Source organism: Alkalibacterium pelagium, assembly GCF_900109325.1.
Classification (GTDB): Bacteria; Bacillota; Bacilli; order Lactobacillales; family Carnobacteriaceae_A; genus Alkalibacterium; species Alkalibacterium pelagium.
Map to the genome: position 1 here is coordinate 1 of NZ_FNZU01000016.1, position 57,671 is coordinate 57,671.

General features: G+C 44.0%; 46 protein-coding genes, 1 rRNA gene and 1 other annotated feature (1 of these 48 running past the window's edge). Of the genes, 4 read left to right on the top strand and 43 right to left on the bottom strand.

The annotated features are described in order from the left end of the window. From BMX79_RS11090 to BMX79_RS11165, 15 genes are all read right to left on the bottom strand, one after another. Positions 1 to 214, bottom strand: a 16S ribosomal RNA gene (locus BMX79_RS11090); the annotation flags it as partial. 453 nt (positions 215 to 667) lie between these two features. Further along, positions 668 to 1,984: an AI-2E family transporter gene (locus BMX79_RS11100; protein WP_091482677.1), complete on the bottom strand. Its 1,317-nt coding sequence runs from the start codon at positions 1,982 to 1,984 to the stop codon at positions 668 to 670. Positions 1,985 to 2,138: 154 nt separating this feature from the next. Further along, positions 2,139 to 3,641, bottom strand: coding sequence for a lysine--tRNA ligase (gene lysS / locus BMX79_RS11105; RefSeq protein WP_091482679.1), 1,503 nt, complete (start codon positions 3,639 to 3,641; stop codon positions 2,139 to 2,141). Positions 3,642 to 3,828: 187 nt separating this feature from the next. Then, a complete protein-coding gene (gene hslO / locus BMX79_RS11110; RefSeq protein WP_091482681.1) occupies positions 3,829 to 4,719 on the bottom strand; it encodes an Hsp33 family molecular chaperone HslO in 891 nt (296 codons plus the stop codon). 103 nt (positions 4,720 to 4,822) lie between these two features. Next, positions 4,823 to 6,949 carry an ATP-dependent zinc metalloprotease FtsH gene (gene ftsH, locus BMX79_RS11115; protein WP_091482683.1) on the bottom strand — a complete coding sequence of 709 codons (2,127 nt, stop codon included), beginning with the start codon at positions 6,947 to 6,949 and terminating at the stop codon, positions 4,823 to 4,825. A gap of 177 nt (positions 6,950 to 7,126) precedes the next feature. After that, positions 7,127 to 7,666, bottom strand: a complete 540-nt coding sequence (hpt, locus tag BMX79_RS11120) for a hypoxanthine phosphoribosyltransferase (RefSeq protein ID WP_091482685.1) — start codon at positions 7,664 to 7,666, stop codon at positions 7,127 to 7,129. A 33-nt stretch (positions 7,667 to 7,699) separates the two neighbouring features. Further along, complete coding sequence (gene tilS / locus BMX79_RS11125) at positions 7,700 to 9,112, bottom strand: tRNA lysidine(34) synthetase TilS (RefSeq protein WP_170231047.1); 1,413 nt, start codon at positions 9,110 to 9,112, stop codon at positions 7,700 to 7,702. A 93-nt stretch (positions 9,113 to 9,205) separates the two neighbouring features. Next, positions 9,206 to 9,646 (bottom strand): S1 domain-containing RNA-binding protein, encoded by a 441-nt coding sequence (locus BMX79_RS11130; protein ID WP_091482689.1) that lies wholly within the window; start codon positions 9,644 to 9,646, stop codon positions 9,206 to 9,208. Between the two features lie 113 nt (positions 9,647 to 9,759). Continuing rightward, positions 9,760 to 10,197, bottom strand: a complete 438-nt coding sequence (locus BMX79_RS11135; protein WP_091482691.1) for an FtsB family cell division protein — start codon at positions 10,195 to 10,197, stop codon at positions 9,760 to 9,762. 171 nt (positions 10,198 to 10,368) lie between these two features. After that, positions 10,369 to 10,638 carry an RNA-binding S4 domain-containing protein gene (locus tag BMX79_RS11140; protein ID WP_091482693.1) on the bottom strand — a complete coding sequence of 90 codons (270 nt, stop codon included), beginning with the start codon at positions 10,636 to 10,638 and terminating at the stop codon, positions 10,369 to 10,371. After that, positions 10,628 to 11,686 (bottom strand): MazG nucleotide pyrophosphohydrolase domain-containing protein, encoded by a 1,059-nt coding sequence (locus tag BMX79_RS11145; protein ID WP_091482695.1) that lies wholly within the window; start codon positions 11,684 to 11,686, stop codon positions 10,628 to 10,630. Before BMX79_RS11145 ends, BMX79_RS11140 begins: the two co-directional genes overlap by 11 nt. Positions 11,687 to 11,829: 143 nt before the next feature. Further along, positions 11,830 to 15,327 (bottom strand): transcription-repair coupling factor, encoded by a 3,498-nt coding sequence (mfd, locus tag BMX79_RS11150; RefSeq protein ID WP_371862086.1) that lies wholly within the window; start codon positions 15,325 to 15,327, stop codon positions 11,830 to 11,832. An 89-nt stretch (positions 15,328 to 15,416) separates the two neighbouring features. After that, entirely contained in the window at positions 15,417 to 15,977 is a 561-nt protein-coding gene (gene pth / locus BMX79_RS11155) for an aminoacyl-tRNA hydrolase (protein ID WP_091482698.1), read from the bottom strand. 118 nt (positions 15,978 to 16,095) lie between these two features. After that, entirely contained in the window at positions 16,096 to 16,497 is a 402-nt protein-coding gene (locus BMX79_RS11160; RefSeq protein WP_091482700.1) for a DnaJ-like cysteine-rich domain-containing protein, read from the bottom strand. Between the two features lie 132 nt (positions 16,498 to 16,629). After that, positions 16,630 to 17,184, bottom strand: coding sequence for a hypothetical protein (locus BMX79_RS11165; RefSeq protein WP_091482703.1), 555 nt, complete (start codon positions 17,182 to 17,184; stop codon positions 16,630 to 16,632). A 433-nt stretch (positions 17,185 to 17,617) separates the two neighbouring features. Here BMX79_RS11165 and glmS point away from each other — a divergent pair, with 433 nt between their 5' ends. Continuing rightward, on the top strand, positions 17,618 to 19,426 hold the full coding sequence (gene glmS, locus BMX79_RS11170; protein WP_091482705.1) for a glutamine--fructose-6-phosphate transaminase (isomerizing): 1,809 nt from the start codon (positions 17,618 to 17,620) through the stop codon (positions 19,424 to 19,426). A gap of 488 nt (positions 19,427 to 19,914) precedes the next feature. Here the strand turns inward: glmS and aspD are convergent, their stop codons facing one another. Both aspD and BMX79_RS11180 read right to left on the bottom strand, forming a co-directional pair. Continuing rightward, positions 19,915 to 21,501: an aspartate 4-decarboxylase gene (gene aspD / locus BMX79_RS11175; RefSeq protein ID WP_091482708.1), complete on the bottom strand. Its 1,587-nt coding sequence runs from the start codon at positions 21,499 to 21,501 to the stop codon at positions 19,915 to 19,917. A gap of 230 nt (positions 21,502 to 21,731) precedes the next feature. Next, entirely contained in the window at positions 21,732 to 23,687 is a 1,956-nt protein-coding gene (locus BMX79_RS11180) for a S9 family peptidase (protein WP_091482710.1), read from the bottom strand. Positions 23,688 to 23,869: 182 nt separating this feature from the next. Here BMX79_RS11180 and BMX79_RS11185 point away from each other — a divergent pair, with 182 nt between their 5' ends. Then, on the top strand, positions 23,870 to 24,853 hold the full coding sequence (locus tag BMX79_RS11185; protein WP_091482713.1) for an L-lactate dehydrogenase: 984 nt from the start codon (positions 23,870 to 23,872) through the stop codon (positions 24,851 to 24,853). A gap of 167 nt (positions 24,854 to 25,020) precedes the next feature. Here the strand turns inward: BMX79_RS11185 and BMX79_RS11190 are convergent, their stop codons facing one another. The 3 genes from BMX79_RS11190 to glmU all read right to left on the bottom strand — a co-directional run bounded on the left by BMX79_RS11190 (position 25,021) and on the right by glmU (position 27,974). Beyond that, positions 25,021 to 25,464 (bottom strand): NusG domain II-containing protein, encoded by a 444-nt coding sequence (locus tag BMX79_RS11190; RefSeq protein WP_091482715.1) that lies wholly within the window; start codon positions 25,462 to 25,464, stop codon positions 25,021 to 25,023. Positions 25,465 to 25,516: 52 nt separating this feature from the next. Continuing rightward, positions 25,517 to 26,491, bottom strand: coding sequence for a ribose-phosphate diphosphokinase (locus BMX79_RS11195; RefSeq protein WP_091482717.1), 975 nt, complete (start codon positions 26,489 to 26,491; stop codon positions 25,517 to 25,519). A gap of 109 nt (positions 26,492 to 26,600) precedes the next feature. Further along, the gene (gene glmU / locus BMX79_RS11200; RefSeq protein ID WP_091482719.1) at positions 26,601 to 27,974 is read right to left on the bottom strand and encodes a bifunctional UDP-N-acetylglucosamine diphosphorylase/glucosamine-1-phosphate N-acetyltransferase GlmU; all 1,374 of its coding nucleotides are present in this window, start codon (positions 27,972 to 27,974) and stop codon (positions 26,601 to 26,603) included. Between the two features lie 235 nt (positions 27,975 to 28,209). On the opposite strand from glmU, the gene BMX79_RS11205 reads away from it, so the two are divergent. Continuing rightward, positions 28,210 to 28,839, top strand: a complete 630-nt coding sequence (locus BMX79_RS11205; protein WP_091482721.1) for a general stress protein — start codon at positions 28,210 to 28,212, stop codon at positions 28,837 to 28,839. A 299-nt stretch (positions 28,840 to 29,138) separates the two neighbouring features. Here BMX79_RS11205 and purR read toward each other — a convergent pair whose 3' ends face one another. The 17 genes from purR to BMX79_RS11295 all read right to left on the bottom strand — a co-directional run bounded on the left by purR (position 29,139) and on the right by BMX79_RS11295 (position 50,463). Further along, complete coding sequence (gene purR, locus BMX79_RS11210) at positions 29,139 to 29,960, bottom strand: pur operon repressor (protein WP_091482723.1); 822 nt, start codon at positions 29,958 to 29,960, stop codon at positions 29,139 to 29,141. A gap of 202 nt (positions 29,961 to 30,162) precedes the next feature. Further along, positions 30,163 to 33,594 (bottom strand): pyruvate carboxylase, encoded by a 3,432-nt coding sequence (locus BMX79_RS11215; RefSeq protein ID WP_091482725.1) that lies wholly within the window; start codon positions 33,592 to 33,594, stop codon positions 30,163 to 30,165. Positions 33,595 to 33,850: 256 nt separating this feature from the next. Next, positions 33,851 to 34,861 (bottom strand): GGDEF domain-containing protein, encoded by a 1,011-nt coding sequence (locus BMX79_RS11220; RefSeq protein ID WP_091482727.1) that lies wholly within the window; start codon positions 34,859 to 34,861, stop codon positions 33,851 to 33,853. A 36-nt stretch (positions 34,862 to 34,897) separates the two neighbouring features. Further along, positions 34,898 to 35,977: a GGDEF domain-containing protein gene (locus tag BMX79_RS11225; protein ID WP_091482729.1), complete on the bottom strand. Its 1,080-nt coding sequence runs from the start codon at positions 35,975 to 35,977 to the stop codon at positions 34,898 to 34,900. A 191-nt stretch (positions 35,978 to 36,168) separates the two neighbouring features. Further along, positions 36,169 to 37,026 (bottom strand): metal ABC transporter permease, encoded by an 858-nt coding sequence (locus BMX79_RS11235; RefSeq protein ID WP_091482733.1) that lies wholly within the window; start codon positions 37,024 to 37,026, stop codon positions 36,169 to 36,171. Continuing rightward, positions 36,963 to 37,679: a metal ABC transporter ATP-binding protein gene (locus BMX79_RS11240; protein WP_091482735.1), complete on the bottom strand. Its 717-nt coding sequence runs from the start codon at positions 37,677 to 37,679 to the stop codon at positions 36,963 to 36,965. The genes BMX79_RS11235 and BMX79_RS11240 overlap by 64 nt, the downstream gene beginning before the upstream one ends. Positions 37,680 to 37,807: 128 nt before the next feature. Beyond that, positions 37,808 to 39,034 (bottom strand): metal ABC transporter solute-binding protein, Zn/Mn family, encoded by a 1,227-nt coding sequence (locus BMX79_RS11245; protein ID WP_091482737.1) that lies wholly within the window; start codon positions 39,032 to 39,034, stop codon positions 37,808 to 37,810. A 128-nt stretch (positions 39,035 to 39,162) separates the two neighbouring features. Further along, on the bottom strand, positions 39,163 to 39,702 hold the full coding sequence (locus BMX79_RS11250; protein WP_091482740.1) for a hypothetical protein: 540 nt from the start codon (positions 39,700 to 39,702) through the stop codon (positions 39,163 to 39,165). Between the two features lie 348 nt (positions 39,703 to 40,050). Next, positions 40,051 to 40,899 (bottom strand): 4-(cytidine 5'-diphospho)-2-C-methyl-D-erythritol kinase, encoded by an 849-nt coding sequence (ispE, locus tag BMX79_RS11255; RefSeq protein WP_091482742.1) that lies wholly within the window; start codon positions 40,897 to 40,899, stop codon positions 40,051 to 40,053. Between the two features lie 159 nt (positions 40,900 to 41,058). Then, positions 41,059 to 41,316, bottom strand: coding sequence for a Veg family protein (locus tag BMX79_RS11260; RefSeq protein ID WP_091265911.1), 258 nt, complete (start codon positions 41,314 to 41,316; stop codon positions 41,059 to 41,061). 204 nt (positions 41,317 to 41,520) lie between these two features. After that, positions 41,521 to 42,042 (bottom strand): energy coupling factor transporter S component ThiW, encoded by a 522-nt coding sequence (gene thiW / locus BMX79_RS11265; protein WP_091482772.1) that lies wholly within the window; start codon positions 42,040 to 42,042, stop codon positions 41,521 to 41,523. 329 nt (positions 42,043 to 42,371) lie between these two features. Continuing rightward, entirely contained in the window at positions 42,372 to 43,274 is a 903-nt protein-coding gene (rsmA, locus tag BMX79_RS11270; RefSeq protein WP_091482744.1) for a 16S rRNA (adenine(1518)-N(6)/adenine(1519)-N(6))-dimethyltransferase RsmA, read from the bottom strand. After that, positions 43,267 to 43,836, bottom strand: a complete 570-nt coding sequence (gene rnmV / locus BMX79_RS11275; protein WP_091482746.1) for a ribonuclease M5 — start codon at positions 43,834 to 43,836, stop codon at positions 43,267 to 43,269. Before rnmV ends, rsmA begins: the two co-directional genes overlap by 8 nt. 4 nt (positions 43,837 to 43,840) lie before the next feature. Further along, complete coding sequence (locus tag BMX79_RS11280) at positions 43,841 to 44,611, bottom strand: TatD family hydrolase (RefSeq protein WP_091482748.1); 771 nt, start codon at positions 44,609 to 44,611, stop codon at positions 43,841 to 43,843. Positions 44,612 to 44,733: 122 nt separating this feature from the next. Next, positions 44,734 to 46,758, bottom strand: a complete 2,025-nt coding sequence (gene metG, locus BMX79_RS11285) for a methionine--tRNA ligase (RefSeq protein WP_091482750.1) — start codon at positions 46,756 to 46,758, stop codon at positions 44,734 to 44,736. Between the two features lie 95 nt (positions 46,759 to 46,853). After that, positions 46,854 to 47,678: a Cof-type HAD-IIB family hydrolase gene (locus BMX79_RS11290; RefSeq protein ID WP_091482752.1), complete on the bottom strand. Its 825-nt coding sequence runs from the start codon at positions 47,676 to 47,678 to the stop codon at positions 46,854 to 46,856. 373 nt (positions 47,679 to 48,051) lie between these two features. Next, complete coding sequence (locus BMX79_RS11295) at positions 48,052 to 50,463, bottom strand: glycoside hydrolase family 31 protein (RefSeq protein ID WP_218025384.1); 2,412 nt, start codon at positions 50,461 to 50,463, stop codon at positions 48,052 to 48,054. A 174-nt stretch (positions 50,464 to 50,637) separates the two neighbouring features. Beyond that, positions 50,638 to 50,841: a binding site (T-box leader), on the top strand. Positions 50,842 to 51,108: 267 nt separating this feature from the next. Here BMX79_RS11295 and tyrS point away from each other — a divergent pair. Further along, entirely contained in the window at positions 51,109 to 52,374 is a 1,266-nt protein-coding gene (gene tyrS / locus BMX79_RS11300; RefSeq protein WP_091482754.1) for a tyrosine--tRNA ligase, read from the top strand. A gap of 220 nt (positions 52,375 to 52,594) precedes the next feature. Here tyrS and BMX79_RS11305 read toward each other — a convergent pair whose 3' ends face one another. The 6 genes from BMX79_RS11305 to BMX79_RS11330 all read right to left on the bottom strand — a co-directional run. Beyond that, positions 52,595 to 53,560, bottom strand: a complete 966-nt coding sequence (locus BMX79_RS11305; protein WP_091482756.1) for a DUF1002 domain-containing protein — start codon at positions 53,558 to 53,560, stop codon at positions 52,595 to 52,597. Positions 53,561 to 53,715: 155 nt separating this feature from the next. Continuing rightward, positions 53,716 to 54,489: an SDR family NAD(P)-dependent oxidoreductase gene (locus BMX79_RS11310; RefSeq protein ID WP_091482758.1), complete on the bottom strand. Its 774-nt coding sequence runs from the start codon at positions 54,487 to 54,489 to the stop codon at positions 53,716 to 53,718. 220 nt (positions 54,490 to 54,709) lie between these two features. Continuing rightward, a complete protein-coding gene (locus tag BMX79_RS11315) occupies positions 54,710 to 55,363 on the bottom strand; it encodes an SDR family oxidoreductase (RefSeq protein ID WP_091482760.1) in 654 nt (217 codons plus the stop codon). Between the two features lie 105 nt (positions 55,364 to 55,468). Continuing rightward, positions 55,469 to 56,251 carry an ABC transporter ATP-binding protein gene (locus BMX79_RS11320; RefSeq protein ID WP_091482762.1) on the bottom strand — a complete coding sequence of 261 codons (783 nt, stop codon included), beginning with the start codon at positions 56,249 to 56,251 and terminating at the stop codon, positions 55,469 to 55,471. A gap of 36 nt (positions 56,252 to 56,287) precedes the next feature. Next, positions 56,288 to 57,244, bottom strand: a complete 957-nt coding sequence (locus tag BMX79_RS11325) for an ABC transporter substrate-binding protein (protein WP_170231046.1) — start codon at positions 57,242 to 57,244, stop codon at positions 56,288 to 56,290. A gap of 13 nt (positions 57,245 to 57,257) precedes the next feature. After that, on the bottom strand, positions 57,258 to 57,671 hold the 3' portion of the coding sequence (locus BMX79_RS11330; protein ID WP_091482766.1) for a FecCD family ABC transporter permease. The gene runs 630 nt beyond the window's last position; only the last 414 of its 1,044 coding nucleotides appear in the window; its start codon lies beyond the right edge, outside the window; it ends in the stop codon at positions 57,258 to 57,260.

Sequence of the window (57,671 nt, forward strand, 5' to 3'; positions counted from 1 at the left end):
ATCTTTAATGATCTAAGCATGCGCTATGATCACCTATGCGGTATTAGCACCCGTTTCCGGATGTTATCCCCCTCTTATGGGCAGGTTCCCCACGTGTTACTCACCCGTTCGCCACTCATCCACACTCTGCAAGCAGAGTGCTTCAGCGTTCGACTTGCATGTATTAGGCATACCGCCAGCGTTCGTCCTGAGCCAGGATCAAACTCTCATTTTAAGTTTGACTTGCTCATAGTATTAATTGTGAGTTAACCATGTTAACTCGTTTGTTGCCTTCGACTCCAAAAGAATCGAAGACCCCTGCACATTTGGTTGTTTCTACTTTGTTCAGTTTTCAAAGATCTATCTCGTTCAGTTTGTGTTGTTCGTCTTTCGCAACAACTTTTATATCATACCATGTCGCTGCCTAAGCGTCAACCTTTTTTTGAAATAATTTGTTTATTTCTTCAGAGCTGAAAGCGTTACCTTTGCTCGTATGACAGCTATTTTATTATAGCTTATTACCGACTTACTGTCAACAATTAACTTTATTTTTTTCATTGCCGTTACATGTTTATGTTTTGCAGCAACGAGATTAATAATAACAGGTATTTTGATCATCGTCAACACTTTTATTGATTCTTTTCTATAAAAAACTGACCCATCTAATAGACGGGTCAGTTTCTTCTTATTACTTATCCTCAATATCTAGTGCATCTTCTATCTCATCTTCTTCTAAATGGTCAGCTTCTGCTTCTTCTTTAACCCTCTTGTTCTCTTTTTTATTTTTAAGCTTCGCAATTTGAATGTTACGTTTTAGCTGAGGATCATATCTTCTCTCTCCACTGACCGCCTCTTCAATCGGTTTGACTTCGTATTCTCCAGCAAGATCACCATAGTATCTATTATACCGTTTCTTAAATTGCTGAAAGAAATGGACAACAATCACTTTAAGAATGGCATAAATCGGCACCCCGAAAATCAGACCGAATAGTCCGAGAAGGTCCCCCATCACCAGCAGGACAATAATAATTGTAAGCGGGTGAACATTCAACTGTCTTCCCATCACGTTCGGTTCAATCAGATTCCCGTCAACGAACTGTACAACAGCCCATACGAGAAGCAGTTGCAGAACCATCCACCATGAATCAATCAACGCTATGACAAGCGCCGGAATAAAGGCCAGTGTCGGACCGACATAAGGGATGATAGACGTGAACCCGGCAATTACAGCTAGAACCCCACTGTACTCAAGGTTTATAATTGAAAAGCCTATGAACATCATGACACCAATCGATGTAGCAATAATGAGCTGCCCTTTAACATAGGCCCCGACCTGATCATTAACTTCAGAAGATACTCTAATGAGATCTTCTCTCCATTTTGGCGGGACAATACTCAATACTGCATAAAAGAAACGTTTTTCATCTTTTAGAAGGAAGAACAGGATGATCGGGAATGTAACGATCGTTACGACTACATTTGTCAGACCCGTCATGACAGCCGACAGCCCACTGAACCCATCCGATAGATACTGATTCAAGTTATCAGGTATTGATGCTATAAAATCTTCTCCTTCTTCAATAAACGATTCTATCTCGTTACCAAAAGGTAGATCCTCCAGCCATCCAGTAACTGACGCAATGATTGACTGGATAAAATCGGGGAAGTTTTCTACAAAGCTGGTGACCTGGTCTCTAAGCAGTGGATAAAGCGCACCTATCCCAACAACCAGCACTCCGATAAGCAGAAGGAACAGTATGGCTACCCCATATATCCTTTTAACCTTTTTCTTTTCCAGCAGATCGATGAACGGATTGAATAAGTAGTACAGTAACAAGGCAATAACAAATGGCATTAGAATATTAGACACGATAACAAACAAGGGTGTGAAAATATATTCGACCTGATTGAATATCATAGCCACGATGCCGATCAAAATAAGCGTGACTAAAGTGAACAGCAAGTTGCTTCCTCCAAGAAAATTAATCCATCTCGTTTTTTTCATTCTTATTCCCACTTTCTCCTGATTCATTATTCTCTTACCTATTATAGTATAGAAGTTTAAAGATTTTATCGAGAAATTTATACTATAATACCTGACTTCTTTTTAATTATGTAAAAAATCTGGAAGTCACGTGATGTGACCCCCAGATTCTAGGTTAATCGATATTTTTCATGGTAGGGAAGAGCAGGACATCACGTATAGAGTGAGAATCAGTCAGAAGCATGATCAGACGGTCAATTCCAATACCTAAACCACCTGTTGGCGGCATACCGTATTCAAGTGCTTCGATGAAATCTTCATCAATATCGTGAGCTTCATCATTACCTTGTGCCTTTTCAAGAGCCTGAGCTTCAAATCGTTCTCTCTGATCGATTGGATCATTCAGCTCACTGAAGGCATTCGCATATTCGTGTTTAGCTATAAAGAGCTCAAAGCGGTCTGTGAACCGCGGATCTTCTTCATTTTTCTTAGCAAGAGGGGATATTTCCAGTGGGTGACCATAAACAAATGTCGGCTGGATCAGCGTATGTTCGACAAATGTCTCAAAAAACTCGTTCACTACGTGACCAAAAGTAGCATAATCGTCAATCACGACATTATGGTCTTTAGCCAGCTGACGCGCTTCTTCATTTGTATAGTCCTGGAAGAAGTCGATCCCCGTTTCTTCCTTGATAAGATCGACCATATGACGACGATCCCACTTCTTGCCTATCTGAATCGTTTCATCCCCATATGGAATCTCTGTAGATCCCAGAACGTTTTCTGTGACCGTACGAATCAGGTCTTCAGTAAGATCCATTACATCATCGACATCATGGAAAGCTGTATACAGCTCAAGCATAGTAAACTCGGGGTTGTGTGTTGTATCGATCCCCTCATTACGAAAGACTCGACCGATTTCATAAACTTTCTCCATTCCACCGACGATCAGGCGTTTCAAATGCAGTTCAATAGCTATTCGAAGATATAGTTCCATATCCAATGCATTATGATGAGTCGTGAATGGACGAGCAGCTGCTCCTCCAGCTAGGTTATGCAGCAGGGGCGTTTCAACTTCCAGATAATCCAGCGAATTCAGATACGTTCTGATTTCCTGAATGATCCGGCTGCGTTTAGTAAAGCGGTCATAGCTTTCTTCGTTTGAAATAAGATCCAGGTATCTCTGACGATATTTCTGTTCAACATTTGTCAGGCCATGATATTTATCTGGAAGTGGACGCAGAGCTTTTGATAAATAAGTCAGTTCCGTTGCGCGGACCGTTACTTCTCCAGTATTGGTTTTCATAACTGTTCCTTCGATACCTAAAAAATCACCCAGGTCTGCAGTCTTGAAACTCTCATACTGCTCATCGCCCACAGCGTCTTTTCTGACGTAGATCTGAATCGATCCATTTTTATCTTTAAGGTGAGCAAAGCCAGCTTTTCCTTTGCCACGTTTAGTCATCAGTCTACCCGCTATTTTAACAGTAATTTCTTTTTCTGCCAGTTCTTCTTTTGACTGATCTTCATGTGCTTTATGAAGTTCGTCTGAAAAATGTGTTCGTTCGTAACGTCCGCCAAACGGGTCGACACCTCTCTCTTTAAGGTCATTCATCTTCTGACGACGCACCACCAGCTGATCGGTCAGCGTTTCCTCGTTATGTGTATCTTGAGACAATCCTGTCACTCCATTCTATTGACTTTTCTTCAGTAAGGTATTCATACAGGAAACACGTTGATTGGTGTCAACGATGAATATCTTAACAGCCAGACTATTCTTTTCCTGTACACTAAATACCTGTTATCTGAATTATAGTACCATATCTTTACTCTAGCATAAAGATGATTTCCCGACTTAATTCGGATCAGCCGTTGGTTCCACCAACTTCTTCCATCAATTCTTCAAGTTCTTTCTGGTCGAAATGATATGGTGTCCGACAGAAATGACAGACGGCTTCCGCTCCTCCATCTTCTTCAATCATTTCTCTGATTTCTTGTTTACCCAGTGTAACGATGGCATCTTTGAAGCGTTCCTTTGAGCAGTCACAAGTAAAACTGACAGGTAGGCCATCTACAATTCGTGCTGTACCGTCTTGAACTAAACGGTCAAGTATTTTTTCAGGTGTTTCGCCCTTTTCCATTAGCTGGGAGACCATGGGTAAATTAGCAATAGCCTGTTCGATTTTATCAATTGTTTCATCTTCTGCATTAGGAAGGACTTGTATCATAAATCCTCCTGCAGCTTTTACAGATTCATCAGGATTAACCAGTACAGAAAGACCAATCGCTGAAGGAACCTGTTCGGAATTTGCCATATAATAAGTGAAATCTTCGCCGAGCTCTCCACTTATTAGAGGAACCTGGCCTACGAAAGGTTCTTTCATTCCCAGATCTTTACTGACTGTCAGCATTCCTTCCGTTCCAACCGCTCCTCTTACATCGATTTTACCCTGATCGTTTAAAGGCAGGCTGACATGAGGATGCTTGATATAGCCCTTTGTCTCACCTTTACCATTGCTGTCGATCAGAAGATATCCGATCGGACCGTCCCCTTCGATTCGAACAGTCAGTTTTTCTTCCCCTTTTAATGTGGCTCCCAGAAGTGTCGCCCCAACCATTGCACGGCCAAGCGCACATGTTGCGGCACTCCAGGTGTCATGTTTAGTCTGTGCTTCTCTGACCATATCTGTTGCATCAACGACGTAAACTCTTACCTGATCATTGTATCCTAATGCTTTAATCAATTTATCTGACACACTATTCACGATCCTTTATTTCAGTATTTGTTGCTTCTCATTCTTTATTTTACATGGAAAGAAGAGGAGGGCTAATGATACGCCTCCTCTTCTCCTTCAGCTGTTATTCTTTCGTTTCGTCTTCAGAAGATTTTTCTGAGTCTGTTGTTTCACTGTCGGACTCATTTGACTGTGCTTCTTCAAACTGTTTTTCACGTGCTTTTTCTTTTTCTTCTCTAGCTGCTTTTACTTCTTCAAAAGACGTTCCGATCTGTTCCTCTTCAGGATCGCGGTCCGCTTCTGCGCTTTCGCGCGGGAATTCTGTCGGTTTATCCGTCTTCTTGGCAGGCATTTCGCCTTCTTCAAACAGAGACTTGATCTGCTTCTCGTCAAGCGTTTCAAACTCAAGAAGTTTCTGGGCAATCAGTTCATGCGCTGTCTTATGTTCTTCAATGATACGCTTAGCTTCTGCATGGCCTTCATTGAGAATACGCAGCACTTCCTGGTCGATCTGATAAGCGAACTGTTCTGAGTAAGCTTTAGATTGAGAATAATCTCTTCCAAGGAATACCTGTCCGCCGCCTTCATATTGGACCGGTCCAAGCAAGTCACTCATTCCATATTCCGTGACCATACTTCTGGCAATTTGAGTAGCCTGCTGGAAGTCATTGGATGCTCCACTTGATTGAGAGCCGAAGATCAGTTCTTCAGCAACACGCCCACCAAGAAGTCCAACGATCTGTTCAAATAATTCTTTCTTAGTCATCAGGAAGCGGTCTTCTTTAGGCAGCATAATTGCATATCCGCCAGCACGCCCACGAGGGACGATCGTCACCTTATGAACGATACGGGCATCACTTAGTACTAAACCGACAATAGTGTGTCCGGCTTCGTGGTAAGCAACCATGCTTCGTTCAGTCTCGGAAATGACACGGTCCTTCTTAGCTGGACCTGCAATGACACGGTCATGTGCTTCGTCAATATCCATTGCTTCTATTTCTTTACTGTCGCGTCTTGCAGCCACCAGGGCCGCTTCGTTAAGCAAGTTCTCAAGATCAGCTCCTGCAAATCCAGGTGTCTGTCTCGCAATGATTTTCAAATCGACATCAGGAGACATCGGTTTGTTCTTGGAGTGAACTTTGAGGATCGCTTCACGTCCTTTGACATCCGGTCTACCGACCATGATGCGTCTGTCAAAACGTCCAGGTCTCAGAAGTGCCGGATCCAGAACGTCCTGTCTGTTAGTTGCCGCAATGACAATAATTCCTTCATTACCGGTAAATCCGTCCATTTCAACAAGCAGCTGGTTAAGTGTCTGTTCACGTTCATCGTGACCCCCACCCATTCCAGCGCCACGCTGACGACCGACTGCATCGATCTCATCGATAAAGATGATAGCTGGTGCAGTTTTCTTGGCATTCTCGAACAAGTCACGTACACGACTTGCTCCTACTCCGACGAACATCTCAACGAACTCAGAACCTGAGATTGAGAAGAAAGGTACGCCGGCTTCACCCGCTACCGCTTTAGCAAGCAGAGTTTTACCTGTTCCGGGAGGTCCCTCAAGCAGCACACCTGCTGGAATTCGGGCACCCAGATTTGAGAATCGTCTTGGATCCTTAAGAAATTCAACGATTTCAACGAGTTCTTCTTTTTCTTCGTCTGCTCCTGCTACATCAGAGAAGCGGACTTTACTTGTCTTGGCATCTGTTTCTTTAGCTTTGGACTTACCGAAGTTCATGACTCCACGTCCGCCGCCTGCTCCGCCACCTTGTCCTGCCTGACCCATCATAAAGTAGATGAATCCGATGAACAGAAGTATCGGCAGGAATGTAAACAGAAGACTGGTCCATACACCGGTAGTCGGTTCTTCGATTGTTGCGAATTCGACGTCATTTTCTCTCGCCAGTGTGTACATCTCATCAACGATGTTGTCATTGGTTAAGATGTATGTGGTAAATCTGGAAGCCTGCTGCTGATCAAGACCGCCGAACAATGTGACGTTCTGATCCTGTTCAACTTCTACTTCCTGTCCTTCTCGAAACTGTCCTCTTATCTCATATACGCCAGCTGTAGGCTGGACTTGAAATTCTTCTATACGATCATCTTCCAGAAATTCTATAAATTGGGTTGAACTAACCCCTTCTGAAGCCTGATCTCCACCGCCACTAGTCGCCCAACTTGCAATACCTATAACTGCAAGAAACACGATGACGTAGAAGAATCCACTTTTAAAAAATCCCTTCTTCATGTCATCCTCCATCTATCAACTGATTTTAATTGTGATCCATTTTAAGGTTACTTACTTAAAATAATATACCATATCATGTTACCATACTTGACCATTTTTGACTATGAATTTTGTTTGATGATTCAATATATAAACTGTTTCTGCTGGGAAAGTCCATACTTCTTTCACAGAGTCAGATTATTTCTGATAGATTTCTGGTTTGAGTACACCAATGAACGGAAGATTACGGTAATTTTCTGCATAATCCAGACCATAGCCTACAACGAATTTATGTGGCACTGTAAAGCCGACCCAGTCGGCATGAATGTCGATCTTGCGTCCAGACGGTTTATCCAGCAGGGTAACGATTTTGACCGAAGCTGCCTTACGGTATTTAAACAGATCTTTCAGATAAGCCAACGTGCCTCCGGTATCGATAATATCTTCCACGAAGAGAACATGGCGACCCTCAACATTAGTATCCAAGTCTTTCAGAATTTTAACTTCTCCAGATGAGACCGTTTCGTTTCCGTAGCTTGATACATCCATGAAGTCGATTTCCAGATGAATATCCATCTTTTTGATAAGATCTGCCATAAACGGCAGGGCTCCTTTAAGTACACCGACCAGCAGAGGGTTCTTACCGTCGTATTCTTTACCAAGAAGGTCACCAAGTTCCTGAACCTTTTCCATGATTTCCTCTTCAGATATCAGTATGCTTTCAATTTCATTTCTCATGTCGTGATCTCCTTTTTATCTAATCTTTATTTTTCAGTATTCTGTTGTTTTATATACGAGTACGTAGCTAATTGTATCAGTTATAGGGTCCAGTGACAATGCAGATTCCTTAATGTCCGGGACCCACAGAATACGACCAGTACTGTCTGTGACGATCCATATCTGCTCTCGGTCTTTTCTTGGTATTTTCTGATCGATGAAAATATCTTTCACTTTCTTTGTTCCAGTCATCCCCCTGACAGTCATCTTGTCTCCTTTGTGTCTGTGACGTATCGTCAGCGGAGTATTGTGAGGCGGAATCCCAAGAAATAGATGCCTTTCATTCTGACTGGATTTTCTGGCCTTGAATGATTCATAGGTCAGCAAACCCATCACGCTGCCGTTATCCAGTTCGATCCATTGATCGACGGCCAGTTTCTTTTCAATTTTAACCTCGGTCTCCACCTGATGAATGCTGTCATATTCTTTTTTTCGAATCATGCAGCGATCATACATTCTTTCTGCAATCAGCTCTCCTGGAAGGTCAAGCGTTGTATTAGGATGAGACGATTTCAGCCAGTCAATAATTATCTGTATGTGCTTATGGCCGAGCATGTACGCCTGACTTTTAGACCATTCTTTTACCCCGCTGCTTAGTATACGACGCTGCAGGGCCTCATCTGTCTGAATGAGAGCAGGAATCGAGATGCAAAGAGCGTGTTCTTCAAATGACAACATTTCTTTTTTATACTCTTCGATACGTGGAGCTGAAATCCTCAGAAGGCTGTCTAAGTCTTCTGTCAATCGGATCAGATGATCCTCAAGTGCCGGGTTTTCCATTTTGAGAAGAGGGATAATAGACTGCCTGAATCGATTTCTCGTATACTTTTCCGAAGTGTTCGATTCATCTTCCTCCCACTGAAGCTGTCTATATCCTGCGTAGGAGAGCAAATCTGACTTCTTAAAGGGCAGAAGTGGCCTCACTACCGTAACAGCTCCGTCAGCTCTTTTATCTGACATCCCTTTCAGTTCTTCCAGCGCACTGCCTCTGACCAGCTTCATGAGGATCGTTTCAATTTGATCATCCTTATGGTGGGCAGTCAGAACTGTGCGGCTGCCTATCTGAAGGGCTAGTTCTTTAAAGAAGCCGTAGCGGATGTCTCTTGCAGCTTTCTCGATTCCTGAGTCCGGGTGGTCTTCTTTTTTCCAGTGATGAACATAACAGGGAACAGCATACCGTTCACCAAGCGTTCTAACTGCTGATTCTTCTTCATCAGAAATACCTCTCAAATGATGATTGACATGTGCAATTGAAATATTCGGTTTAATATCATCTGGCAGTCCGTGCATGAGGTCAAGGAGGACGACAGAATCAACCCCTCCAGACACTGCGACAATGACCGGTTCGTTTTGCCGCCATGCGTCAAGCATTCTAATGTGCCCAGTAAACTGCTGAAGCAGATCCATCTTCATCCTCCCATCGGGACATTCGGTTGTCCAATTAAAAAGGGCTCAGGGACTCCCCCAAACCCTTTCTCTTATAATTTAAATGTTAATGTATTAACTTCTTCTTCCGCCACGTCCACCGCGTTTGTTTTCAGTGTTTCGTTTAATGGAGGTCAAGCGGTCTTCACTGTCTTTCAGGAATGAACTCATTAAAGAGTCGAAATCCTGTTTCTTCGGAGCTGAGCTGGTTCTTTTATTAGAAGAAGAGCTTGAACGCTCTCGACTTGGCGCTTTAGGTTTTGGAGCTGATTCAGCAGGCTTGTCCTGAGCTTTACGGATAGATAGTCCGATTTTGCCGTCATCTGCTATAGATAAAACTTTAACTGTAACGGTCTGGCCAACTTCCAGTTCTTCATTGATGTTTTCTACATAACTGTCTGACACTTCACTGATGTGAACTAATCCTGTTTTGTTATTGCCTAAATCAATAAACGCACCAAAATTGGCAATACCCGTGACTTTACCTTCTACTTTGCTTCCAACTTCAATTGACATATTTTCTATGTTTCCTCCTAAATAATTTGAAACAATTATACCATGCAATTTTTCAAGAATAAAGGTTTACATAGAAGAATCTTGACAAATCACTCTTTATTGTTCGGGTTTTGTCATTCTTCTTCCGTTTCTTCTTCTTCAGCATCCGGATTTTCATCAGTTGCTTCCAGGTGATCCGGATTTCGGTCATCCGGGAAACTGAAGACGATTTCGTTGTCTTTCGTCAGATAGTACTCGCTTCTAGCCAATTTGGTTACATACTCTTCATCTTCCAGGAGGCCAATATAGTAGTCCAGTTCCTCCTGCTGCAGCTCCAGTGATTCAAGTTCCTGCTGTGCCACAACTCTCTGCTCTTCCAGATCCTGCAGTTTTATGTAGTTTCTTACTAGAGTACTGCCGGCTAGAATGACCAGGAACATGCCCATCGCAATAATGATGCGCATTCTTCTTTTTAACTGTTTACGTCTTTTATGGGCTCTTATGCTGTCCAGAGTCTTTGTTTCTATATAATCATTTTTCATACGGGCTATTCGTGGTTTTTTATTTCCCATGGTGATTGCTCCTCCTTCTGATTCAGGGAATCGTCTGTTTAAAGTATACCAATAATAAACCGAATGATAAAGAATCTTCAGAGAGGAAATCGGTACTGATTTTAATTGTAATGAAAAAGACACAATCAGATCCGCTTTTTCAAATGGATCTGATTGTGCCAATAAAATCTGTCAGGTGTTGTCAGAATCCTTATAGGTCTCTTCCAGCACAGTGTATAGATCTTTAGCTTCATCTTTTTTTGTTGTATCTTTAATATTATCGACTCTAACTTTCAGAGTTTTGTTACCGAACTGGATTGTCAGCTCATCTTCAACTGCTACTGAACTTGAAGATTTAGCTGTCTTTCCGTTGATCTGAATACGGTCTTTATCAGCAATTTCTTTTGCTACAGATCTTCTTTTGATTATACGTGACACTTTAAGAAATTTATCAAGTCTCATCTTTCAACCTCTTCTCTTCCAGTTTTATTTTCTGCCAGATGGCATCGACTTCTTCCGGCGTGGATGCACTCATGCCGTCGAAGACATGGGGATGACGGCGTCTCATCTTTCGGTTCACGCTTTCCAGTACCTCTTCAAATGTAAAGAGTCCCTCTTTTTCAGCTGCATTGGTCTGGTACAGGATCTGAACAAGGACGTCTCCCAGTTCTTCGATCCAGTTATCTATATCTTCCCGCTCTATGGCCTCGATCAGTTCTTCTGTTTCTTCTCTAATGTATTCTACCAGAGAAAGTGGGGTCTGTTCGTTGATCCATGCATCCCCCTCTTCTCCTGTAACCCTGTCTATATAATACTGAAGGGTTGATAATGACGTCACTTGTTCGTCCTGGGGCAACGGCGGGACATACAGCGACCTTAAATTGAATACTCCGTCAAAACGGTCCATTTCAAATAATGGGAGCCACTGCACTTTTTCCTCAGATGTTCCAGCGCCATCGATAACTGCCACCTGATGATCATCCGGATATTTCTCCATTAAAGTCAGTTTGACTTCTCCTGCCATCAGGGCATTGAACACCTGCATGACAATAACATGCTGACCGGTTTGCAGCTGGTCATGATTCAGCTCAAAAGAATCGACCAGCTGGAAGCCTTCTACCGGATCGATTCGGACAGCTTTGAACAGATCATCGAGAAAACTTTTCCCGTCCAGTATCTCTACTTTGTCATATTGTTCCAGCAGGTCCTTGACTGTCTTCTCAGCTACCATAGGATGTCCTGGGACAGCGTAAAGCACTTCCTTGTTTTGTGCTTCCGTAATAAGTTTTTCGACAATCGCCTGATAGACCTTATTAAAATCTTTACTATACTTGTCGTAGAGATCGTCCATCGATTCAAAGGCGAGTCCTTCTTCTTTCAGTTCGTTCAGGGCAGGATGGTCTGACGTTCTTACAAATACCGACTGACTGTTCATAAGCCTATCGTATACACTCAGTGGCATCTGCTGTTTTTCTCCAGGCCCCAACCCGACTACACTAATCGTGTGCATAACTGCCTCCTTAAGACAATGTGTTGATTTCTGCTCCAGCTGTCTATTCTGACAGCATCATGCAGCAAGTTATATCCTTCGTTTAATATAAGCATTCCATTTTAATTCTATAGTGGATGCTCGCCCTTCCAGATCAATTGATTCTATGAATCAGCTGACTGTTTCTGCTGCTGCTCTTCTTCTTTTTTCTCTTTTTCAATCAGGTACTCCGCTGTGTTTTTAGCAAAGAGAACCAATGCGTCCAGCCATTCATTGACGGATGTCCGTCTCGTCAGTTTAAATGCAACGGTCAGTTTCTCCTCTGCCTGCATATCTGTTTTCAACGTTATCGGTTTAAGTGCCTTGAATACTTCAGGCAGTGGAAGACGCGTCGTTCCGGCTTTCGAAAAGACAACAGACAAATTGTTACCGTCACGCTTAATCAGTTCGATAAGCGCCTGTTCGCTGTACATCTTGAGCAGACCTACTGACAGCAGATCAGCGACTTCCTGAGGGTAGTCCCCAAAGCGGTCGATCAGTTCATCCTGCAGCTCCACATAATCCTCATCTGAAGAAAACTGTCTGATGCGTTTGTACAGTTCAATTTTCTGACGTTCATCCTGGACATACGTTCCAGGCAAGTATGCATCGACTGACAGATCCATTTCCACTACTGTTTTCTGGTGACGCTTGTCTCCACGTTTTCGGGCCACTGCTTCTTCCAGCATCTGTGAATACAGATCAAATCCGACACTGTCAATGAATCCGTGCTGCTGCTGACCTAAGAGATTACCCGCCCCACGTATAGCGAGGTCTCTCATGGCAATCTTGAAGCCTGATCCGAGTTCGGTAAAGTCCTTGATCGCCTGCAGCCTTTTTTCACTGACTTCTGTCAGGATCTTATTTGGCTGATGCATAAAGTAAGCATAGGCGATCCGACTGCTTCGTCCGACTCGCCCCCTTAACTGATAGAGCTGGGAAAGGCCCATACGATCAGCATCTTCTACAATAAGCGTATTGACATTAGGGATATCGACCCCTGTTTCAATAATTGTCGTCGTCACGAGCAGATCATATTCTCCCTGTATGAACTGGTATAGAATGTTTTCCAGCTGGACTTCTGTCATCTGTCCGTGAGCATGAGCAATACGGGCTTCGGGAACTAGCTGCTGGAGTTCGTCTACCCGCTGCTCGATCGTACTGACCCGATTGTGCAGGTAGAAAACCTGACCACCTCTTGCCATTTCACGTTTGATCGATTCAGCTACCACTGCCCCATTCATCTCCATAACATAGGTCTGAACCGGGTAGCGGTTTGCCGGCGGTGTTTCGATCACTGACAGATCTCTGACACCCAGCATCGACATATGGAGGGTACGGGGAATAGGTGTTGCCGTCAGCGTCAGCACATCGACCTCGCTTTTCAGCTGTTTCAGTCTTTCCTTGTGCTTGACTCCAAAGCGCTGCTCTTCGTCTACAATAAGCAGCCCCAGATCCTGAAAGACAATATCTTTAGACAGGACTCTATGCGTTCCGACGACGACATCGATGTGCCCTTTTTTCAGCCCGTCGACAGTTTCTTTCAGCTGCTTACCTGTACGGAAACGGCTCAGCAGTCCGATCTCTACGGGGAAATCTGTGAAGCGTTCGAGCATCGTATCGTAATGCTGCTGAGCCAGAACGGTAGTCGGCACCAGAAATGCCACCTGCTTCCCGTCCTGGACTGCTTTGAAAATGGCCCGCATTGCTACTTCTGTTTTCCCGTAACCGACATCTCCTACGATCAGGCGATCCATCGGCTTGTCTTTTTCCATATCTTTTTTCACTTCACGAATCGAGCGAAGCTGATCATCCGTTTCTGTATAGGGAAACGCATCATCGAATTCGCCTTGATAGGCATTGTCCCTGGAGAAGGCATAGCCGGTTCTCTGCTCTCGTTCAGCATACAGCTCCACCAGCTCATCTGCTATGTCTTCAACCTGAGAGGCTACTTTTTTCTTCGTCTTTGCCCAGGATGTACCTCCCAGTTTATTCAGTTTAGGTGATTTCCCTTCTGAAGATACATATTTCTGAAGGAGATTCAGCTGGGTCACGGGGATGAACAGCTTGGATGAATCTTTATACACCACACTGAGGTAATCCTGATGCACGCCGCCGATTTCCATAGTTTCCATCCCCATGAACTGACCAATCCCATGATTAACGTGCACCACATAATCGCCTTTTTCCAGTTCCGAGTAACTTTTCAGTCTTTCGGCATTGGACAGATTCTGTCTTCTCGGCTTCTTCTTAGGCAGTCTATTAAAGAGCTCTTTCTCTGTCAGCACGGCTATTTTTTCATGTGGCAGCTCAAACCCCGTCATGACGCTTCCACTGATGACCTGAATGATGCCTTCTTTTAAATGATTGCTGTCTGACAAGGTGCTCGGAATCTCAAAATTGAGAAGAGTCTGATGAACTTTTTCCGCCCTGTCTTCACTTTCCGTCATGACGATAACCGTGTATTCCTGTTTGACCCAGCGGTCCATTTCCGTTTTGACCAGGTTCATCTGCCCAAAGAACTTCTGCATCGTCCGATACTGAAAAGCATGGATGCTGTCCAACCGGAGTCCTTTCATTCCTTTCTGGAACAGCGAGAAGTAAAGCTGGTTCAGCTCTGAGCCTTTGAGTGTATCCCTAAAATTTTTCGAAAAAGACTGATTGATGAGGATATTCCCCTGAGAAAGCTGGGATGTAACCCATTCACCCTCCTCTTCTTCCAGTCTAGCTTCGTTTTCTAATATACGCGGGTATTCATCCATGACGACAATCGCATCATCCGACGCATAGTCGATGAGCGTCGCTTTATCCTCATACAAAAAATCCGCATATCTGACCAGCTCTTCGCTGTATGTTTCGTCTTTGATCGTATCTATGATATCCCTGACTGTCTCATTCAGACTAGTCTGCTGATCTTCGTCCTTTGTTTTTTTCAGTGACGAGGCCAGTGCTTTCTCAATCCGAGTGATGATCGAATCTTTTTCCTCTATACAAAGCAAAGTATCTGTAGCAGGGATAATTTTTACGGTTTCAACATTCTGTTCAGACCTTTGAGTGTCCGCATCAAAGTACCTCAGTGAATCGATTTCCACATCAAACAGCTCAATTCTGACAGGTTTTTCTTCAGTCAGCGGATACACATCGATGATTCCGCCTCGAATGCTGAATTCTCCTGGGGTGGACACTTTCTGCTCCCGCCTGTATCCCATCTCGGCAAGCTTCTGCTGAAGCTGATCAAGCTCCACTTCATCTCCGATAGAGAATAAAAGCTCTGCCTGAGCAAAGAGGGCCGGATCGGGAAGGAGCTTTCTTGCCCCGGCCAGAGGAGTGACCACAACTCCCGGTTTATTTTTCAGCATGAAATCTAGAGCCTTGACACGCTCTGCCCGGGATTCCGGAGAAGAGACGGCCATTTCAGCATGGATCATATCGTCCACTGCAAACAGAAAGAGCTGGTCATCAGGAATGAGACCAGTTAAATCGGTTATGAGCTGATTGGCATGATAGACATTTTGAGTAACCACGAGAATCTGTCTGGATTCTTCTTCAAATAATGATTTAAGCACTAATGTCCGTGCAGATCCTGCCATTCCAGTTATGAGGTGCTTCCTCTTTTTTTCCATTTGAGAAAACAGTTCTTTTACGGAAGGTTTTTCACTGATTAATGTGTGTAAGTCTGCCACGCTATTTTCTCCTTTTCTCTATGATTCATTTAGTTGAACTGTGTCATCGTGTCAGTAAACGAATGACCCTCGACCCAGTATAAAGCGGCATCCGCTGCTTTCTTCACTGAAAGAAGTACCTCTTCATGCGTTGATTTGTGAAAGGGACTCAGGACATGAGAGACGACTGACTGATTCTCGTAAGGGCGTCCGACACCGATTCGGAGACGATTGAACTGTTTCGTCCCGAGATGATCGATCATACTCTTGATGCCATTATGTCCACCGGCACCACCCTTCTGTCTGAGTCGTACCTTGCCGATCGGCAAATCCATATCGTCGTAAACGACAACAAGGTCTTCCTCATCACAGTCATAGTAGTCCAGCCACTGTCTCACTGAACGTCCCGATTCATTCATATAGGTCTGAGGTTTGATCAGGATGACCTTTTCAGTTCCGACCAGACCTTCTGCATATACTGATTCGAAATTAGACCGGTTGAACGCCCAGCCTTTCTGAAAAGCTATCTCATCCAATGTAATAAAGCCGATGTTATGTTTAGTTTGAGCATATTTAGCTCCCGGATTACCTAACCCGATTATTAATTTCATATTATAGAAACTCCTTAACTGTTTTGTACATGCAAAAAAGCTGAACGAGACTGTCGTTCAGTTTTTTATTTATTCTATTGTAACATATTTGGAAGTCACTTTTCCCTCAGGTGATCGATCAGGTTTTTTTAATAAATGTCTCATGACATTTAGGGCAAGTCACCCGCAGTTTCTTCCTTCCTCTCGGGAGACGGATCTGCTGTCTGCAGTTAGGACATTTAACGATTTTATACGCTTTTCGCTGAGCCCATCTGTTTCTTAGTTTCCTTGTTCTCAGTTGAACGATCTGCTTGACAGATAAATATTTCTGAAGTTCTCTATAGCGGTTCGCCTTATCTCTGGAGAGTATCCTGAGCGCACCATAGGCCAGCAGGGCAATCCCCACAGCTGATACCCAGATGCCACCAATAAAGTTAGCCAGAATACCGAAAACCAGGCCGGCAGCCATCAGCACTTTCGAGAACTCATCGAAGCCATACCGACCTGACATGTAAAATAGAATTTTCTGAAGCCATTGCATACTAGTCATTCCTTTAATTTACTATTATTTCCCCAATTATACTATAGGGATTTTAAGATTATATGAAGATTTCTACAAAAAACCAGAGGCTTCCCTCGCTCAAGAGAAACCTCTGGTCCGTATTATTTAAAGTTATTCACCAGGAGCTAAGATGATGATGTTTTCGAATCGAACGAACTCTTCGACGTCAGCTTCATCGCCTACTTCATACAATTCTTCTTCAGATACACCGACTTGGTATTCCTGATCAGAATCTGTAGCTTCAACTGTAAAGCTGAATGCTCCTTCTTCAACTGCAGGTGTTTCTACGACTTCGCCGTCCTGAAGAACGTAGGCATAGACGTCTCCTTCTCCAACAGCTGAACCGTTAACTGTAGCTTCTCCGTCTTCAGGTGTAAATACATATCCTTCCTGAGACCAAGTTCCACCAACGATTTCCAGCTCGATAGATGCAGTGTAACCTAGATCACTACCGATTCCATCAATGATATCATGAGCACTTTCACCGTTTCCGGCATCCTCATCAGTATCGTCTTCTGGAGTTTCTTCTACATCTTCAACCTCAGCATCGTCTTCTACTTCTTCTTCATCGATGTCTGGTGTCGGACTTGGATCTCCATCTGTATCACACGCAGCTAGTGCAAGTGTAGATACAGCCAGCAAACCTAATAGTTTTTTATAACTCATTTTGTACATTCCCTCCTAATATCTTACATCTCTTTTATAGTAAGAGATAAATGGGATAGAACTATCTAAATAATTTCGCTCGTCGCTATCATACCACAATAAAAAATATATGACAATTTTTTTACATATTTTTGTCAACAAATCTTTAATGTTTTCAATACCTCCAGAACATGAAGTTGACTTAACTGTCCTCCCTCCTTATTATATAAGAGCTGTACCGTGCATCCGTGATTAAAAGCTCCCGCCCGCATCCACTAAAATTGACTATACCAATCAGGAAAAATAATCAGTCGAAATGGTTGACTTTTAACATATTTGCTTTTAATATTATTATGCTTGCATAAGCAGCCATTACACCACAACACAACCGACAACTATACCACTTCAGATAAGTGGGCTAAAACATTTAAACTATAAGAAAGCAGGGATACACATGTGTGGAATCGTTGGATACATTGGATCGAAAGACGCTAAAGAAGTACTATTACACGGACTTGAAAAACTGGAATATCGAGGCTATGACTCTGCCGGGATTTATGTCATCAGAGAACAGAATGACGGCCATTTATTTAAAGAAAAGGGCCGTATTGCAGCTTTACGAGATAAAGTTGATGTATCGGTCGAAGCTAATGCAGGAATCGGACATACCCGCTGGGCTACTCATGGTGAACCTAGTGTACGCAATGCCCATCCTCATCAGTCTACTAGCGGTCGCTATACCATTGTACATAATGGTGTGATCGAAAATTATCAGGAAGTTAAAGATGCTTATCTTGAAGATGTTGAACTGGTCAGTGAAACTGACACGGAAATTATTGTTCAGCTGATCGCCTGGTTTGCAGAAAACGAAGGTCTGGATACACTTGATGCCTTCAAAAAAACCATCGTGACCCTTGAAGGTTCATACGCCATTGCCCTGATCGACAAGGAAGATCCAGATGTTGTCTATGCCGCTAAAAACAAGAGTCCTCTGCTTCTAGGTAAAGGAGACGGCTTCAATGTCATCTGTAGTGATGCCATGGCTATGATCAAGGAAACGAATCAGTTCGTAGAATTAATGGACAAAGAAGTTGCAGTCGTGACTAAAGACAGTCTGTCCATCGAGAACTTCAGCGGCGATATTATTGAAAGAAACCATTACATCGCAGAACTGGATTCTAATGACCTTGAAAAAGGAACCTATCCTTACTATATGCTTAAAGAGATTGATGAGCAGCCGGCCGTTATGCGTAAGCTCGTTCTGAAATATCAGGATGAGGAGGGCAAGCTGTCTATCGATCCTGAAATCGTCAATACGATGATGGACTCTGACCGTATCTACATTATCGCGGCAGGAACCAGCTATCATGCTGGTCTGGTTGGTAAAAAACTTCTGGAGGAGATGACAAATATTCCAACAGAAGTGCATGTATCAAGTGAATTCGGCTACCATACGCCTCTGCTTCCTGAAAAACCATTTTTCATCTTCATCTCTCAAAGCGGGGAAACGGCAGACAGCCGTCAGGTACTGGTCAAAATGAATGAACTGGGTCACCCGTCTCTGACTGTGACAAACGTGGCCGGTTCAACATTATCCAGAGAATCCAACTTCACCCTGCTTCTGAATGCAGGTCCGGAAATTGCTGTGGCGTCTACAAAAGCGTACACGGCTCAGATTGCTGTTCTGGCTATCTTATCGGAAGTCGTCGGTATGGAAAAAGGTCTGATCGATGAGCCGACAATGATTCACGATCTTGGTATAGTTGCAAATGCTATGCAGACGCTCGTTGATGAAAAAGACGTGATCGAAGAGCTTGCATCTGAATACTTGAGCATCACACGCAATGCGTTCTACATCGGTCGTGGCATGGACTATCATGTTGCTCTCGAAGCTGCACTTAAGCTGAAAGAGATTTCCTATATCCAGACAGAAGGATTCGCTGCCGGTGAATTGAAGCATGGAACGATCGCTCTGATTGAAAAAGGTACTCCAGTCATCGCACTTGTGACCGAGCAGGCTGTTGCCGGACATACCCGCGGCAACCTTCAGGAAACACGCGCACGTGGCGCTCATACTATGGTCATCTCTATGGATGGTCTGGACCGCCCTGGGGATCACATTGTAATCCCTAAAGTCAATCCACTGCTGTCAGCTTTAGTCAGCGTCATCCCGACTCAGCTGCTTTCATACTACTGCAGCCTGCATCGCGGCAATGATGTAGACAAGCCTCGTAACCTGGCTAAGTCAGTAACTGTTGAATAATCATACTAATAGTGATCTAAAATAAACTAATGCCCCCCGCGAGCTGTCCATCAGACGGTATTGCGGGGGTTTTACATATAGTCTTCCAGTTCGTTAACCACCGACGAGTTCTCGCAGGAGATTCGGTCAGTTCATATGAGTTTGCTTCCTCACTTCTCTGTTCGACATACTCACAGGTCTCTTTACCTGTAGTTTGCAATACAACTCAGATTCTGATCAGCTCGGATAGTTCTGCCCCCAGTCGTACCGAAACTGTTCAATGATGCCCCTCCTCCATTATTTCTTCTAAAAATCGAAATAAGAAGAATACCTCTCTTAATCTTCACTTTCAACTCTGTGGATAAGATGTGGATAAATACAAAATCATTCTTTCTTTCTAATTACGTCTACATCAATAAATATAAAAAAAAACGGGCCCTTTTAAGGTCGGACAGATTTTACATAATCTGCCTTCTCTTATATGGGTCCCGCTTTTTTATGCTGCTATTTTATTTTGTCAGAGCTGTCCACGATTCATGCATCCGGTCAAGCATTGCAATGAGTCTTTCCCCTACTTCCTTGTAGGCAGCCGTATCCAGATTGGCCAGGGATACACGTACCGTCCACTTGCTTGAACCAAACGCTTCTGATTTAAGCAGCATCAGGCGCTCTTCTTCAGCCAGTTTCGTGACGATATCCGTCATTGTCCAGCTTGACTGGATAAACGCCTTGAAGTCTGATCCATAGCGCTTGTTCAGCAGCCACTCAAAATCGATTTCACAGTAGTAAGCAGTATTGTACTCTTCGACTGGCATCATCAGACCTAATGAGTTATAAAGCAGCTGCCCTCTCTTCTGACAGATCTGAATGACCTCCTGTTTATACTGGTCTTCAGTATCAAGCAGTGCATAGAGACTGAACAGGGTCATCATGACCTGCTGTGGCGCAGATAGACCAGCTGCATGGTTCAGCGCTACTGACCGACTGTCAGCTACCATCCTGTCAATGAAAGAAATCGCTCGCGGATCTGATGTCAATGTGCCATACCGCTCATCAAGTGCTTCTTTCTTCTCTTCAGGAAGTTCGTCTAACCGTCTGTCAAACACATTGTCTTTAGCCAGGGCAATCGTTCCGATTCTCCACCCCGTCGCGCCGAAGTATTTAGAATACGAGTAGATACAAGCTGTATTGTAAGGAATAGCTGTGAATAATGATGTGAATGATTCAAGAAATGTGCCGTACACATCGTCAGATAAAATCATCAGATCAGGATTATCCGTTTCAACAATGTCTTTCAGCTGTGCAATTGAATCCCCGTATATGGCATTCGCCGTCGGATTACTTGGGTTCACCACAAAGACTGCTTTGATGTCCGTATTTCTTAATTTATCCAGTTCCTGTTCGCTGAACTGATGACTGGTCTGTCCATCGATCGTCATGATTTCAGATCTGATATATTCTACATCAAATTCATATTCCGGTAGTTCAGGAATTTCCATATAAGGTGCAAAAGTTGGAATCATCAGAGCTATCTTATCTTTAGGTTCCAGCAGGTGGTTGTTCACTAAAGATTTAAATGTATAAACGATTCCAGCCGTCCCTCCTTCGACCGCAAAAATATCAAAGGGCTCCGTCTCACCTGAGAACAATTCATGGTGAAGGTACTGCTTGATTGGCTGTTCGCATGCAGTGAGTACGCGCTCAGGATAGGGATAGTTATCCCCAATTGTATAGTCGAGCATTTTTGTGAGCCACTGTTCTCTCGGCATACCCAGCAGATGCGTGCCATTTTCCCAGATGTTTTTGAGCATATCAGCTCCATCGGACTCTTTATCATTCAGGAAGGATTCGAATCGCTCCGTTCGTCCACCTTTTTCTTTGATCATAGTGCCCAGGCTTTCTTTTTCACTTATGACCGTTTCTTTTACTGCAAATTCGCCTAAAAGAAAATACGCTTCTCTGGGAATAGGGGCTGTCCAGTTCGGATTCCCTCGTCCGGCATTCAACCATTCTTTCGTCACATTTTGTGACTCCATACGATTTTCCAGATACAGCGACAACTCAAACGGACTTAAACTTTCTAAATCTTGCTTCAAAATTCCACTCCTATAATTTTTTATTTCATTTACTTATCTGACCTCTTAACCGTTAATGAGTATAACAAAGAAACCGGCAGCCCTGTAGTTATATGGAATCTATTTAATGGAGTCTCATAGGATTTTAATATTAGTCTTATATTCTTGACTTGATCCGGGAGTTTTATTTTCCCGAAATTTCCCCAGACAAAAGGAGGGCTCCCTTAAAGAAAGCCCTCCTTCATTATTATTTACTTCATCCAGTTACTGATTTCATTCAGTCGCTCGATTCTCAGGTTTGGCAGTCCTGCCCTAGATAGTCCATGACTCGATTTAGGGAAGAGAACGAGTTTCGTCTTGACTCCCTGTTTTTTCATAGCTGTATACATCTGCTCACCTTGTTCCTGCGGGCATCTCAAGTCTTCCTGTCCGTGGATGACCAACAGAGGTGTCTTGATGTTCTGTGTATAAGCTAACGGAGACATTTTCCACAGGTCTTCCATTTGAGAGACGTCTCTTTTCAGCTGGAATTCTACGAAGAATGCACCTACATCACTGGTGCCGTAAAAGCTGACCCAGTTTGATATGCATCGCTGCGTGACTGCAGCCTTGAAACGGTCAGTGTGTCCGACGATCCAGTTGGTCATGAAGCCACCGTAACTTCCTCCAGCAACATATACGTTTGACTGATCAATTTCAGGGTGCTGCTCCAGAACGTAATCTGTACCTAGCATCAGATCTTCGTAGTCCTTGTTTCCATAGTCTCCAAGAATGGACGCAACAAAGTCCTGACCGTATCCGTTTCCTCCACGCGGATTCAGAAGAATGACACCGTATCCTTCAGCTGACAGCTTCTGCATCTCGTGGAAGAAGGTTTCTCCATAACATACTTGAGGCCCACCGTGGATATAGAGAACCGCTGGATGGTTGTCGCTCTTGTCCACAGGTGGAACGTACCATCCCTGGATATCCCAGTCGTCTGCTCCTTTGTACCAGAATCTTTCCACAGGCGTGATCTGATGCGAGCCTTCAAACGCTGCGTTCGGATTATACAAATCAGTTATTTCACCAGTTTCGGCATTGAGCAGCCCAAGAACACTTGGTGTCGTCAAGTCAGAGTAGGTGACTGCAAAGGTAGTATTATCCACAACATCCCCATCTGTAATATGAAACGGCTTGTCCACCAGACATTTGCTGCCGGCGGTTTTGTCTCCCTTATACAGTTTCAGCTTGCCATGTTCGGTCACTGGATAGACAAAAGAGTCATCATCCAGCCACTTGATCGGAAATCCCTTGGTTTTCTGCTGGAAGTCTCCAATGATCAGATCACCAACATATTTATCCTCGACTGACAGGACTTCGAAAGTATGGTCTGCTCTGTTCCAGCCATAAATTTTATCTAAAGTAACAAAGGCATAAGAAAAATCATTTCCAGTAAAGAGGAAATAGTCTTCCGACTCGTTTACCGCTTCAAATGAAAAGCTGCCTTCCGGTATATCTTCAGTGACGAGGCGGGCTGTCTCCGAGGCAATGTCGTATTCGTAGACGCTTGCTCCGTAGACCCATTCGTCATCCGGATTCAGCTTATCCACATAAAGCAGAAAGGATTCGTCTTTAGAAACATATTGAAGGCGGAACGGCCGGTCTTTCTCAAGAATGAGCGAAGATTCCTTTTTGGCTACACCGATTTTTTTAACTTGATACAGTCGATCTTTTTCAGTAATCCCCTGGCCATCCATCTTATATTGCAGTTTAGTTATCGTCACTGACTTGACTTTGTCGTCAGACTTGCTGTCACTGTCTGTTCTCTCTTTATTCTGATCAGGATCTACAGTCGTCTGATAATAGAGTGACCCGCTGTTGCTTGTCCATTCAAATGAACTGACGCCTTGTTCCTCATCAGTCAACGCAAAAGCAGCCCCTCCTCTCACTGGCATCAGGTAAATCTGAGGCTTCTCCCCTTTTTTACCGGCCATAAAACCAATCCATTTTTCATTAGGAGAGACCTTGATTTGAGAAGGATTCAATTCTTCATCGATCCACATGATCCGTTCCTTCGATTTCTGATCGATGCTCCACCAGGAAGTCAGGTAGGCATTTTTTTCTTTGTCCGTTCGAGTTTCCAGATAAAAAATACGGTCATCCAGAACAATCGGCTGTGATACATTTTTCAGGTCAAACAGGCTTTCACTTGTTATATGCTTCATTCCACTAAAACTCCTCTTCTGATTATCATGTTAAATACTCGTTAAAACTCTTTCATTATTTTCTCATTTATACCTATGTGCGTCAATGTACAAAATTTCCATATTGTACAGTCAGCTTCTCATGAGTTTTGCTGATTAGCTATGTTATACTAAGGGTGTAAAAAAGGGAAAGGAATGATCATATGAACGTCAGAAAAAAACAGCAGAAAATCATTCTCATAGGTGATGGAGCTGTCGGTTCAAGTTATGCCTACTCACTGATCAATCAGAATATCGGTCAGGAGCTTGGCATTATCGATGTCAATACAGAAAAGGCAGAAGGAGATGTCATGGACTTGAACAGTGCCCTGGCCTTCACTGCACCTAAGAAAATATATGTGGCTGATTACGAAGACTGCCATGATGCTGACCTGGTCGTCTATACTGCCGGAGCTTCTCAAAAGCCTGGCGAGACCCGTCTGGATCTGACTGAAAAGAACCTTCGCATTACTAAAGATGTCGTGGAAAAGGTGATGGCCAGCGGATTCAATGGCATATTCCTGGTTGCTACGAATCCAGTGGATATCCTGACCTATGCTGTATACAAGTTGTCCGGTCTCCCTTCTAACCAGGTCATCGGAACTGGAACCTCGCTTGACAGCGCTCGCTTCCGTCAGGCAGTTGCCAACCTCCTGGATGTGGATGTAAGGAACGTTCACGGCTACATCATCGGCGAACACGGGGATACTGAATTCCCAGTCTGGTCACATGCTAACGTTGCCGGCCTTCAGATCAATGAATGGCTGAACAATAACCCGGATACAGATGAACAGGCACTCGTTGAGATTTTCTTCTCCGTTAGAGACGCCGCTTATGAAATCATCAAGCGAAAAGGTGCAACATTTTACGGCATCGGAGTATCGCTGGCCCGTATCACCCGAGCCATTCTAAATAATGAACATGCTGTCCTTCCTCTGTCAGTTTACCTTGAAGGAGAGTATGGACAGAATGACATCTACATTGGCTCACCTGCCATCATCAATCAGAGAGGGATCGATAAGATCGTCGAGATTCCTCTTAACGATTCCGAAAAGGAAAAAATGACTCATTCGGCAGATACCATCAGAAATCATCTGAAAGAAGTCCTGGATAAAAATCCGGATCTAGGTTTTACAATCTCCGACTGATGATCTGTATCTACACGTGAACTACAGTATAAAACAGGGACCGGCAGCTGGTATATATCGGCTGCCGGTCCCTGTTTAGATATAAAAAAACAGCCGTCACCGGTCCTTTTTCTCTGCTCCCTTATTACAAAAGTTTAGAGAAAAACATTCCGGTTTCGACTGTTTTTTTACATTGGTATGATAATGTCTTCTTCTTCGTGAATTTCCTGTCCATCCTGATTCTCTGCATGAATCTCGATTATAAGCTGATGAGGCAGGACAACTGCTGTTTCGCCAGGCTGACTGATCCAGCCTCGTCTCACACCGAGCTGATCCGGACTGTTGTCTTCCCTGTTACGAATGCGCGTCCCGTCCACTTCGATGATATTGTACTGACCGTCGCGAGGTTCAAGTCTGAATTCCTCTTGTGGTGTATCCTCGCTCAGTTCCACTCGGTACACTTCTTCTCCGGATATTTTGACTGTAGCAATGATCCGGGCGTCCTCATCGATGCTGCTCAGCTGATAGCCATATACGATGTGCGGAATGAAAGAAGCGACCAGAAGAATAATGATAATGACGACATCCAGCGGTTTCATGTTTCTTAAATGGAAACGAACCTTGTCTATCACCTGATCGCCTCCTTTCCTTTAGTAAAGGCATCGGCCTTTAATCATTACTTTCTTATCCTTTGAACTGCTTCTCAAACAGTGGGGACACTGAACGGTTTTCATGGATCCGCTTGATGGCATGACCCATCAGTTCACCTACACTGACTTGAACGACTTTATCTATTTTTTTATCTTCTGGAAGCATGATGGAATCTGTCACCACCATATTCTTTATCGGTGATTCAGCCAGACGTTCCATAGCCGGTCCGGAGAAGACTGGGTGAGTTCCACAGGCATAGACCTCTTTGGCTCCTTTTTCTATCAGAGCATCTGCCGCAAGGGTAATCGTTCCAGCAGTATCGATCAGGTCATCGATCAGTACTGCTGTTTTCCCTTCAACATTACCGACAATATTCATGACTTCTGCTACATTTGCCTTCGGGCGACGCTTGTCAATGATCGCAATAGGAGACTTCAGGAACTCAGCCAGTTTTCTGGCACGAGTCACTCCTCCATGATCAGGTGAGACCACGACTGTATTTTCCCCACCAAGATTTCTATCGATGAACCAGTTTGCCAGGAGCGATGCGCCAAGCAGATGATCAACTGGGATATCGAAGAATCCTTGAATCTGTGAAGCATGCAAATCGAGAGTCAGCATACGGTCAGCCCCAGCCTGAGTGATCATATTCGCGACCAGTTTAGCCGTGATCGGTTCTCTTGAACGAGCTTTACGGTCCTGTCTTGCATAACCATAATAAGGCATGACGATATTGATTGTCTTGGCACTTGCACGTTTCAATGCATCGATCATGATGAGCACTTCCATTAAGTGATCATTCGTTGGTGCAGACGTTGACTGCACAACATAGACATGGTCCCCACGGATACTTTCTTCAATGTTGATACGAATTTCCCCATCACTGAACTTGTTGACGGATACTTTCCCTAATTCTACTCCTACATCCTTCGCAATCTTTTCTGCTAATGGCTTGTTGGAACTCAATGCAAAAATCTTCAGTTTTGGATCAGAATAATGTTCGGACATGTCGGCCTCCATAAATTTTATCTCATTGGTTTATCTAGTATAAGTGTATGCCTAAGCAGTGAATAAATCAACTGTACGAGGGCATGAAAGCCCTCTTTCGAAGAGATTTCTAATTTTTGTTAGGCATTTTCTTAAAATAGCCTTCCTTATTAACTTGACGGGCTCGAGCAATGGCCAAGGCATCTTCAGGAACATCATCAGTAATTGTTGAACCGGCTGCCACATAGGTATTTGCATCAATTTTAACAGGTGCGATCAGGTTCGTATTGCAGCCAATAAAGGAATTATCGCCTACTTCGATATGGTGTTTCTTTTCCCCATCGTAATTGACGAATACTGTTCCACATCCGAGATTGATATTTTCTCCAAGCGTGGCGTCACCAACATAGGTCAGATGACCGACTTTCGTGTTTCTTCCAAGTGTCGCCTTTTTAATTTCAACAAAGTTCCCAATATGTGCATGTTCTTTGACGACGGAATCTGGTCTCAAGTGACTGTTCGGCCCAATATTACTCTGATTCTCCATTACTGAAGATTCAATCATTGAGCTCTTCACATGAACGCCGTTTCCAATCTGACTGTCTTCAATAATCGAATGGGCTCCGATGATACAGTCTTCGCCGATGGAAGTCTGTCCTTTAAGATAAACACCAGGCTCTACAAGCGTGTCCTGACCAATCACCACGTCACTTTCGATATAAGTCTGTTCCGGATCTATAAAGGTCACGCCATTACGCATGTGTTTTTCGTTAATTCTTTTCTTCATCAGCTTGCTGGCTTGAGCTAACGCTATACGGTCATTGACTCCCAGAGCATCTTCCTTGTTCTCAAGCTGGAATGCAGAAATCAGTTCATTCTGGTTTTTGAGGATTTCCATTACATCCGGCAGATAATATTCGCCTTGGGAATTGTTGTTGTCTACTTTTTCAAGTGCAGCAAATAAAGCTTTGTTGTCGAAACAGTAGGTCCCTGTATTGATCTCCTGGACAGCTTGCTCCGCTTCTGATGCATCTTTCTGTTCAACGATCTTAGTGACTGATCCATCTTCAGATCTGATCACGCGACCATAGCCGAACGGATCATCCGCGTGAGCGGTAAGGACGGTAGCCTTCGCATTTACTTCTTCATGATGAGCCATCAGCCCTTCAAGTGTCTCTTTAGTCAGAAGAGGTGTATCTCCACAGATAACCAGTGTCGTTCCTTCTTCATTTTTCAGGATCGGGGCAGCCTGTTCCACTGCATGAGCTGTTCCCAGCTGTTCTTCCTGAAGGACATAGTCACTCTTATCACCTAAATAGTCCTGAACGGTTTCAGCACCGACACCAGTAACTGTGACGATTTTATCCATTCGAGCGCCAAGTGCCTGATCGACTACATGGCCGACCATAGGTTTCCCCATTACCGGGTGCATCACTTTGTAAAGTTTGGATTTCATTCGCGTTCCCTGTCCAGCTGCAAGTACTACTGCAAATCGTTTAGTCATTAGTTTCTCCTCATCAATTTTATTTATTATTCTCGTTGATTGATCATTAAGTACGTCCAAATGGGCATACAAAACCTCTTTACATCATACTTTATGACTAACCTGTTTTCAAGTTTCATAAGGTGTATTGTTTGTCGTATTTATTACAGTTTCCTATAATTAAGTTAGATTATAAATAATGAAAGCTTAAAAACAGATGGTTCTATTTCCGCCATCTTCAGGAAGGAAGAGTTGAATGGATAAAGATTTTACCGTTATAGGCAGTTACCCCACTGAAAGAGAAGCTGAGCAGGTCGTCCGTCGCCTGTTGGACGAAGGTACAGATAGAGACGATATAACTATTTTCACTAATAAAGATAAAGGAGATCAGCTTCGCAATCCGGATAATGTGGATGTAGCCAATCCTGATGTCAACGGAACTGATGAAGATCATGACAACGACAAGAGTTTCTGGGAATCACTGAAAGATGCCTTTTCAGTAAGAGACGATGAGTATTACGATGATTCAAATTATGTGCAGGAAGATGACACGCTTCACATGTATCGGGATGACCTGAAGAAAGGTCATTTAGTTGTCGCAGTCGATCATTCTGACGACAAGGATAATACAGATAATGTTGACCACCCGACTTCCTCTTCTGCTACACATGCCGGAGATCCGGATCTAGAAACCCTAGGCACGACAGCCGGCTTTCCTAATGAAGGAAGCGTTCAGGGAATGGGTGACGGCGGTCAGCCGCCAATGGAACCTAAAACGACTGATGGAACCCCTCCAGAGCTGGAAGACACACACGGAGAAGCAGATGTGGACGATTCTACAGAAGATCGTCTTCGTCAGACACGCAAAGAAGACCTCGACTCTTAAACTGAAGATTTTTGATTATGCAGAAAAGCCTGCCGGAGATGGCAGGCTTTTTCTTTTTGTCATATATTCAATTACCCGCTCAGACTGAGAAAGACGCTGAGTGGGTAATAATACCTCATTTATTGACCACTCAACATGATACTGTCCCTCAGTGGGCGATAATACCTCATTTATTGACCACTCAACTTGATACTGTCCCTCAGTGGGCGGTAATACCTCATTTATTGACCACTCAACTCAAGATAGTCCCTCAACGGGTATTAGTCACTAATTTATCCAGTAATGATGATCGCCGCAGCTTATTCGATAGAGAAGTTTCCAGGAGATACTTCGATCGTGCGGTCCTGGGTATTGACCTTATCCACTTTGATCAGTGAGGTGTAGTCTTTTACTGAGCGCTCCCCATTGAATATGTTTTCGGCAATAACAGTTGCCCCGACTACTTCAGAATTGAATTCTTCAATCAGGCTGATCATGCCGTTGACCGTCCCCCCGCCTTTCAGGAAATCGTCTACGATCAGTACTTTTGAGCCCATGTCCAGACTTCTTCTGGACAGCTCCATTTTTTCCACTCTATCAGAAGAAGATCCGGATACATAGTTGATACTCACGGTGGATCCTTCTGTCACCTTAGAGTCTCTTCTTACAATGACGAATGGCACATTCAGATAAAAGGCCACAGACTGAGCAATCGGCACACCCTTAGTTGCTACAGTCATCACGCTGTCCACTTGTTTATCCATATACTGTGAAGCAATAACTCGTCCGATGCGTCTAAGCCATTTGGGATCGCCCAGCATATCAGACAGATAGACGTATCCACCTGGAAGCAGGCGCTTGGAATAATTCAGTTCTTCACACAAATCGCGGATGAACAACTCAACATCTTCTGCCTTCATTTTTGGAATATATTTGACGCCTCCAGCTGCTCCGGGCAATGTCTCAAGGAAGCCGATCCCTCTCTTGGCAAATGTTTCTTTTACAATGGTCAGGTCTTCACTAATACTTGATTTGGCAGACTCATACCGTTTTGAAAACAGGGTCAGCGGAATCAGAGTGTGAGGATGTTCGATCAGATAATGTGTAATATCAATTAGTCTTTCACTTCGTTTTACTTTCATTTCTACTTTCACCTCATTATGTAACGTACATTATATTCTATTACTGACCATTCTACCTCTTTTATTCGGAAATTCATAGGTTTTTTATTGCTTTTAATAATAAACGTTCGTCTATTATGATTTTTTTCGTCAGCATCGGTTATTTATTCTTGAAAAAAAAAGAAAAGAGACCCGTCTGCTGAGGGTCTCTTCACTAAAACTGTTATTTGGTTTCGATTTCGACAAGCAGATCGTTCGACTGGATCTGATCGCCTTCTTTAACAAATAAGCGCTCAACTCGTCCGGCAATTGACGAACGGATCGTCGTTTCCATTTTCATTGCCTCAGTAATGACGATTGGTGCACCTTTTTCAACTTTGTCGCCACGCTTGACCAGAACCTGAAGAACAGACCCGGGCATCGTTGCACCAATGTGTCCTTTATTGGATGGTTCAGCTTTCTTCCTCACCGCTTTGGTAGTCGTTACACTCTTGTCCTGAATCTCGATCTGACGGCCCTGGCCGTTCAGTTCAAAGTAAAGGGTACGGTTACCTTCCAGATCAGGATCACCAATCTGATTCAACTTGATGATCAGTGTTTTCCCTTTTTCAAGGGTCACTTCGATCTGTTCACCCATACGCATGCCGTAGAAGAAGGTCGGTGTATCGAACTTATTCACTTCGCCATACATGTTGTAGAAGAAGGTATAATCCAGGAAGACCTGTGGATACATGATATAACTGATGACCTCTTCCATGCTCGGTTCTCTGTCCAGATGTTCAGCCAGTTCAGCCTTGACCTTCTCGAAATCAAGCGGCTGCTTGTATTCTCCTGGTCTTTTCTCAAGAGGTTTGTCTCCCTTAAGAACGATTTCCTGAAGACGTTTCGGGAATCCCCCTTCAGGTCTTCCTAGCTCACCTTTAAAGAAGCTGACAACTGATTTAGGAAAATCAATATCCTCTCCTTTATCATAAATGTCCTGCTCAGTCAGATCATTCTGAATCATGAACAGAGCCATGTCCCCGACCACTTTGGAGGATGGTGTTACTTTGACGATGTCTCCAAACATGTGGTTAACGACAGTATAAGCGGCTTTGATATCATCCCAGCGGTCCTCAAGTCCGACGCCTTTAGCCTGTTGTTTCAGGTTGGTATACTGTCCACCCGGCATCTGGTGAGTGTAAACTTCAGTAGATGCTGCCGGCATGCCTTCTTCAAAATCAGCATAATATTTACGCGTATCTTCCCAGTACCGGTTCAGCTGCTCTACATTCTGTATATTGAAATTAGGCGCATGGAAGGTCCCTTCCAGTGCATAGTACAGACTGCTCATACTCGGCTGACTGGTTTTTCCACTTAATGCACTCTGAGCGACATCGACAACATCAACACCGGCACGGATGGCCGCACCATAGGTATAAACCCCATTCCCACTCGTGTCATGCATATGCAGATGAATCGGAATCTTCACAGTATTTTTCAGCTCACCGATCAGACGGTAGGCAGCATGCGGTTTAAGCAGTCCGGCCATATCTTTAATGGCAAGGATATGTGCCCCCATTGCTTCCAGTTCTTTAGCCATACGCTTGTAGTAATCCATCGTATACTTGGTCTGAGACGGATCGTTCAAGTCACCCGTGTAGCAGATGGCTGTTTCTGCGATCTTGTTCTCATCCCTGACATACTGAATGCTTTTTTCCATCTGAGGAAGCCAGTTCAGGCTGTCAAAAATTCTAAATACATCTATTCCATTGGCTGCGGCCAGACGGATGAACTCCTGAAGCACATTATCCGGCAGATTTTCATACCCAACGCCGTTCGATCCTCTGAAGAGCATCTGGAATAAAGTGTTCGGCATTTTCTGACGGAGTTTTCTCAGACGCTCCCATGGGTCTTCAGTCAGGAAGCGGTAAGACACATCAAATGTAGCGCCCCCCCACATTTCCAGAGAGAAGAGTTCAGGTATCGCCTGTTCCGTCTGTTCAGCTATTGCCAGCATGTCTTTAGAACGCATGCGTGTTGCCAGCAGACTCTGGTGGGCATCTCTGAACGTCGTATCTGTCATCAGGACTGAGTTCTGTTCTTTAAGCCACTGGGCCACTGCTTCAGGACCATCTGAATCAAGAATATGTTTAGGATAGACGATATCTTCAGAAGGAAGGATCAGTTTCTCCGGCATTCTTGGCTTTTTATAAGCTTTTTTCTCTACTTTCCCGATTCCCGGGAAGCCATTGACCGTTACATTTCCGATATACTGTAGAGATTTATTCCCTCTGTCTCTCAGCTTTGAATACTCGAAAAGTTCCGGTGTTTCATCAATAAATCGTGTCGTCGCTTTCCCTGAAGAAAACTCAGGGTGCTTGAGTACGTTGATCAGGAAGGGAATATTAGTTTTTACGCCTCGAATTCTGAATTCGATCAGAGACCGTGTCATTTTCTGAACAGCTTTTTCATAGTCCATTGCCTGAACAGACAGTTTAACTAAAAGTGAATCGAAAAATGGAGTAACGACTGACCCCTGGAAGCCATTCCCTGCATCCAGTCGGATACCAAATCCACCCGGTGAGCGGTACGTATTGATTTTCCCAGTATCAGGAAGGAAATTATTTACTGGATCTTCAGTTGTGATCCGGCACTGAATTGCTGCACCGTTCAGTCGGATATCTTCCTGATGAGGCAGTCCGACTTCTTCAAACAGATTTTTTCCTTGAGCGATCAGAATCTGACTCTGTACGATATCGATTCCGGTGACCATTTCAGTGATCGTGTGCTCAACTTGCACACGGGGGTTTACTTCAATAAAGAAAAATTCATCGTTTTCAAGCAGAAACTCCACTGTCCCTGCGTTGACATAGTCGACATGCTTCATAAGTTTGACCGCTGTCTGGCATAGCTCTTCTCTCACTGAAGGAGACAGGTCTACACATGGAGCTACTTCAACTACTTTCTGGTGACGTCTCTGAACAGAACAGTCTCGTTCATACAAATGGACAATATTCCCATGACTGTCACCTAGGATTTGAACTTCGATATGTTTGGGGTTTGAAATATAGCGTTCGACATAAATGTCATCACGACCAAATGCCGCTTTCGCCTCACTTCTTGCCCGTTCAAATCCTTCTTCAGCTTCATTCTCGTCGTGGGCTACACGCATACCGCGTCCCCCACCACCTAAAGCAGCTTTCATCATGATCGGGTATCCGAATGTGCGACCGAATGCCTTGACCTCATCAACACTGTTGACCGGACCGTCTGTTCCTGGAATAGTAGGAATGCCTGCTTCTTTAGCTACTTCCTTAGCTTTCAGTTTATCTCCAAAAACATCCAGATGACGCGCTTCGGGACCGATGAAAATGATCCCTTCCTCTTCACAGCGTTCTGCAAAGCCCAGATTTTCAGATAAAAATCCGTATCCTGGATGAATCGCTTCAGCACCCGAATCTTTAGCAATGGCGATAATGCTTTCAATGTCCAAGTACGCATCGATGGGCTTCTTTCCTTCTCCCACCAGGTATGCTTCATCTGCTTTAAACCGGTGAACGCTCGCTTCGTCTTCCTGAGCATATATAGCGACCGTTGAAATACTTAATTCATGCAGGGCTCTAAATATTCGGATAGCAATTTCGCCCCTGTTGGCGACCAATACTTTCTTCATTAAGTCTTCACCTCAACCTTATCTGATTTGACTATTTATCATTCTATTTTAACCTTACTCTCTATTTTACCAGAGATTGGCTCCATAAGAAAAAACTATTTTTCATTGTGTCAGAAATCAAAAAGGAATGCCATCGAAAGGCATTCCATTCCAGCTCGCTATACTTCAGAATATGTATTCAGTATATTATCACATTCCTGCCTTTTTCTTTTGCGCGATAAAGTTTGTCGTCAGCTGCTGAAGCCAGATCTTCAATCTAATCGACTGTTGATGGGTACTGGCTGATACCTACAGATATAGATGTAAATACTGTAGCAGACACACTGACTTCAAATGGTGTTACAGCCACACGCTTACGGCAACCTTCCATAAGGGTAATCACTTTTCCTAATGAGGCTGAAGGAAAGAGTGCCGCAAACTCTTCGCCACCTTTTCTGAAGACATAGGCGTCTTCTCCCAACATGTCTTCAAATAATTTAGCTAGTTCAACTAGAACAAAATCACCTGCTGTATGCCCATATTCGTCATTAAGTGACTTGAAATGATCGATATCGATCATGGCCATGGAAAGCGACGATCCCTGCTCTTTTACTTTTTGACTATAGCGGTCAATAATCTCATTATACGTCCTGACATTCTTCAATCCGGTCAGGAAATCGATCGATGATTCTATTTCATATTTTCTAAGTAAGTACTCAGACAAGCGAAGATAATTCATAAGAAAAATAGAAAACAGCCCGCCAGTAACCGACAGAATATAAAAGCCTATAAGGATCGGCGAGGTCCATGTTATTTCCTCCACATTAACGATGTACGTTGATGCATACAGAACGGTCGCCAGAATGATCATGCAGGTCCCTTTGAGTCTCAGGCTGTCCTTTTCTGTCCAGAGACGATTGATTAGCATCAGCCCCATCAGGAGGATAATACTGACCAGCAATGTACTCCAGGCTGATGCACTCACCCCGAAGAAAAATCGTGCCAGACCTATAATAACTGTAGTAACACCCGCTGCTTCTTTCCCGGAAAATAAGAACATCAGGATGACCGGGATAAATCTGAAATCGACAATCGTATCCTGAGAGAGAGCAACTGAAAAATGCATCAGGACGATACCCATTACGCCTCCCAGCAGCCCATCCAGCATACCAGTTAGTTTAAATGACTGTTTCCGCTGATTCCTGCTCCATCTGATTTTCATAAATATGAATAGAAGAGAGATGACTAAACTAAGATTGATAATCAAGTCTTCGAGAAGACTATACATATTTCCCTTCCTTTCAAGGCTGGTTGAGTGAACCGATCAGAAACTGACTCGATTTCTTCCAGCATTTTTTGATTCATACAATGCCGCATCTGCTTTTTCGATCATGCCTTTTGTCTCGTTAATTGTTTCAGGATAAACAGCTGCGCCAATCGAAATAGTCATCCTGATCGTTGTTTCTTCAGATAAACTGAAAGCAGTGTCTTCAACTGACTGTCTGATACGCTCGGCTAAAGACAGCGCTCCTGAGCGGTCATACCCGTTTAGGATAACTGTAAACTCTTCCCCGCCTTTTCTGAAGACGGTCCCTTCATTTCCAACAGCAGCTTCAATTATTCTGCTCATTTCGATAAGTACACTGTCACCTGAAGCATGCCCGTATGTATCATTTATTGACTTGAAGTGGTCGATGTCCAGCATTAAAAGAGCTAGCGACCCTTGTGTTCTTTTCACCTTCTCACTAGTCATAAGCCATAGTTCATCGAATCGTCTGACATTATAGAGTCCAGTAAGAAAATCTCTGCTTGATTCAGTTTCGTATTTAGAAAAAAGGTATTCAGATTTTTTCAGGTAATCAACTAAAAAAATAGCTGATACTCCGCCAAGTGTTGAAATGAGCCAGTAAGTCACGGCTAGCGGACCGACCACACTAAGATCAGCAACCAGTACAGCCAGAAAATATGTGACGACCGCGTTAGAAAAAAACGTCAATGTCAGAGCTTTTGTCATAAGATCCCCATGATGAGCCAGCAGCTTCTCGATTATAGAGTACCCAATAAACAGAATCAGTATCATGAAGATGGAGTAGACAGCAGACCGGTTCACACTGATCAGAAATCGGCTGCTTATGATGAGCACGCTACTGATACTAGCCGGTGTTTTGCCAACGAAGAGGATCAGCAGCATAATGGGAACGTACCTTAGATCCAGTATTGTTTCATCAGTGACTTGGATAGAGAAAATCATCAGAATGTAGCCCATAAGTCCGCCGCTGAGTCCATCGATCAGGACTCCTTTTAAAGAATAGGCATCTTCATAAGCACTTCGCCATCTTAATTTCATATACAAAAAAACCAAAGTCACAACAATACAGATATTTATAAATAAATCGGCTGCCATTTTTCTTCTCCATTCGTCCGCTGTCTGAAAACAGAATACTTTAATATGTAAACAATCAATACCATTCTATCATCCATATCCGGCTGAATCTCGGGCAGTTCGGATAATTTTATGACATTATTCGCACAAAGACCCTCAACCAAGGAAGGAAACACCTGTCCTTGGTTGAGGGTCACTTTTTATCCTGATAATTAATCAGTATCACCAGTAATATTCCTGCGACGGGTCAGTCGTTCATATTGGGAGGCCGAAAACAGTTTCTTTACAGCAGTGGTCAACCCAAAGATGAAAATGAAGATCAGAGTGATCGAGGCGCCCGGTGGTGTACCGTATTGATACGAGGCGGTCAAACCACTCAGCATTCCGATAACTGCGATACCTATTCCGATAAGGATAACACCATTAAAACTCTTGCTTAAACGCATAGATATCGCAGCCGGAAGAACAATGATCGCAGACACAAGCAAGGCCCCTACAATCGGCATGATGACAGCTATCGTCACACCGGTCAGCACGTTGAACAGAATCGACATGCGCTTGATCGGAAGACCGGCTGTAAATGCTGTATCTTCATCGAACGTCAGAATATACATTGGCTTTCTGAAGACGATGTATAAGATTCCGATCGCAAGGGTCAAGGCAAGTAGTAGCCAGATCTGCTGCTGACTTATCGTAACTATGGAGCCGAATAAGAACTGATTGATATTCAGTGATCCTCCGCCTTCATTTAGACCGAGAAGGACCAAAGCGACTGCCATCCCTCCGGACATCAGCATCGCCACGGATATTTCAGAATACGTCCGGTAGATCATTCGAAGGTACTCAAGTAAGATGGCTACTCCTATCACTACAATAATATTAGTCCATGTCGGGTCGGTGCCTAAAAGCATCCCGAGTGCCACCCCGGCAAGCGATACATGCGAGAGGGTATCCGCCATTAGTGACTGTCTTCTCAAAATCAGAAAAAGCCCGAGAACCGGTGCGATCAGTGAGATGAGGAATGATGCCTGGAAGGCTCTTTGCATGAATCCATAGAAAAACATCTCCAAGGGGAATCCTCCTTCCGTATCAGTTCGATATGTTTATTTGCGTATTGACGAAGCTCTTCATGATCATGCGTCACCATCAATATGCCTTTTCCGTGATCCTGACTGTTATGCTTGAGCAGGCGGTAAAATTCTTCACGAGAATGGCTGTCCATACCTGTGGTCGGTTCATCCAGCACAAAGAGATCAGGGTCCGTTGCAAATACACGAGCGATCGAAATGCGCTGCTTCTGACCCCCGGACAGTTCACCTATTTTCTTGTGACGCATATCCCACATACCTACAGATTCCAGAGAGCGTCTGACGTGTTCCTTATCTTCTTTATCCAGTTTTTTGAACCAGCGTCCTCTAGGGTATCTCCCTGACTGAACGAGTTCGAGAACAGTACTTGGAAAGCCTGCATTGAATGAAGAAACCTGCTGAGGAACATAGCCAACAACGAGTTTTTCATCCCATCTATTCGTTCTGGATAAAGTTACGCTTCCTTTTGACGGTTTGAGAAGCCCCAGGATATTACGTAACAATGTTGTTTTTGCTGCCCCGTTTTCACCAGTCAGCATGACAAAATCACCGGAGTTCACCTCAAAAGAGATATTTTCCAGGACGGGTTCATCTTCATAATGGAAAGCAAGGTCATCGACTGTAATGTATTGCATAAATTATCGACCTTTCTTAGATAGATTCGCTCTTAAGTATAGCATTTTATCCAGCATTTTTCAGCTGAATCTATGAAAGCAGAAGACGAGGTGTGCCATTTGAGACTGCGCACACCTCGCTGAAAAATTTAATTAATGGACTGTTTCAGTGCTTCCAGATTTTCTCTCATCGCTTCTACATATCCAAGACCTTCAGCTTGCAGTTCATCTGACAAAGTTTCCAGATCATGGAGTACAGCGGTTTCTGTACCTGTCTCATTTGCGACTGTCTGGGCAATCGCTGAATTTGCTCCCTGCTGATAGTAAATGACCGGCACATCGTGTTCATTCACCAACTGATTGATTTCGGCTATTCTTGAAGGACTCGGCTCCACTTCTGTGGACAGCCCGCCGATTGCTATCTGATCCAGATCATATCTGCTCGCAATATAGCCAAAAGCCTGATGCTGTACGACAAAGGTTCTATTTTCTGCATCTTCGAAAGCTTCCAGATAATCTTCATGAAGTGCTGAGAGCTCATTGATGAACTGGTCTGCATTTTCCTGATAGTTCTCTGCATTCGCCGGATCTGCTTCAATCAGTGCTTCCATGATAAGCAGGACCTGGTCTTGAGCAAGGACAGGATCAAGCCAGATGTGAGGATCTTCTTCTTCATGGTCATCTATGTGTACATGAGCGACTTCTGATTGTGCCAGTTCGTTTCCATTGCCATCAGTTGCCACGGCCTGCACCAGAATATCTTCCTGTTCAATCTGATACTCGAATCGGTCAGATGTCAGATTGTCGATCTGTTCCCATTCACCTTCTGTTTCCGATACATACCATTCCCAGTCTTCTGCCTGTTCATACTGAGCCAGCAAAGTAACGGTATCTCCACTGTGGTAATGGCCGGCCAGACCTAACAACTGGACTTCTTCCGGAAGTTCAGTGACTGAAGCAGCTGAGAGATCTGTTTCATTTCCGTTTGATGCGGGTGAGTCGTAATGACTTTCCGTTCCCAGGCCATCAGCTGTACGGACTACTTCCAGTTCTTCATTTTCTATTGTATTCAGTAGACTCGGTACCCAGAATTCCATTTCCTCACTTGTATAAATGAACAGATCTGCATTGTTGATTCCTGCAATATCCCGAGCACTGGGCTCGTAACTGTGGGGATCTGACCCACCATCTACCATAAGAGAAATATCTGCATGTTCACCAGCCACCTGCTGGGCAAATTCGTATACAGGATAAAAAGAAGTGACAATTGACAAAGTTTCATCTGATATATCTTCAGAATTTTCAGCTGCACATGCACTTAAACCCACAATCATGAGAATAAGAGGCAGCAGCACGTATATTTTTTTATTGATCATCGTTAACTCCTTGTGGTTGTAAATCGTAATCATTACGGTGAATAAAGTATCATGAGTATACATACTCTGTCAAATTATAATTTCATAAGAGAAGGCAGCCGAATAGATCAGCTGCCTTCATTTTTCAATTAATGATTGTCCACTTCAAGCTCAACAGGTTCAGATTGTGCGTATGGTGCATGAGCATCATCATAGAGAACTGCTCGAACGTCTACTGTCGCATCAGGAGCTTCCATAATCAGGTCTTGAGAATGCTGACCGGAAATCAGTTCCCACTCATCAGCATCATCTTCCCGGCTGTACCAGTGCCAGTCATCGTAATCTGTCTCTTCTGACATGACAGCAGTCAGTTCAACCAATTCTCCAGTATGGTAATGATCGGCCATTCCTTCGATTGTTATCAGCTCTGCAACTTCTGCATCGGCTTCATCATGATCATCGTGCTCTTCTTCATCTTGTGCATCCATATCTGCTGTTTCTTCAGTTTCTGTGTCTTCATCACTGTCTTCTTCAGTTTCAGCTTCATCAGCAAGCTCGTCTTCGGTTTCCTCTTCTTCAGCCACATCAGTTGTGTTTTCTTCTACACCTTCATTATCTGCTGTATCACAAGCTGCTAAGTATAGACTCATTAGTGCAATTCCAGAAAGTTTCACCCATTTATTCAACACATTTATTCCTCCTATTTAAGTAAATCGTAACTGTTACGTTTTACATTTAACCATGTGGGACACTTGATGTCAACCACCTTTTTATAAAAACTTTTATTACACCTCGCACTTAACAGACAAATTTCCATGATCACGGAGGATTCAAGGTGGGTATTGGAATTACTTCAGGCATAAGAAAAGAGCTGCTTTTCTGTGCAGCTCTTTCTTTTTCCAGTCACTTAGTTTTTTGGGCAGGGTAAAGAGTCCAGTCTGAATTTTCTTTTAATAATATAGGGCTGTATACCATAGTCTAAATGCTTAACTAGTCTCATTTGAGTCATGAGACTAGAGGGACAGCAACATGAATTTTTAACTGATCGTACGTACTAAGTACACTTCCTCGCAGAACCCTTTAAGGCCATTGACTATTCGGCGCGCTTTGGACAAATTTTGTGTCAGCCCATAAACAGTCGGACCTGTTCCGCTCATCAAGGCAGTATCTGCACCAAAACTGCTCATCTTTTCTTTGATTTCCTTTATCATAGGATTTTGTGTGACAGCTTTCTCTTCCAGTGCATTACCAGTTGCTTTGATGATACGCTGATAATCTGACTGGATTACTGCTTCTTTCATTTCTTTTACATCAAAAACAGGCAGAGATTCAACATCAAGGTCTTTAAAGACTGTCCAGCTGGATATCCCTTTTGGCGGCTTGACAATGATCACCCAGGCATGGGGAAAAGAAGGAACGGGTTCAACTTTTTCGCCTTTCCCAGTGACATAAGCAGTCTGACCATACACACAGAAAGGAACATCCGACCCGATCTGCTCCCCCAGTTCAGCCAGTTCATCGAGAGTCAAGTCAAGTTCCCATAATCGATTGAGTGCCCTTAAAGTGGCTGCAGCATCAGTACTGCCTCCCCCGAGACCGGCTGCAATCGGTATATGTTTATCAATGAACATATCTGCACCATATCTGACCCCATATGTGCGCTTCAGAAGAAGGGCAGTTTTGTATACTATATTTTTTTCATTAAGCGGCATAAATGAACTGGAAGAATCCAGAGTGATAGCCTCTTCAGTCAGCTTGAATGTCAATCTGTCCGCAAGATCTACAGGTGTCATGACCATTTCCATCTCATGAAAGCCATCTGGTCGTTTACTCAAGACATTCAGACAGACATTGATTTTAGCAGGGGCTTTTTCATACTCTTCCATTACATCCCTCCTCATGCAAATCTGATTCTTTCTCTATTGTAGAACAGTCAGGCAATATTTTAAAAAGATAACCTTTACACTGAGGGAAGCTCATTACTCATGGCCTGTCTGAGGGCATAAAAAAAGTAGTATAATGTGACATTATACTACGATCTATTGCTAGTTTAAGATAACTTCTCTTTCATCTTCAAATTCCAGTTCGACTGAATGTGTCAGTACGTCCGTGTAGCTGTATGAGACGCGCTCGACCGCGTTCTCGTCCTGATCGAGTTCTACAACAAAAACCGCAGGGTACGTATCAGTTAAAATTCCTTTGCGTTCTGTCGTCTTCTTTCTTCCCGCCTGGGCAATCAGTGTAATTTCTTTTCCAATGTGACTGTCCAAGTTTTTCTTGATGCTAGCTAAAGTAGTTGGCATAATCGACTCACCTCACAAAGTATTAACTATACTATAACACAAAAAGACGAAAATTGTAAGGATTCTTTGAAAATAAAGATAGGATTCCCTTGAATCATTAAAAGAAAATGAGTGTAGGAAACCCTATATTTTAAAGTTTTTTTACTGTTTCCCGTGAATTAATTACTAAAAAATCATGAGAAGGCCAATTGAAAATGTTCGGCTTTACTGCTCGTTCTCTATATCCTGTAAAGACAGAAGTCTGGAAAAAGCACTGGACTTTTTCATCTGATACGCGAGAATCACTCCGGCAATGGTTCCGATCAGTGCACTGATGAAAAAAACCGGAACGAATCCGAACAATGCAGCTTCTGCATCAAGAAACAGTCTCGCGACAGGATAACTCGCCAATGCACCTAAAACACCTGTACCGACCAGTTCACCAGCCCCTAAAAGATAAAACTTCTTCCCTTTTCTGTACAGGTAGCCTGACAGAAACGCTCCGATCATGCTGCCTGGAAAAGCAAGCAGTGAACCTGTCCCTGTTATGTTTCTCAATACAGAAACGCCAAATGCCTGTGCGAGACTGTACCAGGGCCCCAGAAGAAAACTGACTATAATATTCATAAAATGCTGAAATGGTGCGGCTCTGACGAATCCCAGAGGAATGATAATCAGACTTCCTCCAATATAGCCGATTGCAATGCATAGTGCAGTAAAAACTAGTGCCAGCGTACGTTTGTTCATTTTCATTCTTCCTTTCTTTATCTGCACAAAAAAAACACTTCCCTTAACTGGATGCATTAAGGCGGAAGTGTAGATAGGCAGAATGAAAAAGCGGTCTGTCAGTATTGACAATGGTCTTGGCCGAAACGGTCCCGAGCCCCATACTTTTTCATACTTCACCCATTCCCTCCGCTGGTATCATCCAGTTCAGGTAACGACAGATCAGTACGATCTGTTAGGGATAAGGCTTATTCGCCACTTTCAGAACTACTCACGGAATGCTGTCCGCCAAGAACTCTCCCAGGGTCAATGTATTTAATTGTGTAATAAGTTATTCCCTGTTAAGGGTACTATTTTTTATCCTCGAATACAAGATTCAAGTCAGACAAGGCATTTGCCAGTAGGGCAAACTCATCTATGTTGAGCGTCTCGCCTCTTCGCTTTGGATCGATTTCAGCTTGTTCGAGAGCCTTAGCAAGAACTTCTTTCGTATGCTCATCTTTTCCTAAAACACTTGTCAGATTGTTCCATAATGTTTTTCTTCTCTGAACAAAAGCAGACCGGACGAGTCTAAAGAACAAGGTCTCGTCTTTCAATTCAGTAAGCCTTGTCGATTTTTTAGTCAGCTTGATGATTGCCGACTCAACATTCGGCTGGGGCATGAAGACCGTTTTAGGGACCGTAAAGGCAATCTCTGCATCCATGTAGTATTGGACAGCTATTGAGAGCGACCCATAGGCTTTCGTACTTGGAGATGCCGATATGCGGCTGGCTACTTCTTTCTGCATCATCATAACCATACGGTCAATATGCATGCCTGCTTCCAGAAAACGCATAATGATCGGTGTTGTAATATAATATGGAAGGTTGGCTACGAGAACAACTTCTTCTGCCTCGCTCAGATACTCTGCTTCAAATGCCTTGAGATCCACTTTCAGAACATCTGAATGGATTATATCGATATTCTTATAAGCGGACAAGGTATCATCAAGGACGGGAATCAGCCGGTCATCGATTTCAAAAGCTATGACCTTTTTAGCTTTTTTTGCCAGTTGCTCGGTCAGCGCTCCGATTCCCGGACCGACTTCGATCACAGTTGTTTTCTTTGTGACCTCTCCAGTCTTGACAATTTTACCAAGGATATTCGTGTCCACAATGAAATTCTGTCCCAGGCTTTTTTTGGCGGATAGGTCATATTTGCTTAATATCTCTGCTGTTCTCACAGGAGTTGCTATTTCTCTATATTCATTCATGGGCTGATTCCTCTCTGATCTCTTCAAGTGCATCTGCTACTTCTTTCTCCGTAATCCCGAACATATTCAGTCGTTTTTCCAGCTGCTTTCCATTAGTATAGCCGATGCGCAGACGATTCCCCAATTTTTCTCTCAGCAGACGGGCATCTGATGTGCCGATAAGGTTCTGGCTGATCAGAAAAGACTTGGTTACTGTCGGGACGCTGTCGATTCTTTCTTCCACTACCTTGTCCAAAGCCTCTCTTATGGCGGGTACAGATGCATGTTCAATCCCTATGCTTTCACCAGTCTTCCCTTTCTTCCTTGCTTCATCTTTAGTAAGAAAGGCGTGTTTGACTCCAGGTATCTGTCGAGAAATAATTTTCCTGATCTGTTCCCCAGGACCGTCCGGGTCAGTAAAGACGATGACGCCACGTGTTTCATGCGCATGCTCAATCTGAGCTAGGGTCAGGTCGTTGATCGCCGATCCATTGGTTTCGATCGTGTCACATTCAACCGCCATTTTCAGGCGCTTTGTATCATCTCTGCCCTCAACAACTATAATTTCTTTTATTTTTTCCACTCGGCTACCCCTTCAGCTTGAATAAATCACGTGCATTCTCAGTGGTCAGTCGAGCAACTTCCTCAAAGGGTATCTGTCTCAATGAAGCTATTTCTTCTGCCACATACCGTACATATGCCGGTTCATTTCGCTTGCCTCTGTTCGGCATCGGAGCAAGATATGGGGCGTCCGTCTCAACAAGCAGTTTGTCTGCCGGGACATGCCGGGCGACCTCCTTGACTTCCGGTGCATTTTTAAAGGTGACGACTCCACTCAAAGAGATGTGCATACCGATATCAAGAAATTTTTCCATCCAGTAGGTATCCAAATTGAAGCTATGCATAATTCCGCCAGTATCACCGGCATGTTCCTCTTTCAACACCTTATACGTATCTTCAGTCGCTTCACGGTTATGGATACTGATCGGTAGATTCAGCTCTTTTGCCACACGGACCTGACGACGAAACACATCCTGCTGAACGGATTTAGGCGCTGTGTCCCAATAGTAATCCAGACCCATTTCACCCATGGCTACAACGGTCTCATCCGACAGTCTGTCGATCAGATATGCTTCCACTTCATCGGAGTATGTCCCGGCCTCAGTAGGGTGCCAGCCAATAATGGCATAGAGCCTGTCATGCGTATGAGTCAGTTCCAGGGCTTTATCGATCGTCGGATAATCGAATCCGACAATCGCCATCTGGTCTACCCCGTTTTCATGGGCTCTTTTTATTATCTCGTTTTCTTCACCTTTAAATTTATCTACATTAATGTGTGTATGTGTATCAAATAACATCTCATTTATCCTTCCTGTATGCTTCTTTGTCTGTCATCCTGTTCAGAATACACTATCCTCAAAAAAATTCCAATAAAGCAGGTTGATCACTCACCGCTTTACTGGAATTTTTGACTGTCAGATCAGGCTACGACAGAACCGTTCGGCATATGTGCCGGCGCATCGACAACAGTCAGGTTGCCTTTAGAATCTTCAGCTGACAGGATCATGCCCTGGCTGATTTCTCCACGCATCTTTCTTGGCTTCAAGTTGGCTACAATCACGACTTTTTTACCAATCAATTTGTCCGGTTCAGGATAAAACTCAGCAATGCCTGACAGAATCTGACGGTGTCCGCCTTCATCGCCTGCATCCAGCCTGAATTTCAGCAGCTTGTCTGCATTTTCAACTTTATCTACAGCAATGACTTCGGCTACTTTCAGCTCGACCTTATCGAAAACATCGTACTTGATTTCCTTTTCTTTTACAGAAGTAAGCTGAGTGTTTTCCGGGTCAAATGTCTCTTCTTCAGTTTCTACTGTGGCTTCCATCCAGCTTTTGATTTCTTCAACTTCACTTTCAACATCCAGACGAGGGAAGATCGGCTCTCCTTTAGAAACAACTTGTCTGCCTTCCGGGAAGTGTTCGAAATTCACTTTATCAAAAGTCAGGTCAGACTCGTCCAGTCCCAATTGGGTGGCAACAGATTTGGCTGTGTGCAGCAGGATCGGCTGAAGCAGGGTTGCCGTGACTCTTAAACTTTCCGCCAGGTGAGTCATGACACTTTCAAGCTGATCTTTCTTTTCTTCATCCTTTGCCAGAACCCAAGGTTGAGTCTCATCAATGTACTTATTCGTACGGGAAACAAGTTTCCATACAGACTGGAGAGCTGAGCTGAACTGCATCTGGTTCATATTCAGGTCATACTCATCTATCGTTTCCAGTGCCTGCAGTCTCAATTCACCGTCAAAGTCGGTGACATCACCTTTGTAAGCAGGAATATGGCCGTCAAAGTATTTATTCATCATGGCAATGGTCCGGTTGAGCAGGTTGCCCAAATCATTTGCAAGATCATAATTGATGCGGGACACAAAGTCTTCAGGAGTGAACACCCCGTCACTGCCGAAAGTCACTTCTCTCATCAGATAGTAACGGACCGCATCGACGCCATAACGCTCGACCAGTTTTTCTGGATAAATCACATTCCCTTTGGATTTGGACATCTTGCCGTCTTTCATAAGAAGCCAGCCATGACCAAATACTTGTTTCGGCAGAGGAAGATCCAGTGCCATCAGCAGGATCGGCCAGTAGATCGTATGAAATCGTACGATCTCCTTCCCGACCATATGCACGTCTGCAGGCCAGTATTTTCTGAACTGTTCCGGCTGGGCATCAAATCCGCCTAATTCCGGGTCATAGCCCAGAGCTGTAATATAGTTGGTCAGCGCATCGATCCACACATAAATGACGTGTTTGGGGTTCGAAGGAACAGGCACGCCCCAGTCGAAAGTCGTACGGGACACAGCCAGATCTTCAAGTCCCGGTTTGATGAAATTATTAATCATTTCCTTCTTACGTGATTCAGGTTGAATAAATTCAGGATGCTCCTCATAGTACTGAAGCAGACGGTCAGCATACTTGCTCATTCTGAAGAAGTAAGACTCTTCCTTGACCCATTCCACTTCGTGACCACTCGGCGCAATGCCTCCGGTGACATTCCCTTCAGCATCTTTAAAGACTTCCGTCAGCTGTGTTTCAGTGAAGAACTCTTCATCAGATACAGAATACCAGCCAGCGTAGTCCCCAAGGTAGATGTCCCCTTTTTCAAGAAGCTTCTCAAATATCTTTGCTACCACCGCTTTATGCTCCGGCTGTGTCGTACGGATAAACTGATCGTTTGAAATATCCAGTGTTTTCCACAGAGACTGGATGCTTTCTGCCATCTCGTCCACATACTCCTGTGGGGTCTGATTTCTCTCATTAGCTTTCTTTTCGATCTTCTGACCGTGTTCGTCCGTTCCTGTCAGGTAATACGTGTCGAATCCCTTTAAACGTTTAAAGCGGGCCAGCACATCACAGGCAATTGTTGTATAGGCATTACCTATATGAAGATTACCACTCGGGTAATAAATTGGTGTTGTTATATAAAAAGATTGTCGTTCAGACAAGTGAATGTCCTCCTTTAGAATTATCTTAGGCATCGTCAGGCCTCATGTATACTTGATTAGTATAGCACAGCTCATATCGCTGAAAAAGTTCAGGTTTAGATTAGACCGAAGTGTTTTAACCCTTTGGCTATTCCGTCCTGATCTACTGGTGCCGTTACATAATCTGCGGCCTTTTTTATTTCGTCCCATCCGTTGCCCATCGCAACTCCTGTATTGACATAATCCAGCATTTCCTTGTCATTCGGGCTGTCTCCGAATGCATAGGTATCTTTCTGATCGAGGTTGAGCTTCTCCAGAAACTTCTGAATTCCTACAGCTTTGGAAATCCCTTCACTGATAATATCAACCGTGTAGTGATTGGAACGTGCAAAGTGCAGCTCCGGAAATTCTTTACTGTAATGCTTCTCTTCATCCATGGATGTTTCCAGGATAACCTGATAGATCGGCTTACCTTCATATTCTTCTCGATTAGGCGGTTTTCTGATCAGACGCTTGAACAGCGACAGCTGGAGGTGTCCTGGTATGATCTTGCCCAGCCCTTTAAGAACTGTCCACACAGAACTTCTTTTAGCCAGAGAAACGATCGAGTTGCTGAAGATATCCTTCGCTCCACAGAGAATGATCCCGTTTTTGCGTTCCACTGCTTTCTCAGTCAGACGATCTACAGTCTCTTTCTGAATAGGATTATGAAAAATCACTTCCCCTTCATGCATGACAAGCTGACCGTTCATTGCAATATAGCTTTCGATGCCGAGCTCCTGTCTGATTTCTTCAATGAGAATCGGTGCCCGTCCTGTAGCAATCACAGGAATGACATCATTTTTTTTCAGCTGATCGATGGCTTTCTTTGCAGATTCAGGGATGGTATTACGTTTAGTCACTAATGTTCCGTCTATATCAAAAAATACGATTTTAGTCATCTGAGCCGCTCACTTTCCTTTCAACTTCCTTATTATTGTATCACGTATTGCTTTCTGTATGTATGATTATGGAAAGAAAAGCGGAACAAGTCCGCCCTGACACCTTCAAAAAATAGTGGGTGTGGCCCTGAATGAGCATCCTGCGCAATGGGTCCACCCATCTTTTTTTGAACGGTGTCAGACTTGTCCTTACAAGTTGTAGTGCTTTAGCTCGTACAACTATTGTTGAGATCGACCGAGTGCTAGCGAGTAGTGTAGCTAGACAGTATCAATTACTGTTTAGCCATTGTTTTTATACTCAAAAGAAAAAGCCATTCTTCTCTGGTCTATACCCAGAAACAAGAATGACTTCTTTTCTTTATATCCGCTTCATTCAGCTGACATCATCAGGATTTGCCCAGACGATTTCACTGATTGCTTCCATCAGGTCCGGATCGATATCCAGAGCAAGCAGTGCACTGATTACTCTACCACTCGATTTACCTTTGACGATCGTACTGTAAATGTTCTCTTTCTCACTTGCTTCGATTTGAGCACGGTCCAGGAATCGGAAGAGTTCTCCGTGCATATCGTTTTTCTTAAGTTCCACTCCTTTAAAGTATAGAGTGTACTGAGCATCAGACGGCTGCTCAGGAATGACGATCTTAGTAACTTTTCCTTGTCGTGTCACCTCGACCTCCACTTTATCATCATTGACATGGACTTCAGGCATTTGAGTGCATTTGAATCCTATCAGTGATATAGTGAACTGCCTGTTTTTCGGAAGGACATCAAGATTTCCTTCAGGACTGCTGATCTGGAACATTGCCCACTCGTCTCCATTCTCTTTCCATTTCAGAGACATCTTAGTTGTAGCGGCTTCGCTTCCCTGACCTTGTCCATCATCTTCATATAATGTGAAATTGCCGTCTTCTCCGGCATAAACTCTGACTTCCATATTCTCAGGGTTGTCTGTATGATTCTGATGACTCTGATCCATCGGAACAATTCCCCCAGCCTTCACAAATACAGGGAAAGTGGACATCGGTCTGAACACGTCAAGCATGCGGTCGCCCTCATAGCTGCGGTTGTTAAAGAAATCGTACCATTTTCCTTCAGGCAGCCAGACTTTCACTTTTCCTAACCGCAGATCATCTTTCGTTGGTGTCGTAATCGGAGCGACGATCATCTGAGTACCAAAGTAATACTGATTTGGTACATCATACGCTTCATCTTTCCAAGGATAGTGATAATACATCGGTCTGATCAGCGGAAAGTCATCAAAGTGATTCAATACATTCATAGTATACAGGTAAGGAACCAGACGATGGCGAAGCTGCATGAAATCTGTCACGATGCGATCCGCTTTCAGTCCATATCTCCATGGCTCTTTCCCGCTGAATTCCCCGTCCTGACTATGCAGACGATTGATTGGGGAGAAGACGCCGAACTGGACCCATCTGACGAACAGATCATTGTCTTTGATTCCACCCATATGCCCGCCTATATCATGGCTCCACCAGCTGTAGCCTACATTGGAAGCTGTTGCTGTAAAATAAGGCTGGAAGTGAAGAGAATCCCATGTTGCGGCAGTATCTCCTGAAAATCCGATTGGATAACGGTGTGAACCGAGACCTGCATACCTTGAGAAAATAAGCGGACGATTACCGTTTCGCCCATGATCAAGGAAGTGGTAGTGATTGAGCATCCACAGTGGGTCCAGTCCTTCAACTTTTGTCACACTGCCCTGCTGCCAGTCGATCCACCAGAAATCTACCCCGATTTCTTCATGAGGATGGTGCAGATACTTGAAATAGGCATCTAGAAATTCAGGATCGGCGATATCGAACCGAATGGGCTCTTCCTCTTCAGCATTGACGCCGAGTTCCTTAGCCATTGGTTCATACATTTCTTCAAAGGGCTGGACGCCGTTGGCCGGGTGCAGATTAAGTGTTGTACGCATGCCATTATCCTTGAGCCAAGTCAGAAATTCTTCCGGATCGGGGAACAGTTCAGTATTCCAAGTGTAACCGGTCCATCCTGATCCGTATTCCGGTGGGATATCTGTCACATGCCAGTCCATATCGATGACAGCCACTGAAAACGGGATCTGTCTTTCCTGAAATTCGAGCATCAGACGTTTGTATCCGTCCTGACTATATGGGTAATAACGACTCCACCAGTTCCCTAATGCATATCTCGGGAGGAGTGGCGTCTTGCCTGTCAGATAATGATAGTCCTTCAGGGCACCCAGGTAATCCCGACCATAGCCTAGGAAATACATGTCAGTCACATTCTTCGGACGCTTCTCTACCCATCCGTCTTCTGTCAGACGCATAGATGTACTGTCATCAAAAACTGAAAAACCGTTCTTGTTCATCAGTCCTTCTTCCAGTTCAATAGCTCCATCAGCGAAATCCAGGGTTCGTGCCGTCCCTTTCAGGGTATCCGGTTTATCTCCAAAATACCATGTACTGTGGTACAGACTGTAATTACCTATTGCTTCAATATTTAAATTATTTCGTGTAAAGCCACCCTCAGTCTTGTAAAACATCAGGTGAACATGTGAGGTGATGATTTCAATATATTCATCTGTTTCTTTTAAATCAAATTCGGGCGTGTCAAAATCCCTGTTCAGGACTGTCTGTGTTGCTTCGTCTTCAAAAATCCCTTCAGGGTGATGTTCTAATCGGATCATTGCAGGGGTAAGTACAGTAAACCGATAATTTTCCCAGGTCACAACGGACTCATCCGGTGCCAGGGGGTGTGTTTCCATTTTGAATGTTTCTGTTCTATTCTTTACCAAGCGCAGTCATCCTTTCCTCGTCTGTCATAACTATATTTTAGCATACTAGAAATGATCTGCCAGTTTTAAGTGTTTTACATTTATTAATAAAAACGTAAAATCCTGTCTTTCGGATATGGGCTAAATGAGTACATTGACTATTCCCTTTATATCCTTTATACTGACCACTATAATATTTCAGCGATGAATAGGCACAGTAGTGCGTTCTGTTTCATTATTTCAGAGAACGGGTGGCTGGTGAGAACCCGTATGAACGAACCGCATGAATTACACCTAGGAGCACTCTCACTAGAGACGCATCCCGGCGTTATGGGAATGAGTGAAAGTAGATTTTTCTACTTTAAACTGGGTGGTACCACGGCACTGTTCGTCCCGACAAGAAGCATAGGCTTTTTGTGGGGCTTTTTTTATATCTTTATTTAGCTGATACTTGAATCTAAGGAGGCTGCTTATGTTCAAAACCCATGATTATTACGATATTCTTCATTTTGGGGTTTACTGCATCAGTATGGCACGTGAAAGATATTGGGCACTTATTCAGAGTACTGGATGACAGCTATGGCAGCACATCCATTTTCAACTGACACTATACATGGTGTTTCAATCATCTAGACCAATACAATACATTATTAAAGGAGAGTCAAAATGACTATTTTAGACGAACTTGAATGGCGTGGAGCCATCAACCAGCAGACAGATGAAGAAGGGTTAAAAGCCCTCACCCAGGAGAAAAGTATTGCCCTTTACTGTGGAATCGACCCGTCAGGCGACAGCATGCACGTTGGCCACCTGATCCCATTCATGATCCTTAAACGATTCCAGCTTGCCGGTCACAAACCGGTGATCCTCATTGGTGGCGGAACAGGCTCGATCGGAGATCCAAGCGGACGTAATTCTGAACGTGTCCTTCAGACGATGGATAAAATCATGGATAATGCAGATAAACTGAGTGCTCAGATGCGCAAGCTTTTTAAAGCAGGGTCAGAAGAATCCGGCATCAAGCTGGTTAACAACTACGATTGGTTGAGTGGATTGTCTTTTCTTGATTTTCTGCGTGACTTCGGAAAAGAATTCAACATTAATACTATGCTTTCTAAAGATGTTGTGTCCAGCCGACTCGACACCGGGATATCCTTTACAGAATTCAGTTACCAGATCATCCAGTCAGTCGACTTCCTTCATCTTTTCCAGAACGAGGAGGTCCAACTTCAGATCGGTGGGTCTGATCAATGGGGTAATATTACTGCCGGCCTGGACTTGATCCGTAAAAAAGAAGGCGCAGAGGCTAAAGCGTTCGGCCTTACGATTCCTTTATTACTGAAAGCTGACGGAACGAAATTTGGAAAGTCTGCAGACGGTGCGATCTGGCTTGATCCCGAGAAAACAACGCCTTACGAATTTTACCAGTTCTGGTTCAATCAGGATGACCGTGATGTCGTGAAATACCTGAAGTACTTCACTTTCCTGTCCAAGGAAGAAATCGACGAACTGGCAGAACAAGTGGAGACTGAACCACACAAACGAGCGGCTCAAAAAGCACTGGCCGAAGAAATGACTCGATTTGTCCACAGCCAGGAGGCGCTGGATGAAGCAATCAGCATCTCACAGGCCTTGTTCTCTGGAGATATCCAGAACCTGACCGCTGATCAGATCGCAACAACGTTTAAAGACGTGCCTTCTTCTGAAGCTGCTAAAGGTGAACACAATCTTGTGGAACTGCTGGTTGACGTAACAGGCATCGAGCCGTCCCGACGTCAAGCTCGTGAAGATATTAAAAATGGAGCGATTCGTCTGAAAGGTAGCCAGATACAAGATGTTGATTACGTTGTCAGTGAAAAAGACAGCTACGACAATCGGTTCATCATCGTCCGTAAAGGGAAGAAAAAATACTTCCTTATCAATCTCGTATAATCTTTTATCTAAATGTACAGCCGCTGCTACTTAAAAAGGTAGCAGCGGCTTTTTTGTATAGGCGCAGTGATTTGAGTCTCCTTCACTTTTCCTCCCACATGGTCAGATTTGTGCGTCTCAATTTTTCAAATCAAAAAAAGCCTCAAGCTCAGCTTAAGAAAGAGATCGTTCTCTTAATATGCTGAGCCTAAAGCTTATAATTTATATATCTGGTTAATAATTAGTTGAACAGGCCTCTGATTGCTTCCCAGATTTGTCTGAAGAAGTTGCCGATCTGATCGACTAGTCCGCTATCTTCAGCCTGCTGCCAAGCGTCTCCAAAACGGTCACGCAAGTTACCGGACAACTGTTCCAGCTGTTGTCTGACTTGAGCCGAATCAATCGCCCCAGTCTGCTGATAACGTTCAAAGAATGCAAGCAGTCGATCGATCTGATCCTGAGAAATCACAGATTGAAGATTATTGTTTTCCAATGCATCATTGATGATCTGTTCGATTTCTTCCCTCGTAGCCAGTTCATCCTGACGGTCCCGTAGTTCTGCCAGCTGCTGCTTGATTTCAACAATTGCCTGATCCAGACGGCTGGAGTCGAATTCCTCTTCATCAGCATTTTCCTGAGCAATCTGATTCGTTGTTTCCAGTTCTTCCTGTGCAACTTCCATACGGTCCTGATCCAGATCTTCACCATTAACATCGAATGCTTTGTAAATTCCGGTCAGTGCACTTTCGCCAGTCACTGGACGAATACTGGCCACCATGATGGTCACATCTTCTACTCCGGCAGTAATGGCTGCATTGATGTACTGTTCTTCAGTGATCTGAGTGATATTATCCGGGGTTTCGTTGATAACATTGACCCCATGTCCTTCATTTTCTCTCTGGACCAGAACAGATGAGATCATGCTGGCGGTATTTCCGGAGCCTGTACCCAGATAGTTCTGAAGGTCTTCTCCTGTTACAGCTACACTGGCTACATTATCCATGCTGTCTATGCCTAAAAGGTCAGCCGTTTCTTCGATCTGAGCATCATTCAACCCGCCACCATAGACATAAGTGGGAAGGCCCCATGCCTCGTTGACAACGCTTGTGTCTATGCCTTCAGAAGCCTGTGCAGACGGAATCATCAGCACAGCTGATGCAGTCAATGCGATACCGGAAGCCATCAATTTTTTTAAGTATTTCTTCATAATTTAATTCTCTCCTTTGTATAACTCAATCAATCAAACCATTTAATCTAGTCTATAGTATACCATCAACAAAAACATATTCCTATGTAATAAAAGCAGCCGCCGGAGAGACCCCGGCAGCCGCTTTCCCCTTTTTATTCAAATAATAAACGTATTTATTGTGCAGCCATTCCACCGTCGACCCGATACTGTGACCCGGTGACAAAACTTGAGTCGTCTGATGCTAAAAATAGAACGACCTTCGCTATATCCTCTGATTCACCATATCGTTGCATTGGAATAGCTTTTTCCTGTGCTTCTTTCGCTGCCTCTGCATCATCTGGACTCATTCCTGCTTCCAGCGATCGCATCATGCGGGTATTGACTGGTGAAGGATGGACGGAATTGACCCGAACTCCATTTGCAGCTACCTCCAGCGCTGCTGTTTTGGTTAATCCGATCACTGCATGTTTGCTGGCAATATATGGAGCGACGCCAGGTGCACCGATAAATCCGGCGACGGATGACGTATTAATGACGCTCCCTTTATTATGCTTGATCATGACCGGCAGAACATGCTTCAGTCCCAGGAACACGCCGCGAACATTGACCGACTGCACTTTATCAAAATCATTGACATCCTGATCCACGATCGGTGCGACCTTTCCTTCGATGCCTGCATTGTTGAAAAATACATCGATCGTTCCGAATGTATCAACTGTTTTCTTAACATAATTTTTTACTGCTGTTTCATCTGATACGTCGGCCTGAACACTTATCACTTCACCAAAATCGCTCAGCTCAGATAGTGTCTTGTTCAGATCTTCTTCGCTGATATCGACGATGGATACTTTAGCACCTTCTTTCAAGAAAAGCTTAGCCGTTTCTTTTCCAATTCCGGCTGCTCCTCCTGTCACCACTGCGACCTTTCCTTCCAAGCGTTTTGTCATGACATCCCACCTTTGAGAAATAATGTGCTCGATGTGTCCCGACCCTCCTCGATGAAAAACTTTTCCTGGATTAATTGTAACCGTTTTCTCTTCCTCTTGCAAGTCTGTATTTAGCAGTTTAGCTGACAAAAAAACGCCCGATCCCCACATTCAGATAAAGGGAATCAGACGCTGATTATTCACTTGCCTGTCTATTTTTATACTACGCAGTTCTTTATGATTATAATTTGTTCAGCGCATCACTGATTTCGTCTTTACCAGTGACCAGATCAAATGCTTTTTCATAGGTTGCTTCCGTATCAAGGCTGGCTGCTATGACTTTAGCCACATCTACTCTTGGGATACTAAAGTCTTCCGGTGTACCGATATCAGTACTGGCTGTGATCGTCCCTTTTGACTCTTCATTTTCCAGCATACCTGGGCGGACGATTGTATAGTTCAGACTTGAATCCATCAGCCACATGTCAGCGTAGTGCTTGGCAACATAGTACGGCTTGATGTCTTCGTTCCACTGATCGCGGTCATCTGCTTTGAAGGCACTGACCATGACAAACCGGTCGATGCCAGCGGCTTTCGTCGCTTCGACCGTTTTCACTGCTCCATCCAGATCGATCAGAAGAGTCTTGTCTGCGCCCGTACTGCCACCCGAACCGGCAGTAAAGACGACGGCATCGATGTCAGCCATACGATCTTTAATTTCATCGACTGAATCTTCCAGATTGCCCAATCTGGCTTCTACGCCTTTGTTTTCAAAATCCTTCACTTGTTCTTCTTTTCTTACAAACGCTACTGGTTTATGCTTGCCTTCTTCTTTAAGAATATCGACTAGGTGACGGCCGATCTGACCATTTGCTCCGACTATTAATACGTTCATTGTTATCGCTCCTTTAGGTTTTGTCTCCATTCTTACCATAACAAAAAGGAAACCATTCTACCAAAGATAAGCTTACTTTTTGGAAGAAGATTTCCTTATAATTTTTTACACTAATTGATAAGTCAGGCAGGCTGGTTTTTTTGTGGATGGATCCTGAACGATCTGTGCGTCGATATCAAAGACTGATCTCAAAACCTCATTAGTCATGACCTCGGACGGATCACCTGCTTTAATGATTTTACCGTCTCTTATTGAGACCAGGTAATCAGAAAAACGTGACGCGTGGTTCAAATCATGCAGTACCATGACAATCGTCTTGTTCTGATCCCGGTTCAGTTTCTCCAGCACTTGAAGCACATCCAGCTGATGCGCCAGATCCAGATAGGTCGTCGGTTCATCGAGCAGCAGGATATCCGTATCCTGAGCAAGTGCCATGGCGATCCAGACGCGCTGGCGCTGGCCACCTGACAAGGCATGCACATAGCGGTCCGCGTATTCCAGTAGATTCGTTTCTTTAAGAGCCCAGTGAATCATTTCCCAGTCTTTTCCTGAAAGCTGTCCGAATCCTTTCTGGTAAGGCGACCGTCCATAGGATACAAGATCCTTGACTGTCATTTCTTCAGGCGTATGTGGAGACTGAGCCAGTATGGCAATTTTTTTAGCGATACTTTTAGTGGACTGCTGATGGATAGCTTTTCCGTCGAGGAGTACAGACCCGTTCGAAGGCTTCAGCAGTCGTGCAATTGTCTTCAGGATCGTCGACTTTCCGCAGCCGTTCGGTCCAATGATACATGTGATTTTTGAATCCGGAATCGTCAGCTCAAGTCCGTCGACAATCAGCTGTCTGCCGTACCCGATAGACAAGTCGTCTGTAGAAATCCGTGACACGCTATCCATCCCCCCTTTTCAAGTTGTTAACGTATTTTACTGCTGCAGGCTGCTGTCAATATGATCCAGCACCTGCTCGTTGGCTATTGGTCCATAATACAACCAGGCTGACTGCGAGTCAAATGTGTAAACATTATCGTTCTCGACAGCAGGAATATTCTGCCATAACCGGTCTTCCATCAGTTCACTGTCACCATCTGAGATAAGGAATAGGTGATCAACATCCATGTCTGCCAGTTCTTCAAGAGATACAGCAGCCCAGTCTGCATCATCAGACAGCTGATCCACGACCTCTGGAATCTCAAATCCAGCATCCCCGTATAGGACGGATCCGCTTGAACGTTCAGGATGCACAACGAACAGACTCGTATCGATCATCCAGATCGCAGCGGCCGACTCGCCTTGTGCAGTTTCCTGAACTAAAGACGCGGTTTCCTCCGCCCGTGCATCGTAGGTCTCGATAACTGAAGCTGCTTCATCTTCTCTATCCAGAACCCTGCCGATTTCACTCATTGTTTCTCTCCAGCTTGTTGGACTGGCATTTAGAACATAAGTCGGTGCAATCAAGTTGTACTGGTCCACCATATCCTGTTCGATCTGATCACGGATAAGAATCAAATCAGGTTCAACTGACATGACGGATTCGTAAGGTAAATCATACGGAATCGTCTGCACATCAGCCAGATCATCCTGAAGGTATGTTTGAACCCCTTCACCATCATTGATCGACCACTGCGCAACAGGAGTTATATCAAGCGCTGTAAGGTAGTCTTCAAGATAAGAAGCAAGCACTGCTTCCGGATCTTCCGGGATTTCTACTTCGTTCCCCAATCCATCTGTCAGAATGCGTGGGCCTTCACTCTCCTGTACCTCTTCTGCATCTTCGTCTTCAACTGTTCCATCAGCCGGATCCAATTCGGTGTCTTCTTCATTGTTCCCGCAGGCTGCCAGAAGCAAAGTCAGTGATAACGTACCTAAAACTATTTTTTTCATCATGTTTCCTCCATTATTCTTTGATGGTTATTAATAGATAAATAAAGTAAGGGGCCCCGATCACAGAGACGATCAGGCCGACAGGAATTTCAGTTGGAGCAAGAATTGTGCGTGCCAAAGTATCGGACAGAACGATTAGAATAGCTCCAATGACAGCACATACGGGAATCAGCCGCTGAAACTTTCCTCCGACCAGTCTTCTGGCCAGATGAGGAGCAATCAGGCCGACAAAGGCGATGCCCCCGGCAGCTGATACACTGGCTGCGGAGAGGGCAACCCCAATGGTCAGCAGCTTGATCCGTTCTTTTTCGATTGCTGTTCCTAGTCCTACAGCCATTTCCTCACCGAGCTGCATGACAGACAGCACTCTGGCTTTATACAAAGCTGAAGGGATGAATATCAGGATCCAAGGCAGTAGTCTCAGGAC

Excerpts from the sequence above, each read along its gene's own strand:
- BMX79_RS11315 (WP_091482760.1), bottom strand. The coding sequence starts at position 55,363 with ATGAACGTATTAATAGTCGGAGCAAATGGTCAGATCGGCCGTCACCTA.
- BMX79_RS11280 (WP_091482748.1), bottom strand. The coding sequence starts at position 44,611 with ATGTTATTTGATACACATACACACATTAATGTAGATAAATTTAAAGGT.
- tyrS (WP_091482754.1), top strand. The coding sequence starts at position 51,109 with ATGACTATTTTAGACGAACTTGAATGGCGTGGAGCCATCAACCAGCAG.
- BMX79_RS11290 (WP_091482752.1), bottom strand. The coding sequence starts at position 47,678 with ATGACTAAAATCGTATTTTTTGATATAGACGGAACATTAGTGACTAAA.
- BMX79_RS11225 (WP_091482729.1), bottom strand. The coding sequence starts at position 35,977 with ATGGCAGCCGATTTATTTATAAATATCTGTATTGTTGTGACTTTGGTT.
- purR (WP_091482723.1), bottom strand. The coding sequence starts at position 29,960 with ATGAAAGTAAAACGAAGTGAAAGACTAATTGATATTACACATTATCTG.
- BMX79_RS11260 (WP_091265911.1), bottom strand. The coding sequence starts at position 41,316 with ATGCCAACTACTTTAGCTAGCATCAAGAAAAACTTGGACAGTCACATT.
- mfd (WP_371862086.1), bottom strand. The coding sequence starts at position 15,327 with ATGGAAAAAAAGAGGAAGCACCTCATAACTGGAATGGCAGGATCTGCA.
- BMX79_RS11310 (WP_091482758.1), bottom strand. The coding sequence starts at position 54,489 with ATGACAAAACGCTTGGAAGGAAAGGTCGCAGTGGTGACAGGAGGAGCA.
- hpt (WP_091482685.1), bottom strand. The coding sequence starts at position 7,666 with ATGAGAAATGAAATTGAAAGCATACTGATATCTGAAGAGGAAATCATG.
- BMX79_RS11165 (WP_091482703.1), bottom strand. The coding sequence starts at position 17,184 with ATGAGTTATAAAAAACTATTAGGTTTGCTGGCTGTATCTACACTTGCA.
- BMX79_RS11130 (WP_091482689.1), bottom strand. The coding sequence starts at position 9,646 with ATGTCAATTGAAGTTGGAAGCAAAGTAGAAGGTAAAGTCACGGGTATT.
- BMX79_RS11100 (WP_091482677.1), bottom strand. The coding sequence starts at position 1,984 with ATGAAAAAAACGAGATGGATTAATTTTCTTGGAGGAAGCAACTTGCTG.
- BMX79_RS11240 (WP_091482735.1), bottom strand. The coding sequence starts at position 37,679 with ATGCAATACATTACAGTCGATGACCTTGCTTTCCATTATGAAGATGAA.
- BMX79_RS11220 (WP_091482727.1), bottom strand. The coding sequence starts at position 34,861 with ATGTATAGTCTTCTCGAAGACTTGATTATCAATCTTAGTTTAGTCATC.
- BMX79_RS11215 (WP_091482725.1), bottom strand. The coding sequence starts at position 33,594 with ATGAAGAAAGTATTGGTCGCCAACAGGGGCGAAATTGCTATCCGAATA.
- pth (WP_091482698.1), bottom strand. The coding sequence starts at position 15,977 with ATGAAATTAATAATCGGGTTAGGTAATCCGGGAGCTAAATATGCTCAA.
- BMX79_RS11185 (WP_091482713.1), top strand. The coding sequence starts at position 23,870 with ATGAACGTCAGAAAAAAACAGCAGAAAATCATTCTCATAGGTGATGGA.
- BMX79_RS11145 (WP_091482695.1), bottom strand. The coding sequence starts at position 11,686 with ATGCACACGATTAGTGTAGTCGGGTTGGGGCCTGGAGAAAAACAGCAG.
- ispE (WP_091482742.1), bottom strand. The coding sequence starts at position 40,899 with ATGGAAGAGTATGAAAAAGCCCCTGCTAAAATCAATGTCTGTCTGAAT.
- rsmA (WP_091482744.1), bottom strand. The coding sequence starts at position 43,274 with ATGAATGAATATAGAGAAATAGCAACTCCTGTGAGAACAGCAGAGATA.
- tilS (WP_170231047.1), bottom strand. The coding sequence starts at position 9,112 with ATGGATCTGCTTCAGCAGTTTACTGGGCACATTAGAATGCTTGACGCA.
- BMX79_RS11325 (WP_170231046.1), bottom strand. The coding sequence starts at position 57,244 with ATGAAAAAAATAGTTTTAGGTACGTTATCACTGACTTTGCTTCTGGCA.
- ftsH (WP_091482683.1), bottom strand. The coding sequence starts at position 6,949 with ATGAAGAAGGGATTTTTTAAAAGTGGATTCTTCTACGTCATCGTGTTT.
- BMX79_RS11160 (WP_091482700.1), bottom strand. The coding sequence starts at position 16,497 with ATGCAATGGCTTCAGAAAATTCTATTTTACATGTCAGGTCGGTATGGC.
- glmS (WP_091482705.1), top strand. The coding sequence starts at position 17,618 with ATGTGTGGAATCGTTGGATACATTGGATCGAAAGACGCTAAAGAAGTA.
- BMX79_RS11135 (WP_091482691.1), bottom strand. The coding sequence starts at position 10,197 with ATGGGAAATAAAAAACCACGAATAGCCCGTATGAAAAATGATTATATA.
- BMX79_RS11205 (WP_091482721.1), top strand. The coding sequence starts at position 28,210 with ATGGATAAAGATTTTACCGTTATAGGCAGTTACCCCACTGAAAGAGAA.
- BMX79_RS11140 (WP_091482693.1), bottom strand. The coding sequence starts at position 10,638 with ATGAGACTTGATAAATTTCTTAAAGTGTCACGTATAATCAAAAGAAGA.
- BMX79_RS11245 (WP_091482737.1), bottom strand. The coding sequence starts at position 39,034 with ATGATCAATAAAAAAATATACGTGCTGCTGCCTCTTATTCTCATGATT.
- glmU (WP_091482719.1), bottom strand. The coding sequence starts at position 27,974 with ATGACTAAACGATTTGCAGTAGTACTTGCAGCTGGACAGGGAACGCGA.
- thiW (WP_091482772.1), bottom strand. The coding sequence starts at position 42,042 with ATGAACAAACGTACGCTGGCACTAGTTTTTACTGCACTATGCATTGCA.
- BMX79_RS11305 (WP_091482756.1), bottom strand. The coding sequence starts at position 53,560 with ATGAAGAAATACTTAAAAAAATTGATGGCTTCCGGTATCGCATTGACT.
- BMX79_RS11180 (WP_091482710.1), bottom strand. The coding sequence starts at position 23,687 with ATGAAGCATATAACAAGTGAAAGCCTGTTTGACCTGAAAAATGTATCA.
- BMX79_RS11195 (WP_091482717.1), bottom strand. The coding sequence starts at position 26,491 with ATGTCCGAACATTATTCTGATCCAAAACTGAAGATTTTTGCATTGAGT.